The sequence below is a fragment of the Bacillus sp. JCM 19034 genome, assembly GCF_001310635.1.
GTDB lineage: Bacteria > Bacillota > Bacilli > Bacillales > Bacillaceae_D > Halalkalibacter.
Genome location: NZ_BAXR01000008.1, coordinates 1 through 57671 on the forward strand (window position 1 = coordinate 1; position 57671 = coordinate 57671).

Consider the following 57671-nt stretch of genomic DNA (forward strand, 5'->3'; position numbering starts at 1 on the left):
AAGAGATTGTTGAAAAAAATGAATGTACAAAATCGCTATGACCTAATTCGTAATAAAAACAATCTACTAATATTCCTACTGCCATCTACCTTTCACCTCTAATCCATTTTAAAAATTATTTCTGCTACATCATTTGTTCTTTCATTTATTTTTTGTTTAATGTCTCTTAAATCATCCCTTGAGACATTTTGACCCCTAACATCAATAATAACAGATTGCTTTGTTTGTTCAGGTAAATCACTTATCCGCTTATTTATTTGCTTTGACACATTTCTTATTAAGTTACTTCTACCAGAAGATGTAGTCACTTTATAATTCTTAACTTCTATGCTATGACCATCGATATAAAAATCTGGTCTTGAACTATTTTTAGTGCCATGACTTACTTCATTACCTTCCTTATATGATACTTGGTCACGATATCCAGGATATTCTTTTCCTACATCAATTTCAGACTGTCTCCAAGATGGTCTAGTTTTACCCGTACCCTTAGGAATATCTAAAAATGTACTTTTTGAAAGGATGGTAGTTTATTCAACCACCACCCAAATTGATTAGCTTACTTTCGTTTCAGGCATTTCAGGTAGGAAATAAGCTGTTTTATTTCTCATCATACCATAGACAATTCTGACTAATCTTCTCATAATGCAAAGAAGGGCTTGTGACTTAGACTTTCCTTCATTTAGCTTACGATTATAATAATCGTAAAACACAGGATTACGAGGGATTTTACTACCTTTACATACTTGGACTTGTTGGACAGCTAGGTTGTAAAAGATGTCATATAGTTTTCGATTACCTTGTTTTGTTTTCTTCATCGTTTCCTTACCGCCCGAACCCATCTTAATAGGGGCAATTCCTGCATATCTTGCGAGTTTATCAGATTTTGTGAACCGATGGATGTCACCAATCTCTGCAATTAATGCAGAGGAAGTAACCGTATCAATACCTGGCATAGTTTCAAGCTGCATACCTAGCTTTTGAATGGTTACCTTTAACTCTTTATCCATCTTCTTAATCTCCTGTTTGGTATAGCTGATATTTCTAACCATGCTTTGAATGATAAAATCTCTAGATGTCTGATATTCTCTTTTTACTTCACCATCAGCTTGAACAAGTGATAATATCTGTTCTGCTTTTCTAGTTGAACAAGCGTTGTTACTCGCTTCTAGTAAGAATGCTCGTAAGCCTTCCATTGTTGCCCCCTTCAAATGAGAAGGCGAAGGATAGCTTTCCCAAAAGGCTAAAGCGGTTTTCCCATCTACTTCTGAAAAGAAATCCTTGTAGCTTGGATAATGATAGTTTAATTGCATATGCAGTTGGTTTTTCAAGGCTGTTTGTGCTTTCACTAAAGCATTTCTTCTTCCGACAAGTTGAGAAATTATCCAATGAATATCCGATGGTGTAGCGTCAGGTAAATAAGGTAATTTACGAATTAAAACATCTGCCACACATTGAGCGTCCCAATTATCATTCTTTACTGTCATGGCATAGCTATTTCGTTCTGCATTAGATAAAGAGGAATTAACGAATTTTACAATGTACCCTTGTTCAATCAGATACAACGCTAAGTCTCGTCCATAACCGCCCACATCTTCTAATCCAAATACAGGGGTCAAGCCTTCTGTAAGATACTTATTCACATATTCTAGTAAGCTAGGAAAGGCAGTTGGTTTGTTTTGAATGGTCTTTTCTCCTAACTTCTCAAACCAGCAATCCACTATCACCGCTGTATGTTGGAACTTGTGTAAATCTAATCCTATATAAATATGCTTATCTCTTTTCATCAGAAAACTTCACCCCTATATTAGAATGGAACGATTAAAGCAAGACAGAGAATGTCGGCAACCTTAGGTCGAGCGTTAGTCTCTAGGGACTCGCAAGGGTACGAAAGCCTATCCATTATCTATCTGTTAACCGTTATAAAATGGCTTGATGTTTGCCATCTGCTGTTATTTCACCATAGCGATATAAACCACTATAAAACTCTTTTCTATCCAAAATTCGCTTGACCTGAACTTTGTAAACAACTTTCCTTGTTTCGTTCGATGACCTTCCTCATTCAGTTGTTCCGCTAGTTGAGTTAATGACCATGAAGGATACTGCTCCTTTAAGTCAAACACTCGTTGTACGGTTTTTGCTTGCCTATCATCTATGACAAGGCTTTTCTTACCTTTTTCCACTTTATAGCCTAATGCAACATTTCCACCTGCATAGCCACCCTGTTGGGCTTTCTTGTTTCTCCCTCTCCCTAACTTCAAAGAGATTTCTAATCGTTGATATTGGTCTAATAACTCCATTAAGCCATTGATTAAAAAGTCGCTAGGGTCTTTCTTATGGATACTGTATTGGGGTTGTTCAATACTCCGAATGTCTACTCCATACTTTTTAAATTCTCGATGAATTAACACTTTCACAATGTCTGACCGCCATAAACGGCTTGTATTCAGTGTGACAACATAATCCACCTCATGGTGAGCGAGATACTCCAGCATCTCCTGAAAGCCTAATCTGTCCACTTCTAACGCTTCTTCATCCACTTTAGCCCCACTGATACCTTCGTCCTTAAACAAGCGTAAAAGCGTGTATCCATGAGTCTGACAGTAAGTCTTGATTTCATCTTCTTGATAAGCAAGACTGTATCCATCTCTTGCTTGTCCTTGTGTAGATACTCGAATATATCCGATAACTTTCATGGTATTTTCCCCCTCCGTTACGCTAATCCTAATTAGCGTAACGCTTAGACGCTATATTTATCATAAATTCATTGTATGCGGCTTTAGCGATACAATCAATCCCTTTACCGATACAAATTTGTGATGTATCGTAAAAGGTAACATGAATAAGAGGAGGGGAAGTACCATGCCTATTACAATCAAGCTAAAGGAAATCCTTAAAGAACGTGACCTTTCACAACGTGAATTGGCACGAATGACAGGGCTGCGACCAAATACAATCAGCCATTTGTGTTCAGACAACGTAGACAGGGTTTATTTATCAACATTAGAAACGGTATGCAAAGTGTTAGACATCGACATTCAGGAGTTAATCGAGGTGGAGTAGTCCTCACTCTAGTAATCGTTCTATGTACGTCAAAGTTGCAAAAATTTTAAAAGGCAGGGAGAAAGCGAAGGTAAAGTATTTGAGAATATAGATGGTGGTAACTGATGATTTTGTGATTACCTTTAAGATTTAGAATACATTAAATAGGTTATATGTTTTATAGGTGTTGTACGTCTAAAGAATTTGTTAATACATCATAGAGGGCATACAGAGTTTACTCATATTCTCTGCATAAAATATGAACCATTCGTCACTGGGTAGCCCCACCAACCAAAAAGAAAACCTTGAAAGCATATTGCCATTCAAGGTTTCAAGTTCTATGAAGCTAAAAAAGGAAACAAAACAAATCGATTACTAAGTAATTTTTTGTACTATCCCTTGATGTCAAAAATAAACTTGATATTATCTTACAACATCACCTGCAAATATCTCTCCATTAGTTGGGTTTAACGAGAACCTTCTACCGTAAAAGTCAGACACAAAAACATCAGTACCATTCACCATCAGGTTTTCAAATGGCAACTGGTTTTTTACAGGGAAAACATCAGCAACATTCTGAATACGCCACTTTATTTCCCCATTTTTATTAATTCCAAATACATTATTCAGGTAGCTAGTGTTGTTAGGTATTTCAAGTAAAACGATTAAACTGTCATTTACTTCTACTACATAGCGTATATCGTGTTCAAAAACTATTTTATTATTTTCTACTACTAGCTCGTTATCATATTGGTTAAACTTTATCGACAATTTATTCACTCCTTCACGGTAAAGGTCTTGGATTTGTAAAATTACCAACACGCTGTCCCATTAAATCAAATTGTTGTCCACCACCTTCAAAACCGAAGAGTGGATTTACAGTTCCTGTCCGTATTCTTGTTCCTGCATCTAATTCAACGTTTGCTACAAACTTTGGGGTTGTGGGCAATGCGAATTTATCTTGTATTTGCGACGGTGTTAGTCCCTTAATATCATCAGCTTTCATAAACCAACCACCATACATACCGGAATTTTCCCCGTCGTATACTCGAACAAAGGTACTTTTTTCTGTTAACTGGATTTCTTGAGTAAGTGTACCCGTCTTATAGGGAGGTTCACTGTACCCCATTTCTTCCTTCCACCATTTATTTACATCTTCTGCAGGCTTTTCAGAGATTTTATTATATTTAGGATTATCTATACCCTTATCATCATTCCTACTATTATTCCCATTCCCCCTAGCCTCAGCATCAATCCTGTTAAACTGAACATGATTATGATCATCCAATTTCCGATACAACCCTTGTGAATAGATCACGTTTACTGGCAAAGGTGACGTTTGGAATTGATTCAGTCCAAGTCTTGCAGCCATTTCCCTTATTGTATCTAAACGCCTATCCACTTGGTTTTGAACATTTTTTAACTGTGACTGAATGTTTCCAATTGTCGTACTTGAGGTGATTGCCGGAGTTGGAGCTTGGTTTTGTCCATTTGAATTCCTTGTGGAGTTAGCGAGACGACCAACTGACCCGAGCTTGGATGCTCCTTTATCTCCAAGGCTGAAAGGCCAATTAATCCAATCGCATAGCCCATCCACTCGCCTCTCGTATAGCTCGTTCCATGAATGACATCTTCCATAAAGGAATCTACCAACATCTGGCCTATTTCTAGCAGAATGACCGGCTCTTGGACAACCTGCTGAATAAATTCAACCTGAGCTTTTATTGTACCGATTGGATCTGTGACCAGTTCCCATAGGCCTAAGACCATATCTAAACCTGCAAATTTAATAGACAGGGAAAGCAAAGGTATAGTATTTGAGAATATAGATGGCGGTAACTGATGTTTTATAGGTGTTGTACGTACTTTATAATTGTTAAAGCATTATACTGGCTTACAAGTGTTATCATCTCGCCTGTTTATCGTACTTTTCATTCTATTCAAGTGTTATAACATAATGCCTTGATGGTACAACCATGATGAGCTCTTGATTCTCAAAACAAATAATTATTGTATGTCCACTAAATAATCCTTACTTAGCTAATACACCTTTATATAATTACCTTTAGCATTATGAGCTTTGTTATTCTGTTTAGTTTGTGGTCTTGTAGTATTAAAAGTACCCCAGCCAAATAATATGCCATTTTGCCATACTCTTTCTGGTTCAGTTTCCATAATTTGTCCCACTCTAAAATCCTTATTATCAGTCTTTTTATTCACTAGCATTATGTTCCTGTATCGTTACCACCTTTAGCATTACGAGCTTGGTCATTCTCGTGTGCAAATATAAATCGAGTAGTAAGTGTGGTCACTTTATGTCTTTGTTACTGCAACCAATCTCGTATGTCTGCATACTATCATAATTATTTTATTCAAATATGATTATTACATAAGCCAATAATAAACCTTGAAAGGCAAAAGCCAATCAAGGTTCAAAAAACAGATTCTATTTACTTACAAATAATATAAATTCGCCTACAGAGGCTTCGAACCTTTTAGGATTTCTCTCCTTAATTTCTTTTACTAGTTGCAAAACAATTTTCTTTATTTTAACATCAGCCGTTGAAATCACTTTCGAGTATATTTTGCAAGAAGATTCATGATTAAGTATTCTTTTATGAAGGGTTTTAGCCCATTCTTTTGCATGGGGTAACATATAAGGTAGTGATTCTGCCAATTCTTTTAAGGATTGCTCTGAACCAAAAATGTTATCATATGACTCAATTGCATGAATTAACCCAAACATTATCTCATCATTTTCAGTTGCATCATGAAACCCCAAACATAAATTTCTTAAATGATTCAAGTCTTTCAAATCCAGAACACTTGAAATAGCTTGTTCAAATGCTGAAATCTCTTCTTCATTTCTAAGCAATCGGTTATCTATTAATGTTTGAGTTAGATTATTAATGTCCAATATTAAAACTCCTTTCATTTTTTATCGAAGTATTGTGGATACATTGTTTTATTCAATTACTTCCTGAAGACTGCTTCTAATCTCTGGTGTATACAATCCATCTTTTTGATAGATTCTTCTTGCATCCCATATATCTCGTGCTAAAGCATCTCTTGGATTCAAATTTAAATATTCCAGAAGTTTTTCTCCTGTTAATCCATATGTTTCTGTCTCGCGATGCCTTCCCCCTTTGCCCGGATGTGGATGCTCCATGTTCATACTTATCCCATCATCTTTATGAACCTCTGCATTGGTTTCCATATATTTTTTAGAAGGCATGTGATGTGGTGTCATATTATCACCACGTGTACCTGCATCTATTAATTCCTCATAAGTTCCAACTTTCCCTTCTCCAGTAAGTAAGGTTTTACCCGTACCCTATGTTGTAATCTTAAAAGCTAAAAATAAAAAAATCAGCCATTTTACCACCCTATTAAACTACTTCTTTTTCTTGTACTATCGGCAATTTATAGGCTGTTTTATGTTTCATCATGCCATAAACAATGTTCACAAGCCTTCTCATTATGCACACCAATGCTTGTCCCTTTGTTTTGCCTTCTTTTAGTTTCTATAGGTAGTAAGCATAAAACACTGGGTTACGTGGCAGTTTACTTCCTTTTGCTACTTGCACTTGTTGGACTGCCAAGTTGTAAAATAAAGCGTGTAGCGCCCGATTTCCCTGTTTGCTTTTTTGTTCCTTGCCTTTCCCACCAGAGCCAAAGTAAACAGGCGCAATCCCCGCAAATCGTGCTAATTTGTTGGCATTAGGAAAACGTCTTACATCACCTATCTCCGCAATTAATGCCGAAGCTGTCACAAGGTCAATTCCTGGCATGGAGTTTAGTTGAAAGTCTAGTAAACTCATTAACTGTTTTAATTCGCCTTCCACATAGTTCATTTCCTTCTTTTTAAACGAAATGTCTCGAACTATGCTTCTTACTAGAAAATCTCGTGTTTCTTGGTGTTCTTTCTGTGTATGTCCATCCTCTTTCACTAGCTTCAATATCATTTGCTTTTTTCACTGAACATGTATTGTTACTGGCTTCTAATAAAAAAGTGGTCAATTTCTTCACATTTACACCGTCTAAACTTGAAGGTGACGGGTATTGTTTCCAAAATGCCAATGCCGTTTTCCCATCTACTTCTGAGAAAAACTTTTTATAGCTCGGGTAATGATGGCTCAATTGAATGTGCAGTTGGTTCTTTAAATCACCTCTAGCTTTCACCAATGCGTTTCTTCTAGTGACCAATTGTTGTATCGACCAAAATAAATCATGTGGTTTAGCGTCAGGCAATTGGCTAAGTTGTCTTACCAATATTCTAGCCACACATTCCGCATCCCAGCTATCACTTTTTTGTACGGTCACATGGCTTTTTCGTTCAGCATAAGAAAGAGCTGGGTTAACCTCTTTTACAACTTGTCCATGGTCCGTTAGATATTGTGCCAGTGCTCTACCGTAACCACCCACATCTTCTAAACCGAATACAGGTGTCAATCCATCATCTATAAGTTTATCAATGTCCAATAAAAAAGTTGAGAAGGCAGACGGTTTATTTTCAAACTTTATCTCACCTAGTTTCTCTTGCCAACAATTAATAATCACTGCCAAATGGTGTTGTTTATGCAAGTCTACACCCACATAAATATGTTTCTGCTTTTTATGCATGGCTCATCCTCCTATTCAATTGTCAATTATTGAATGAAAATGCCGACAACCTTAGTTCGAGCGTTCACCTATCGGTGCGCATTGGTACGAAAGCCTATCCATTTTCATCGCTACATAGTAACTTATAAGAAAATACGAGCTTTTTTTAAGTTAGTTTGTTAAATTATTGCTTGATGTTTGCCATTGGCTTGTATTTGTCCGTATGTGTAAATCCCTTGATAAAACTTTCTCGGTCTAATATTCGCTTCACTTGTACTTTCGTAAATGCTTTCCCTTGGGTTGTTTCATAACCTTCATCACTTAATGCTTCTGCCAACTTAGACAGTGACCATTTTTTATGTAGCTGTTTAAGTTCAAACAATCGTTTCACTACTTCTGCATGTCCGTTATGTATTCTTAGTTCTTTTTCACCTTGTTGTTTCATGTAACCAAATGTTGCCCTTCCGCCTGCATATCCACCTTCCTTCGCTTTCTTATTTCTACCTTTCGTTAGTTTTAGGGATATTTCAAGCCGTTGATATTGGTCTAATAACTCCATTAAGCCATTGACCAAAAAATCGTTTGGGTCTTTTTTGTGAATGCTGTAAAATGGCTTCAATGCTTTTAATATCACAGCCGTATTTCTTTAGTTCTCGTTGAATCAGTAGCTTGACAATATCTGACCCATAATCGACTTGTATTGAGCACCACCACATTATCAATTTGGACAGAAGAAAGGTGAGCCAACATCTCCTGTAAGCCCACCCTGTCTATTTCGAATGCTTCTTCATTTAGTTTTGCGCCACTAATTCCTTCGTCTCTAAAATATGTATCAACTTCAATCCATGCTCTTTACAATATGCTTTAATTTCATCTTCTTGATATTTCAAACTATATCCATCTCTTGCTTGCCCTTGAGTGGAGACTCGTATATACCCAACAACGTTCAACTTTTCACCCTCCCGTTACATAAATTGTAATTTTCGTAACGTTTTTTAACGAATAGCGAGTATTATACGACCCTCTCTTGTAAAAATACAACCCAAAAATAATGAGCCAAGCTATAAAATAACTCTCTTTCACAATACCCATTGGTTATCGCCACGAGCTTTGTCATTGTCGTTAGTTTGTTAGCCAATCCATGTCATAACTACCCCTACCATATAAAATGTCATCTCGCCTAATTATCGTACTTTTCTTACTATCCAAGTATTAAAACGATACTCCATGATGGTACTACCATCATGAGCTTTTGATTCTCAAACAAATCACATTCTTATTGTAACACTCAAAAATTTTCACTTTTTATTCTTCACTATCTTTATGTATCCGTATCGTTACCACCTTTAGCATTACGAGCTTTGTCATTGTCTTTAGTTTGTGGGTTTTGCAGTATCATAAGTCTTCCTGCCACTTAAAATGTCATCTCGACTGTTTATCGTACTTCTCACAAAATCCAAATATATAAATCAATACTCCATGATGGTACTACCTTCATGAGTTATGAATTTCATAAGCATTTTTTTGTTTATCTAAAAGAATAATATTTCTCACCAAAAAGCACTTGTTGCTTATTAAACAATCAAGTGCTTTATAATTAGCTGTATAAGGTTCTTCATTGTTAATACTTCTTTTTATTCTTCAGTGTCCTCATATAAATTATCTAAGAATTCATCAATACTGTTTGCTAAAAAATACATGTTACTCATATCATCAGGGTCTTCCGGTTCTTGTTCATGATCCCAAAAATAAATCTTGTCGTAATAAGGTTCCTTTGTCCCTAAACATATAACATTTCCTGAAGGGTCATCTCCTATTGGAATAAATCCTACCGGTAACCTCTCATCCATTATCTCAATAAAATCTGTCAAATTATCATACATATCGCCAATACCATAAAAAACATTCAAAACACTTGGTCCTTGCTCATTAGATATCATAAATAAATTCGGTATCACTTTTCCCCCGTTCCATTTCAGTAAAAAATTAACATACTTTTCAGTTAGTTTAATGTTATTTTCATTTTCAAATATTTCTATTTGTTCTAACGAAAGATTATCATGTGAACCATAAATTTTCGCCATATATATCCTCCTAACTAATTTCCGTTAACGATACTTACTCCACCTGCATGAGTAAATTCTCTATGAACCTTTTTATCAACAAGAATCATTGTTTTTCCATCTTGATGATGATGCCAAGTATAACCTTCAGGAGCTTCATTTAAAGAAGCAACTGGTGGGGCAGAATCTTTGTTCAATCCCGCCTTTTTATTTGCGTTTTTATTATCCAATGGACGATTGGTTGGACTTGCAATTTCAATTTCTACCGGCTTAACAGTTGGATGTGCATATTCAGTGAAGTCTGGATAACCATTAGGATACCTTACAGTCTGCCCCTTCTTATTTGTATATACCCAAGTACCATCTTCATCAATTTTCACTGTACCACCTTTCTTTGTCCATTTATCCGGTGCAGGAGAATATGATGGTTTAGTGGCAAGTTGTTCTTTTGTAAATTGGACTTTTAGATTACTTTTATCCGTACCCTTGTCATCATTCCTACTATTATTCCCATTCCCTCTAGCCTCAGCATCAATCCTGTTAAACTGAACATGATTATGATCATCCAATTTCCGATACAACCCTTGTGAATAGATCACGTTTACTGGCAAAGGTGACGTTTGGAATTGATTCAGTCCAAGTCTTGCAGCCACTTCCCTTATTGTATCTAAACGCCTATCCACTTGGTTTTGAACATTTTTTAACTGTGACTGAATGTTTCCAATTGTCGTACTTGAGGTGATTGCCGGAGTTGGAGCTTGGTTTTGTCCATTTGAATTCCTTGTGGAGTTAGCGAGACGACCAACTGACCCGAGCTTGGATGCTCCTTTATCTCCAAGGGCTGAAAGGCCAATTAGTCCAATCGCATAGCCCATCCACTCGCCTCTCGTATAGCTCGTTCCATGAATGACATCTTCCATAAAGGAATCTACCAACATCTGGCCTATTTCTAGCAGAATGACCGGCTCTTGGACAACCTGCTGAATAAATTCAACCTGAGCTTTTATTGTACCGATTGGATCTGTGGCAAATTCCCATAGGCCTAAGACCATATCTAAACCTGCTCTCCCTATACCCATACCAGTTCCTGCAAGGAAGTCATAGATCGGCTTCTTTAATCGGTACTCTCGTAAGATCATTTCTTCAATTATCCCAATGTTCGTTTCAATTCTATTGATGCTTTTAATCTAGGTATATCATCTAAATGCTTAACATTACCCGTAACCTATGATGTCTAAACATGAAAATTTAACAGATAGGGGGAAAGCAAAGGTATAGTATTGGAGAATATGGATGGTGGTAGCTGATGATTTTGTGACTACTTTTAAGAGGTAGAATACATTAAATAGGTTATCCGTTTTATAGGTATTGTACGTACTATATAATTCGTAAGAACATAATATAGGGCTTACAAGAGTTACTCATATTCTCTGAATAAAGAATGAACTATTCGTCACTGGATAGCCCCCAATAAAAAAGAAACCTTTGAAAGGCATATAGCCAATCAAGGTTTTTCAAATATATACTTCTAGCTTAACTAAGTCTAATAAAAAATCACCAAAGTCATTAGCAATTATTTCATATGTTTGACTCTCTAAGTCAACTCCAGGTACAAAAGATACTACTTTTGGTTCTCCATTATCATCAAGTTGATTATAGTCTAAACAAAATATTTCGTCACTCCCAGTATCATATATAACTAGCAGATTATTAGGTAGATTAATTTCTCTTCGTTCTGTTAAAGTGTACCATATAGCGTCTGGAACTGATGAATTTTCAAAATCAGCATTAATAATTCCGTATATTTCTTGTGCTCCGAAATTACCTGGACTGTCAACACAAAACTAGACAATATTTTTAAGGTGTCTTGATTTATAAGCAACTGGTCTTTGATAACCCAGTGTACTGTGGATTCGGTGATGATTAAACCAGTGAACATAGTCACTTAATTCTTGATTTAATTCTTCTAAACTCTCGTAGTGTTTGCCTTTGACAAATTCAGTTTTGATGGCCTTAAACGTTGCCTCTGCGACCGCATTGTCATATGGACACCCTTTCACACTTAACGAACGTTGAATAGAGAACGTTTCTAATGCTTCCTCAATTAATTGGTTTTTAAATTCACTTCCACGATCAGTGTGAAACATCTGTATCCTGTTTAAATCATGTTTAATCGAAGCTAATGCTCGGCATACGAGGTGCGCATCCTTGTTTTTCCCTGTACTATAACCTATTAACTCACGATTGAAGAGATCAATAAATAAGCATATGTAGTGCCATTTTTTATCGACTCTTACATAGGTTAGGTCGTTGACAACGACAGCTAATTCTTCGTCCTGTGCGAAATGACGATTGAGTTCATTTTTATGATCAGTTTCATTTGGTTTTGAAGGATGTGGTTTGAATTGAGCGACTGTGTAGACAGAGACAAGCCCTTGCGTATTCATGATCTTTCCAATTCGTCGTCTGGACACAACGTGTCCACTCTTTTTTAGTTCTTGTTTAATCCTTCGAGTTCCATAGGTTTGACGACTTTCTTGAAAGATACGGGTGACTTCTTTCGTTAGCGGATCTTCTGTTGGTCGTATCTTGGCTTCATAATAGTACGTACTTCTTGGGAGTTGTAGGACGTCACACATTGCTGATACCGAGTATTTGTGTTTGTTACTTCGAATCACATCTACTTTCGTCCCATGATCAGCGCGGCTTGCTTTAAAATATCATTTTCCATTTCCAATTGCTTGTTTCTTTTACGAAGTTCTAATAGCTCTTTCTGTTCTGGGGTAAGGTTATCTTTTTCTTTGAAAGACCCCGAGTTTTGACTTTGCACTACCCACTTATCAAAAGTCGAAGGGGTTAAGTCATATTCACGAATAATATCTTTACGTAGTTTGCCACTTTGATGAAGCTGTACGATTTGCTTTTTGAATTCTTCACTGAATGTTCGGCGTTTTCTTTTGGTCATCATAGATTCTCCTCAATCGTATTAATTGTAGTCTACTTGACCTTAAAAATTCTGTCCAACTAAGTGTAGCCTATCCAGCTTTACAAGGCTTATCTCCACTCTGAAAATAATAAGTCGTTTATTCGGCACTAGGTTGTAGTAAATTAAAAAACCACCATAAAAGGTCTTTAGCCCTTTAAGGTGGTTTTAATTATATTCCTTTTAATACTTCATCTACAGAATTGCTAAACATATCTGGGTCTTCACTTTTTATATCCCTCAGTAAGTTTATTATTATCTCTTTTGAATTGTCATCTAGCTTAGATAGCATATTACCGTATACTCTTCTTACTTGTTCATGATTTAAAATTCTGTAATGTAAAACCTCCATCCATTCTCTTGCCCTATCAATAACACTTGGGACAGCTATAGCAATTAAATATAATCCATCTTCAATATTTTCTTTATAGAGGTGCTCTATACCATGTACTAATCCAAACATTACTTCATATTGTTCAGTATCATCGTCAAATCCCATACATAATTCGGTAATAACTGATTTATCCTCTAAACCAATGATATTACCTAATGCTTCTTCAAATGCGTCTATTTCTTCTTGAGATTGTAAAAGTCTATTTGTGTAGATTTTATTTAATTCTGATTTCACATCCATACACTCCACCCCACTTACTTATTAAATAATTCAGGATACAACTCTCTATTCTTTCTAATCGCATTTAATAGTCCTGCTCTTATTTCAGGCGTGTAGACACCTTGCTTCATATATATCCTTCTTGCATCCAATATATCATGAGTCAGGGCATCACGGTAACTTAGGTTTAAATATTCTTCTAATTTATTACCACTTAAACCATAAGTATATGTTTCTCTATGCCTACCACCTACTCCAGGATGGGGTTGTTCCATATTCATACTAACACCATCGCTTCTCTTTGCTCCTGCCTGTTTCATCTTAGCAGCAGAAGGCATATGATGTGGTGTAATGTTATCAAATGCTGTACCTTGTTTTGCAAGTTCCTTAAAAGTCCCTACTTTACCTTCTGTAGGTAATAAAGGATTATCTATACCCTTGTCATCATTCCTACTATTATTCCCATTCCCCCTAGCCTCAGCATCAATCCTGTTAAACTGAACATGATTATGATCATCCAATTTCCGATACAACCCTTGTGAATAGATCACGTTTACTGGCAAAGGTGACGTTTGGAATTGATTCAGTCCAAGTCTTGCAGCCATTTCCCTTATTGTTTCTAAACGCCTATCCACTTGGTTTTGAACATTTTTTAACTGTGACTGAATGTTTCCGAATGTCGTACTTGAGGTGATTGCCGGAGTTGGAGCTTGGTTTTGTCCATTTGAATTCCTTGTGGAGTTAGCGAGACGACCTGCTGACCCGAGCTTGGATGCTCCTTTATCTCCAAGGCTGAAAGGCCAATTAATCCAATCGCATAGCCCATCCACTCGCCTCTCGTATAGCTCGTTCCATGAATGACATCTTCCATAAAGGAATCTACCAACATCTGGCCTATTTCTAGCAGAATGACCGGCTCTTGGACAACCTGCTGAATAAATTCAACCTAAGCTTTTATTGTACCGATTGGATCTGTGACCAGTTCCCATAGGCCTAAGACCATATCTAAACCTGCTCTCCCTATACCCATACCAGTTCCTGCAAGGAAGTCATAGATCGGCTTCTTTAATTGGTACTCTCGTAAGATCATTTCTTCAATTATCCCAATGTTCGTTTCAATTCTATTGATGCGATTGTTTATAATTGGTATATTCCAGCCTTTGACCTTATCTAAGAGCCAGTTCCCTTGGTCGACTAAATGTGTCGTTGTTTTGAGCCACCAATTCTCATGAGCTGTTCCTTGTGATTTTATTGGATATCTATTAAGCTTCACATCAAAGTATGGCACATCCGTTAGCAGTCCTGCTCCGACAGCATTGAGCTGGTTGAGCGTTGCTCATGTGGACTCTGGCGATAGTGAAACAGCACACCAAGAAGTGGCAATCTAGTCAGTACTCGTTCTTCTATTCCTATCTTATAACCTTTTGCCTTTGATTGTACATACTTTTGTAGTCCAAGAGAGCTTAACGACGCTTGTGCTCCGTTTGTTCTTCCATTTTCTTTCTGCACTTGACCACTTTCAGCTTTCACATTCAAAAGAGTTGAAAAAGCTGGCGATAATTTGGCGTCTACGACAAACGATTGAATGGAAGAAAGATTAGATTGAAACCAATCGCTCGTTCGTGTTTTTCCTGTTTTTTTATCAACCTTTGTCAGAAGCGTTTCAATCTCTCTGATAGATTGATCGACAAGTGCTCGTTCTCTTTTCCCGCTTTTCGAGAACATTTCAAGCTGTCTCGTCAATTTCGATGATACGTTTAACGTTTCATTCAAATGATCCTTTACCGAAAAAGTAGGAGGTGCTGTTGCTCTTGTAATGTCTGAGACACTTTGAATCGTTCGCTCGATTTGCCTCATGACTTGATTAAGATCTGTATATGTATTCTCTATCTTGTTTTCTAGTTGATCAATATACAACCGTTCTACTTTCGCTTTTTCACTTGCATCGACATCAGCTCGAAACTCGCGGATATGCGTTTGTACATTTTTCTCTAACTGGATAAATAGCCCTTCAAATGCATCTAAAAGAGTTCCATGCAGCTCTTCGAAATACATATTCGCTGCATCAGCTGCTTCACCTTTAAAGCTCGTCATCTTACGAATAGTTCTTAAACTCGCTTGTATCTCATGAATTCCTTGTCGGAGTTGCCTAGTTTGTGTCGATTGCTCTTGTTGAAATGAGAGGACCTCCGCTAGGTTCACTTTCTCATTTGCCATTGATTTTCCCCCTGAGCAGAACAATGATTCTTCCATTATAAACCAGCCAATCACTGGATTAAATAGGAAATTCATCATGTCATACCCTTGGAAATCTCTACCATAATCCTAGTATTAATTTCTTAAACACTACAAATCAAAGATACTATCAAAAAATAAAACGTACCTAAGTGGATGTATTATTGAATGCACAGCCTTAACTGATAGATACTTCTAGATCAAATCCGAAAGAAGATAATGATTGTATGATTGTTCTTGCTTCCTCAGAACGATGTGTTAATGGTTCTCCTTTACATAGTGGTTCTCTATTATATAGTTTTCTTATTGTAATCGGATACCCGGACCCTTTTTTCTCCGAGACATTTATTTTAGATGGTTCATAAAGCAATGTATGGATAATTTCCGTTGCTTCTGTGGATTGAGAGGATTTCAGCATTGCTATGACGTCTGAATCTGTTAAACGGACAAACTCATTCTTTTCCGTACGATCAGAGCTTTCATTCCAATGACACCTTACTGCTTCCGCTAATAATCTGTCTACTGCTACCATAATCGGGGATAAAAAAGCTCATGGTCTTTTTGAATTAATTTTAAAAGATACAGCCCAGTAGCTTGATCAGTATCGATTCCTCTAGACGTACAACTCATTTTCGATAATATATTTTTAGGTATGTATTCTATCTCCCCAGCCAGATACGTATCTCTTAAAAAACTATCAAGATGATCAATTCCTACTATACTTTCTTTACCAGTAATCACAGATGGAGTATTAAGTAACTCTATTATTTCCAAATGGGATATTCCCGCTCTTTGTTAGATAGAGCTTATTTCTTCTTCATTTATGTATTCCTCTGTTAAACGGTGATGGTTAAAACCAAGAGTCTTTTCAACTGAATGAGAGAACGGTAAATGGCCAACATCATGAAGGATTGCGGCAGCTCTTAACAAAATCTCATCAGGAAAGAAAATCGATACCAACTTCCAAACTCCAATTGTATGTTCATATCTCGTATGAACAACTGGAGAGATCAGTGAACCCGCACCAAAATGAGCCAATTGCTTTAAACGTCTAACAGGTTTACTTTGAAAAAGTTCCATTTCCCACGGATGTGGTTCGACGAATGGATACAAAGGTTCATTTACTATCGTTTTATCCGTAAAATTCAACACGACTTCCCCCAATTACTAAACCTTAATTCAAAATAGTCGAGTTAGCTGTTCTATGAACATTAACTCGACTTATGTTACAATTATTCACTTTTATTGTAAAGGCATATCAGATAAGATATGTTTGCAAATGGTCTTTGATTTTTGTAGTATAAGGCTCCAATACTTGCAGTTTCATTGAAGAATAAACGGAGAAGGTCGGTATTCTGTGAAACCCACAGTATTCAAAGGTCTTATGAATAGGGAACAATACTTGATCTTCACTTAATCCTTCTAAAAAGTCGCTCTTTGTCCCGTTAAACGCTGATTCACTCGCTCCCCACGTAACAGATAACATGTATTTCTTATCGCACCATTTCCCTCCGCGACCAAACTCCTTTGCCTTTCCAAAAAATACATCCGGAATAAAAACATCATCGATATATTTCTTTAAAATACCAGGTACACTAAACCAATAAATTGGGGTCTGGATAATGACTACGTCAGCCCATCTAACTTCTCGATTTCTTCAGACACCTGATACCCTTTCGAAATCGTGGTTTGTACTATATTGAATGTTCCGTTTGCACAATCTTTTATACAATCTGATATCGTTTGATTTAATTGCCCCTTTGCTCTCTCGTAATAATCTTCGCCATTAATTATAAGCAAATTCTTCATCTCGTTCGTACCCCCTTATGCGTCCATTAATTATAGGGTACACGATTCTCTCATATCGTTACAGATGATTATTCCGATAGAAACAATCGTTTATTTCGATTAGAGGAGGCGTCAAAGTAAAGAAACCTTCCAATGTATGTAATCAGGTAGGTCTACCAATGAGTATCCAGACCTTACTTTCTCATTAGTTATTTGTATTCTTTTGGAGACTGTGCTAATTGAATGTCTATCTTGTATCTAAATATTTAATTCGGCAATTGAATAAAGTACTGCTCCCCCTGCCATTTTTACTCGTGTATCTTCAAGTTTACAATAAAGCGTTCCACCTCTACTTGATAATTGTCTTGCCACCATCTCTTTTTTTCCTAATCGATTTGCCCACAAAGGAATAAGGCTACAATGCAAAGACCCTGTTACTGGATCTTCGTTTACTTTTAGCTTAGGGAAAAACGCTCTGGAAACAAAATCGAATTCATTGCCTTTGGCTGTAACACAAACACCCAATCCTTCTGGTAGTGTTTCTAATTGGGCAAAGTCAGGACTCACGTTTCTCACTTCTTCCTCAGATTCTAGTATGAAAACAAGATCTCTATTTACGTAGGCTTCTTTTGGCACAATACCCAAAGCACTGATCATTTGATTCGTAATAGAAATTTCTTCTGAAGGAATAGAAGGGAAATCCAGTTCGTATAATTCATCATGTTTACTTACGGTTAACTCTCCACTAATAGTATGAAACGTAACGGTATCCAATTGCTTTTCATAGTAGTTTAGAATGATAAAGGCTGATGCTAACGTGGCGTGGCCACAGAGATTAATCTCTCCACCAGGTGTAAACCATCTTAGGCGATAAGAGTCTTCTTCTTTAACTGCAAAAGCTGTTTCCGATAGGTTATTTTCAATCGCTATTTTTTGCATAAGTTCATCTGAAATCCAATCATTCATAATACATACTCCTGCTGGGTTTCCTTCAAATACCTTTTCTGCAAAAGCATCGACTACAAAATATTTCATAACAGTTCCTCCTGTGCTACAGTTTCATAAATTTATGGTAGTGTACATCAGATTATGTAAATACTCAATCTAATTTAAAAATATAAATGTCCCCTTATTGTAGCAGTTACAAATACGCCCCTAGCTCTTAACATTAAAATTCAATTTGATTGTTACCACTAAATATTCTTATGTCTCTTTCACACAATAATTTTGTTCTTCAAGCAACTTACACTTTCGGATGATTATAAATATATAACCTCATCGACTTATCTCTAGAAAAAAAGAACAATGCTACTCTTCCATCATGGAAAAGCAACACCGTTTTCTTAGTCATAGTCGTATGCATAACATCCACGCCATATTGTTCACTATTTTTATCGTTGTGGCTAGATACGTATCTGTCTCAGGTGCACATCAGCCACCTCTAGTGGTGCCGTACTGCTGTAGCTAATTATCACGGTATCTTCTGCATCAAACCACGGTATCTCCCTTAACGCATATTACCGATAATAGAAGATCTTGAATCCTGCATTTTTCTCACCACATTTGTCAAAGTTTCAAAGGCTTCGTTTCGTTTAGTACTTAGTGACTGTAATCTTAACATTTCGAATTGATAATTACTCATTTCTTCATCTATTAGACCTTTTAACTCTGTCGCTAACACTATATCCCCATTCTCTTGAGCTTGGCGAAGTTGTTCATTTAAGTCTGACAAACGATCATTCCAATTTTGTACTTTCTCTATCTGGTCCTGTAATTGGTCTTCTAAAAGGGCTGCCCTTTGTGATTGAATTTCTGATAATGCTGTTGCTAGATCAATTGAGTTAAGGTTTAATTGTACTCCACTGACTCCCATACTTGTAGCTACAATTTGGCGTTCTTGCTCTTCTTTTTGCTTCAACTGTGCCTCCTTCTGAGCTACAACGGTTTCGTCTCCTTTTTCCTTGGCACTATCAATCTCTTCATCCAATTTTACAATCTCAGCAGATAAGGCTTCTAAAGCTACAAATGTCTGCTTTATTTCCTCTTGATGTTGCTGTTGTATTGCCTCTTCTTGAGCGATAAGATCTTCGTCTATCTCAACACTCTCCCCTGTCAGCTCCCTGTACTCTTCCTGCAATTCTTTCGTCGCTGCCACTATAGCAATGACCTCTCTATCTAATTCATCTTCAACCGTTGTTTCAGCAATACCTACCTTATTTGTCATATGCAAACCACAAGTGATGCTAGAAGGTAAATCGGAGGTGTTTACTTTTTTCATTTCCTCTTCTCCTTTAATAAATGTGATTTTTTAATTTTGAAATATTTGGTCTAATATTTAAACATTACCATAAATATAGTACTTAGTCATTATGAAAAAGGAATCGTGTTTTACTGCTGTGATGTTAATTTATGATTCAAAAAAGAATACCCATTTTAGACATTAACACATACCATAAATTAACATATAAAATAATGTTTTACATGGGAGGCAGTATTTATGATTAGACAGCAAGCAAGAATACCAAGGAACTGTCCACAAGGTTTTTTGGGTCGGTATACCGTAGTTCCGGGAGACACGTTCTATACCATTGCACAGATGTTCAGAGTAAGAATGGAAGCACTGGCAGTTAATAATCCCCATATTCCAAATCCTAATTTATTATTCCCCGGAGACATCCTCTGCGTTCCGGTTTAATCGCTTACCCCTGCTGTACAACTTTACAGCCCCGAGGGAGAGTGCCATTCGGGACAGGTGGCGTAGCTTTTGTGAATTTTGGTCCGAGAGGAGGTCAGGCTGTAAGCATTATGGTAACCTTACCGCAGCCTCAGGTTTTGGTAACTTTGACAGGTATACAGGTGAAATCGTCATTCTTGGGACTGGTAGCTTTACAAACCAGTTATTTGCTACTCCCGAAGATCCACCGACTTGGTCATCCCGAATAGAACTTCCTACCGCTGCATCTGTTACGCCAAACTCGCGTGTGTTAGTACGGCCTATTAATTCGTTGTCCGGCACTTCAGGTGCTCCTGTCTTAGAAGGTATTATTCTTGCTGGAGATTGTCAATAACTTCAATAAAAGAAAAAGGAGCTGTCCTTCGTCATGCATGACAAAGAGGCAGCTCCTTGCATTGGTCTTAAGGACCAAGGCTCACAGAGAGAATTGAATTAAGGATAGAAGCACGGGAAGCCTTCTCCAAAATTTTAGTCATTTCCTCCCGACTGATTTTCACTTCAGGATCGTAAAGCAGCTTCTCATTTTTTGATTAATTTCACTGTATAATTCTTTTCACCAGTTAGATACTAACTCTAGTGTTATTACTTAACACTAAACTCAATACGGAGGAAGGTACCTTGGATTCTCAAGCTAAATTACCGGGGATGTTACAGTAGCATTCTTCTTTAACAATATCATTTACAGATTTAATTCAAATGTTAAGGATTGAATATTCATGAAGGATTACCTGCACGCAAAGTACATTTCTTGCCTTTTTTAGTTAATACATCATACATATATATGGACTAAAAACTTTGCATTCCCTCGATATAGTAATAATTATATTTCATTCCAAATTAGTTAAAATATACTTTATGAGGTGATTTAATGGATAAAGGGGATTTTAAGCTCACGTCTGCTGAAATAGGTACTTTGTGGGGAGAATATGTTAATGGGACAGCAGTTGATATTATAAACAAGTACATGGTATCCATTATCGAAGATGAAAAAATAAGAACACTTTTTGAGGATGCGATTCGTACATTTGAAAAGCAAAAGAAACAAATATCTACTTTTATTGAAAACGAGGGATTTCCTGTACCAATTGGTTTTACTGATTCAGACCTTAATAAAGGAACAAAAAGATTGTTTTCGGATATTTTTTGTTTACACTATTTACACATTATGACGTTACATGGTTTATTGGGACACCAAACATCACTTAGCGCCTCTGTAAGAAAGGATTTAAGATATTTTTATGATTCGTGCAATAATGATGGAAAAAGAATGTATCATCAAACGATAGAATTACTGTTAGAAAAGGGACACTTTCAAAGAGACCCTTACTTTTACCCCGAATCAACTCCTGAATTTATTTCAGGTCAACAATTCTTAGATGGCTACTTTGGGGACAAACGACCTTTGGCTGCAACTGAAATTATAAGCCTTTCGTTTAATTTGAAAAAGAAGATATTGGAAAAAACTCTTTCAATTGCATTTAGTCAAGTTGCTCAATCTAAAGAAGTTAGGGAATTTTTGAAATCTTCACAGAAAACATCAGATAACCAAATTCAAGCACTTAGTAATATATTAAAGAAAGATAATTTACCTGTACCAATGTCTTGGGAATCCGAAATCACAACTTCTCAGGATTCTCCATTATCAGATAAGTTAATGCTGTATCATATTGGATTTCTAATGCAAACTGCACAAGCCTATCATGGAGTCGGACTTGCTTCCGCTATGCGAGCAGACCTTGTAGTCACATACGAAAAGACGATATTAAAAAACTTGATGGTCACAAAAGAATGGTTCAATATAATGACGCAGTATAAGTGGTTAGAGGAGCCTCCACTTTCTCCAAATAGAAAGAATCTTGCAAAAGACAAATAATAAATTAATTCACCTCTCGTTAATGGGAGGTGTATTATATTTAACCAAAGGTTTATTGAAATCCTGCGAATAAGCGAGCAATTATGAGTAGATATCCAATTTTAGTTAGAATATAGCTTTAATAGTTTTTGTAATGGCAAATGATTCGTTTTATTCATCTCAACAAAATATTTTAATTGCCATTTTTGTATTTCGATAGCCTGTTTGCTAGTTGGTTTGTCCCATCCAGGATAAACTCTAATTGCCATTTTTCCTTTTGTAGTGGCTGTTTTAAGGATATTTTGTTTTGCAAGAACGCCCTTTGGAAAAACGAATTGTCCAAAGTTATTACTAGTAAACGTATTGACAACCAATAAATCAGTAGCCTTTTCATACGAATAGGCTTGGTTTTTATGATTCCTATCTTTTTCCCAAAAAGCAACAAACTGTCCTATCTTAATAGGTGTTTTCTTTGCAACTCTAAATCTAACCGATTTAGAATTTAGCTGAAATATACCCGCCCCATAATCTGAATTTTGAGCTTCTTCTCGGATTGCATTTATAATGAAGTGATTTGGCTCATAGAAATTTTTATTTACATATGTTAACGCCTTATAAAATTCATTCATTACTTTTACCCCTTATTTTCAACTACATCCAATGCCTCTCAAATCTAGAGTTATCCTAATCTTAACACAATACCTAAATAAAGCGACTGAACTATCCTGCCATTTACTTCAATAAGAAATTTCAACCTGAAATGTTCACCCAAACTTGTTCCTTCTGCATTCTGTCTCTTATTAAATTAAAGTAATCTAAGCAAAAGTAAATATAATTAATACATCTGTATAAGTATACTTTACTTTTATTAAAAAAAAGTTTATAATTCGATTCAAGAGGTGATGGTCATGAAGAAAGATTTTGGTGATTCGATATCAAATAAGGTTTATGAATATCGTGTACTTGCCAGAATGTCTCAGCAAGAATTAGCAGAGAAAGTTGGAGTTTCCAAACAAACCATCTTCGTAATGGAAAAAGGAAATTATGTTCCGACTTTGCTGTTAGCTTTTCGAATTGCACAATTTTTTAATGTTGATGTAAACGACATATTTACTTATGTGAAAGGAAATGATCAAAATGGAAATTAAGCTTATCTCAAATATCTATGATGCAATTTTTCACTCTTTAAGGTCGTGGGCTGAACAATCTGCGGGAAATTGGAATATTCTCATCGGTAGCGGTTTTGTATTGCTTATCATCGGAGGGACTTTAGCATACGTATTTCATAAAAAAATGGGGAAAGCTGACGAAAGAACAATGCAAATATCTTTAAAAAGTTCCCTCATTATGTTATGTGTTATAGTTTTGTGCGACTTGATTTTTCCGAAAGAATATATGTGGCAAATTTTTTTCTTATTTAAATATTCTCTTGCATTCCTCGCTTCAGGAATTTATCTAGCTGTTCGATATAAAAGAGATTTTCTTTAACTTAAGAACTAAACAGGTAATTTCAATTATTTAGAAGTATAGTGGCTCAAGGGTGTACCTGACTAACTTTTTTGTAGAACTCATTTCATGGAGTCTTTTTCCAAAACAAAAAACACACTCACAAATATGGTTGCAACTATCTTTGTGAGTGTTTTCGGTCTCAAATAGATGAACTTAGTCGCTAATGTTTAGCATGAGCCATCCTACTAGTACCGTTTGTTCGCTATTCTTGATTATTTTATGTATAAATGTTATTTCTCTATATTTATTAAATGCCCCTTTTATTAAGGATAGGATAGCAATAAGAAATAATATTGGACTAATGACAAATACCCCAAAATGTGTAAACATCCTAAGTGTAAGATCTTTAAGGAAAAACTTGAAAAATAGGTAAATTAAATAGGTAGACTGCATATCTCTAACTCTTTCACGTTTTGTTTTATATCCAGAGCTTACAGTGTAAGATCTACTGGAACTACGAAAGTGATAATCATCTGGTATACTTTTGCCAATGTTTAAGTATTTGCTAAGTCCAGATGTCACAACACCCCAAGTACTGCCGAAAACTTTTTTATATAACCAGGTTGTTTGTATAAAGAAAGTAGCATGTGGGTAAAAGAATATACTAATTATAATTAATTTATATGAAAACAATAAAACCAAAATAAATTGAATGATATCCATTACTCCATAGTTACCAAACTCTATGAATCGTTTCACTGGATCCCTCAATATCAAAATCATACCTATATAGATGAAGATTAGGAATGGAGTCATATAATATTTTTTATTCAAATTTTTAATTGCATGTAAGTATTGCACTGATAGCCTCCTGCTAACTTTATTAATCTACTTCTTCTTAACCCACGTAAAGCCATCACCTTTTGTGATAATTGCCACATCAATCGGACCGCCTACGGTCTCCATTGAAATAGAGATTTTCCTTTTTAAAGACGCTACATTTAACAGCGATTCGGCCATATGTGCTAATTCTTTTGTAGGCAACGATTCAACGACATCTAAGATAGGATAGATAAATTGTTCCCGTTTGAAATCAGATAGCTTTTTCTGATATTGATCATATACTTGCATAAGTGCATTCGACATTTCCGATTCTACTAATGCTACATCTACCCCCTCTTTCAGATTGTCTTTTACATGTTCAACCAATATGTTTGGCAACAAAGAAAATTCGTTTTTGAGCTCCGTAGATATAAAGTCTTCCACTTCCTCATGAATGCCATCTAGGAAACTTCTTATCATATCTCTTTGCGCAAAGGAAGGATGACCGCATGAGTTGTATGGTTAACCGTTTTTTTCTAATGAAATACTTTGTTTTATTATTAATTTTACCGTCTATAATGATTAAATAGAGCGATGGAAAAATTTCTTTCTTTCCATATCCAGCAAATACAATTCCAGAATAATTATTGGAGAAATCCTTTATCAATGATTGGATCATTAGATCTTTTATCGTATCTAACCATTCTTCTATGTAAAGATGATCTTCAAATTTATTTTGTATCAATTCTACTACTCTGTTTTCATACTTTTCAAATAATTGATCATAATCACTTTGATCAAAGCCTTTCGGAAATACTTTTTCTGTTAGAATTTGATTTCGTTTAGCTAAATAGTGATCGGCCTGATGTACATACATTTCTTGGATTTCATTTTGCAGCCTCAGCTCCCCATAGTCACTGTACAAACTCTTGTTCATGTGAGACAGTTCCTCGTATAAGCGGTTCAGATTAGAATATAGTGTTTGATCAATAAAGCGTTCTTCATTCACTTCAGTCATAAATTGATCGTAATTGTTTTGATTAAGAAACTGCAAAAAGTCTTCCATATATTCTTTTACAGTGTCAAAGGCATGAGAGTTTAGTTTCTTCTCAAATACTTTTATTAGTGTTTCCCACGGAACATGAAACATCGAGCTCAATCCATATGTCATGACTCCGATCGTATGCTCTTTAGAAAAGTGGAATAGCTTGTTTGCTGAATTATATACTTTTTGTCCCCTAATCGTTAGTGCACTATCTGTTGCCAAAGCAATTCCACCTGTATTCATTACGACTATTTCAGCAGTCATTGTCCTCACTCCTATCTCTAGCAATATACTATCGATCCTTCTATAATTAATAGCTCATACAATAATACGGTATTCTTTATCGAAATATCTAATTGATTCTATTTGTTCATCCTTTGTAAATCCATGATGGGTAAATAGATGAATGAATTGTTCAAGTAAATCATACAACTCTTTTTCTGATAAGTTTGGAATCGTTATTCCTTCATTAAGGTAACATACGAATGGTTCTAAAATGTAATGATGCATACCCATTGTGACGTCTTCTTGTAAATGATCATATTCTATAAATGCAGGAGGTTCTTCTGAAAATTCAATACCAGTTTCATCATAATAATATTTAAGTTCATTTTTAGGTATGTATCGAGTTCTATTGTCAACAAGAATATGGACATCATAAATAGGATCATCGACGCTATCGTTGTTTACTATTTTCACATGTGATTCTTCATGAGAAAATGACTTGAAATCATTCATTAATTTATATTCTGAGTTAAAATGTAACATTTCATATATAAAGTTTGACAATCCTAAGGCAACTCTCTTTTTTTGTTGGGAAACATATTCTTGATAATTCATCATATTCACTTCATTAGCTTTGATATAATGACTGTCATTATCCTCCTTTTTATTAGAAAGAAAGGCAAATTTTATATCAGTAAAGTAAATAGGCTTTGCCTTTAAATCCTTAACATTTTGTGGCTCACAATGAAGCTCAGGTTCTAAATCAATATCTGAAATATCAAGCTCAGGTTCTAAATCATTACTTGAGTTAACAGTTATCGAAACGTTAGGAGTTTCGATAATAGGATCCACATCTTTTGACTTCTTCGCTAATCGATGAGTTAATAGTGCCTCAAGTGGCCGAGAATCATTTAAATCATTCGTAGTTGGAACTAAGAATTCAATTAAATTTTGTTCTGTTAGCATTTTAATTTGATTTACTATTTCAAATGTATTGTTCTTTTTGTAACTACTTTCTTGCTTATTTACGTATTCGGTTATTGTATCAGCCATCTCAGAATAATAAATTCTTTCATTTTCTATTACTAACATATTAACTAATCTTTCAAAATGTACATCTGTCATGTTATTTAAAATAAAATCCTTCACGGTTGTTTTCATATCAATTTCACTCCTACTTTTTTTTATGAATCTTCCATTTCGAAATAGGGATCTCTCGTCATGATTCCTTTAGAATAAAGTCTTTGATACTCTTTGACAATTAACTTCTCAATCATACTGCTGTTCGTGTCGGTATTTTCTGTTATCATCATCTCTAAATACCAGTTAGCCTTTTCAGATATATAGATTTTCTTTTGGATTTTTTTAACTTCGTTGACCTTATCATCGATTAGTTCTGGGAAATAATTTCCTATTACCTTTTCTGTCTCTGGAGAGATCATCTCACTTGCAAATTGAAAAGCTAATTCATAAGAAACTGGTACTATTTTCTTTTCTATTAATACTTCCTCTTCGAATACAGGATCTACATCATCATTGTTAACAGAAGCCTCTTTAATAAATTTCTTTTTGATGAAAAAGAAATAGTTACCACTTTTTGTTTTTAAAAAGCTGTTTTAATTTGTTTACATATGCTCCTATTTCGTAATCATTTTCATCCGTTACCTGTTCGCAAATTTTTTTCGCTGTTTCGGTGTTGTATACGGCACCCTTGATTACCTTTTTCATTTTATCCCCTCTCCGTTTTCGAGTTAGTACTAAGTTATTATTTTCACTATAATCTTTAATTAGTACTATGTCAATGTTTATCAGTGTATTTTATTGCAATTTTTTTTATGCCTTAATATATCAGCCTCAAGTTAAGACCTTTATAATCTGGATTAAACATTTAAACTACTTTGTCCATAACGATGAGCTGTATTATTGGTTCTAGTCCAATACCTTTCAACTGTTCCAGTCATCGATGTTATTGAATGTCTTCTGTTAACTAGAACTTCTATTAATAAATTCGCCGCAGTATACCTTTTTGATAGGCTCTTTCCCCTCTCCATCAATCTTGTTAATTATATGATTAACTAAATCAATAGACATTTCTTGAATTTTATAACTAATAGTAGAAATTTGCGGGTTGGTAACTAAAGATATTGGATGATTGTCAAACCCTATAATTGATAGTTGATTAGGCACTTCTATATTATTTCTAGTAGCGGAACTTATTAACCCAGCTGCAACGAAGTCACTTCCAGAAATAATACCGTCTATTTCTGTATGGAACTTGAATAGTTTGTCCCCTAATATGATTCCGTCTTCTATACTTGATACTTTATTGAAGATAAATTCTTTGTTATAATTTACCCCTTTTTTATTGTGAGCTAAAATAAAGCCATTCAATCTCGCTTGTTGTAAAGGAGAAGTAATATTGTCTGCACAGAAGGCTAATCTAGTAAGTCCTTTATTTAGCAGGAATGTGGTTGCTTTCATAATTATTTCTTCCTCATTTATGCAAAAAACGTCAAAAAATTCACCAGAGAAAACCTCATTACAAGCAACGATTATTTTATTTTTTGTATAGCTAGCGATCTCTACTTCTGGTAATAAAGAAGACGCTAAAATGATAGCGTCATATTCATTCCTTTGAAGTTGAGCGTATACACTTTTTTCAGTATTTTTGTTTAAAAAAGTTTGATGCACTACGGTTTTAAAGCCCTTATTATGACAAGCAGCAGATATGTAACGAACAAGCTGACAAAAATAAGGATGGTCTATATTAGGTATTATAATGGCTATACATTTAGTATGCTTTTGACGAAATTGTCTAGCAAGGGAATTGGGAACATAATCATACTCTTTCATAACTTTTAGTACTTTCTCTCTAGTTTCAGTTGATACATGGGGATGATTAGAAACTACTCGTGATACTGTTGATTTTGAAACGCCACTTATTCGTGCAATATCATATATGTTAACCATCTCTTCACCTCTTAGAAAATTATTGACATGGGACCAATCCCAGCATTTATATTAAAAAAAATCAAAGGGGTGGTCTAAATGAACTTTAAATTTAATAAGTCTTTTTCGAATGCTCATAAGGCAAATTATCTTATTTTTTTTGATTTTGATGAAACATATTTTCCGCATGCTTGTACAAATGAATTGTTAAGAAATTTAACGGAATTGGAAGAGTATCTGTATTATTTAGTTAATGAACATTTTGTAAAGGTTGGTTGGATAACTGGAAGTGACTTACATCAGATTGCTCACAAAGTAGAACGAGCCAATATATCCTATAGCCCTCATTTCATTGGAAGTAACTTAGGTACAGAATTATATCACGTTAATAACAATGATCTTATTCTCAATAAGGAATGGGAAAACAGGTTAAAGAAAGCTAATTTTTCAACTGAGACAGTAAAGGATGTTGTAAGTGAACTATACAATGTCTATAACATTAAGCTCGTTGAGCAGACTCAGTTAGGTCAAAAAGGCTATAAGTGGAACTACTATTATTTTGAAAGTTCCCTAACAAAAAGTCAGTATGATATGAGAATCATTAGGCATATAGCAAAATCGAACAGCTTAGGAATAAATATTAACCGATGTAATCCGAAAGCTGGAGATCCTATAGACGCATATGATGTTGATTTTGTCCCTTTAAATACTGGCAAAAAAGAAATAGTAAAGTTTATGACTAGATATTATCAAGTTCCTTTAACAAATACAATTGCTTTTGGTGATAGTGGAAATGATATAGAAATGTTGAAAACAGTCGAGCATGGTTATCTTTTAGGTAATGCTACTAGTGAAGCAAAGAGTTTACATAAAAATGTAACAACAGCACAGTATTCTCTCGGTATATTAGAGATTTTAAGAAAGCTGTTTCCAAGCTCTTAGTTTTAAAATATTAAGGTGAGCTGGAAAGTAGAGATTGGGTATGTTTATGTTGGAAGTCATCTACAGAAATTTGATACAGCCATTTGAAATAAAAAATAAGCAATGCTTCTTATAAATCGGCAGATTATAAGTAGCATTGCTTTGCTATACGTTTTATTCTTCTACTTCTATTATTGACACTTTTTAACGTTTTCCTCGTAAATCCTCTCTGTGCTCCTTCTCGACTCATACATGCCCCTCCATAACAACTATTCAATTCATTTGATGGGAAACATTTAGCTATTGATTGCTTCCTTTAAGGATTGAATATCATAGAACGTTTTTAGATGTTGGAAGCCATAGAAACCTGTTTTGGTACCTCGTGCTCTTAGCTTAGAGTCTTTTATTAGTTCAATAGATTGGTACTTATCCAAAATGTGACTAGTAGCAAGACCGCAAATGACTATATGATGATTACTGACTTTTATCATAATAATTTCCGGTGAATAGGACTTTTTAAAAATGACTGGAAATAGGCCATACTCTACGGTTTTTATCCCTGCTTTGATACCAAGACTTTGCAAGTCAGGTTTATGAAAATTCTTTGACTCGCCAATTGACCAATCAATGATCGAAGTAACTCCCAAAAACTCCTCTAAGGCAGCCTCACCTAACATTCCTGTAAAGTATCGTTTGAAATGTGAGCGATTATCTTTAAGATGGTGATTTTCTTTTTCCTTCACTTTAATAAGGTCTGTGACAAAATCCCTTATTTTTAATACTTTTTCCTCTGGAATGATCACCTTTTGATATTGATTTTTATATGGTAGTACATGAGTGTCGTAGGTTATCATGGAACGTTACTCCTAGTTAATAATAGTCGTTAGCTAGCTAAAGAGTAATGAATTCTTCCCCTTTAGGCTGTAATTTTAACTCAGGTGTCTCAATTAAAGCTTGAATAATACTTTTTAATACATTGACTGGAACACTATTACCGAACTGTTTCCAAGCTTGTGCGTCACTAACTGGGATTTTGAAATCATCCGAAAATCCCTGAATTCTAGCACATTCTCTTGGTGCAAGCTTACGAATCTTACCATTAATTAAATAACAACCTGTTTTACTTCCTGGACCTCCTCCATAAGCAGATAACGTGATCGCATGTCCCAAGTCACTATAAATTCGTTCACCTTGTCCACCTTTATTGATTGTTCCAACCCTTACTGGCTTAAGCGGATAATTATTAAAGAGATTTTCAGATGGCACCTTAGAATGGTCAATTGTTATATCATCTCTATTAATTATATATTGCTCGGTAAGTTCATCAGGAAGTGTCATATCTTTTAAGTAGACTTTTTCAAACGTGCCAGTAGGGAATTGGAAATGACTTACTTCGAAATCCTTCCTAATCGCAATGATATAGATACGTTCTCTGTTTTGTGGCAAACCAAAATGACTAGCATTTAACACTTTATGCCATACGTCGTAGCCAATCTCATCTAGCACCGCTTTAACGGTCTTCAACGTATTACCATCGTCGTGCTTTTCGAAATTCCTAACATTTTCCAATAATAAAATCTTTGGTTTATGATGTTTGGCTATCCGTGCTACATCAAAGAATAGCGTTCCACGTGCATCTTCAAACCCTTTTTGCTTACCTGATATGCTAAAGGCTTGACACGGGAAGCCAGCACAAAGAATATCGTGGGAAGGAATGTCTTTTGCATCGATTTGTGTAATATCACCTTCGGGCATCATTCCGTAATTTTCATAATATGTTTTTTGGGCATGCTTATCCCATTCCGAGGAATATACACAACTGGCACCAAACGCATGTAATGCAGAGTGGAAACCACCAATCCCAGCAAATAAGTCAATAAATTTAAAATCCTTCAGTACATCATTTTGGTCTTTCATGCTGACACCCACCTATTACTTCTTTGTAATGATCATTTCATTTAATTGTAGTAATTTTACTCTTTGATACGTAGCATAATGTGATCTGTATAACAAATTACTTGCTTGACGTACAGTTAGCTCGTTTGAATGCTTTTTTAGAAACTCTTCCTCTGCTGTCGTCCATGTTCTTCCAATATTAAGCGTCTCTTTATTCTGTAATCCTAATTCTAAGGCCAGTTCCATTGTTTCTGTTAAACTTAAATTTAGAGATTTTGCTATGTCCATTATCGGCTCTTTACCCCATTTTTTTGCTAAAATTGACTTCTCATCCATGCAATCCACCTCCTTGATTTACGCCTGGTCTTTATTCACTCTCGACTTTATTTCATTCATTTTTGTATAAAAACTATCGTCCAAATCGATCTCTAAATAGTTTGCAAATTTTACTATATATGCAATACAATCAGAAAGTTCCTTACCGATGTTCTCTTTATATAATTCTTTCGCACATTCGAATGCCTCATCTTCGTTCATGTTCTCTTCCTTCATAAGCTTCGATGTTTCATTAAAGATTGCTCTGAATTCCTCAGCGACCTCACTAACTTCAGTAGTTAAAAGCATATAATTGTTTAAAATAGATGCTCTTGATTCAGAGTAGCTATTTCTATTGATTTCCCAGTTCATATCTTTTTGAAATTTGCGTAGGTAAGCTTGGATATCCTTCATTTTGCACCTCTTATGAAATAAACTACTATATATAATATCATAAAATAATAGATGCATTTAAATTTATTGTTCTACTTTATTGGCTGGTCATGTATACTTGCACTAGGAAAAAGTGTTAAAGAAAATGGACTACTCCTCAATAACATAAGGAACCCTGTAGTCCTTGTTTCGATTATGATATTAAAGCTAGAGGTTATTGATTGTGGTGATGAATAATGGGGATAAAACCTAAATTTCAATTAGGAAGAAGTTAGGGAAATAAAATATGATTTATTTCATTCGTGACTTCATATCTTGCTCTTCATCTTTCTTTCTGAAAGTAAACACTATAATGCTCTCCGTATAAGCCTTCTATTGGTTCCGTACATGTAAATCTGTAAGTAACATTCCATATACAAAGCTATCTGTCCACTCACCTTTATTCCAATAATCCTGAATGAAATGAGCTTCTTTTCTCATCCCTATACGCTCGCATAGCTTTTGTGATGCTATATTTCTTGCATCAAGGTTGGCTTGAATACGGTGTACACCAAATTCATCAAATAGCTTCTTGACTAAACCACTCACGGCTTCTGTTGCATAACCCTTTCCTGTTGCTTCATTTGAAAAACTATAACCAATTTCAACAGTATCCTTCATATCTGTATACCATATAGATAAATCACCAATCACTTTCGTATTTGTTACTACAGCTAAACTTAACATCGTCTCTTTTGTAAGTGTCCTATTTTCTAGCTTTTTATTAAATTCTTCCTGCCTATTTTCATATGTCCACTTATCATGCAAAAGATATTTACAAGTTTCCTCGTTATCATAAATGGTAAATACGTCCTGTAAATCATTACTCTTAAATGGCCTAATTGTTAATCTTTCCGTGTTAAATTCCAAATAAAACCCCTCCTTTGATTTCCAAATGGTTAACTCGTCATTCACGTTATCCACTTCTTTCGGATTGTTAACAAAGACAATCCTTAGTAAGCGTAGTGTTTTCATTAAACAATTAAAGTAACTCTTCTATTTCAGCAATTAATATTTCTTCATTTACTTCACCGTTAATTCTTTTTATTACTTTAAAGTCTTGATCAATGATCAGCGTTACTGGCACGCCAGGAATATTGTATAGATTTGAAACTTCATCTTCAATATCGTATAAAACGAATAATTCTATGTTTTCATCTTCTAGGAATTCCTCTGCATCTTCAGGCTGAATTTCTATCGTAGTACGATTAATTGCAACGACACTCACACCGTTATCCTCATATTTTTTACCCACTTCCATAAGATCAGGCATCTCTTTTACACAGGGTGGACACCAAGACGCCCAAAAGTTCAATATAATGATATTACCTTCAAAGTCTGATAGGGACGTCAAATTACCTTGAGAATCCTCAAGACTAAAATCTACCGCTTTATTACCAACCTTCACATGATCAGTTTTATTGATTTGGTAGTTATAATCGTAATAGCAATCAAGAGAAATAACACGATAATAAATGCTTTTTTAAACAGAAGAACTCCTCCTTTGAACTCTGTTATTTTATAAATACCGCCTCTACCAGCCAATCACCTAATATTATATGTCTAACTTAATTCTCATATTTCTTCCTTTTTGAATAAAAAAGCTCCATGAGCATAGCCAATCGCTTCAAAAAATCTAAACCTCGATCATCTTAAGCACGTGTGACATGTTTGTCTTCGGAAATATCAATATTGATAATGAGAGTTGATGGTGTGATTTGGAGTAAATTTATGAGTGCTACTTGGTAATTTAAAGGTCCTACAGCTACTGTTTTCAGAATTCACTTTATTATAGGAGACTTTTCCTTAAGTTTAACATAAATTTCCTATTTATAGACATAAGGAATAGCATCCCTTGTTGAAGGAATGCCATAGTTAATGCAACAAGAAACGAAAATCATTACTACCTTCACCCCATCATACAATGTCCAATTTTCTTGAAACATAGCAGTTATCTTACAGATAGGGCAAATATGCTTGAATTGAATTCAAGTTCAAATTAATGTTTAATAGTCAAACATGAGATGTCTCTTTTATAACGGCATCTTTTAATCGTCTATCTGATGAATATTTTGCTCTGTTTGGTTGTCCTTCAGCTCTTTTTACATCTAATGTATTTAAGTTTGCTACAACAGAGAAAAGCGTACCAAAATTATGCTCTTTCAAATTTAAACAAACATGCCCCTTCGTTTCCGACATAATTGATTGGGCAATGGAAAGATCCATTCTATTGACGTTTTCTTTCAGTCTTACCTCTAATGTCTCAAAACGTTCCTTTGATTTGCTCCAATTCCAGCTTTCAGCTACAGATGTACTTTCATGGTGATTGGTACAATGAATATAATGATTGGTAGGAAGGCGTACTTGATAGCCATTAGGGGTAACTTCCACAACAGCCATATTCCCTAATGGATCTGCTAACAAGTAGTTATTAGCTACCGAGCTTGGGAATGCTTTTAACACTTCTATTCCTTCTTCCACAGTGCAACAATTTTCCAAAATATATTTAACAACAAAATAAAAATTCAATCCTGGCTTCATACCTTCATGTGGAACTGATGTAATTCCTACGAATAAACCATGCTGGTTAATCCCATCAACTTTTCCAATAAAACAATCTGAATGACCCACGTATTTATTCTTGCCTTCAAAACATACTAATGAGGCCTCTGTAATTTTCTTCAAACTTAAGAGCATGTCATAATTACGCCCAATAAACATTTCTTTTCCGTTGAATGCTGAGAAAATACTACATTGACCAGCCAATTCAAATACACCTATTGATAAGAGAAATGAACTTACTTCTTCAAAAGAAGAATGACAACCATCAGCAAATCCTTGTATTTCCTTTACAATGTCAGGGTCAAATTCAGTCAGAATAGGTTTGCATAACTCTCCAAACTTTAATTTTTCTTCTGTTACTTTTGGGAATCGAAATCCATTTTTATAAAGGATTTCTGCATAATGCTTTCCTGCCTCGTAAACATTTCCTTTTAATCTCGGATGATACATTGTAATCCCTCCGTTATAGTTTTTTCTTTGATATATAAAAATAATAAACCCTCCAGTTAATGGAGGGTCTACCCTATTTCAATATCTCTAATTCTTTATAACTGGCACACATATTTTAGTAATGAACTCTGAAGGATGTCTGTTTAAATCTGGTCGTATCTCTTTTCTATTAAAATCGGAAGGAACAAGTCCTTTTTCATAAATCTCTATCTCTTTCCCTATCTGCGTTAGATTCTGTTCTATTATCCAGCTTTTCAACTTTTTATATCCTACATCCAACTCTGAATAGGGACCTTTAACAGTCAAGCATGCATATATGCCCTCTTCTAAAATCTTACAACCGTCTATATTATTCATTTCTTTAACTGGAAGAAGCAGCTCTACATCTGCTTCTTTTTGATTCACATCCCACTCATGAAAGATAGCCATTAGCTTTCCAATAACTTCAAGATTAAAAGCATACATTCGATCAAATAAATGTTTAACCAACCTGTCTATAAATTTCATCTTTATTTTTTCACGAATGGTATAAACTGTTATCCTCTCTCGATTTTCAAGATAACAGCTAGATAAAAGAGGTCCCGGGATTATAGACGCTTCCTTTTCTATTTGCATTTTCAACCGATTCATCTCTTCTATTTGTTTAGAGATTTGTTCTTTTTGATCCTCAAGCTCATCAATTTTATACTCCAATATGCTTTTCCATTGTATTGGATCAGAGCTTTCAATAAATTTCTTAATAGTCGTTAAGGAAAAGTTACAGCTCTTTAGAAGCGTGATTTTTTTCATAATTTGAATTTTGTCATAATCATAATACCGATAATTTGTTACAGGATCTATGTAAGACGGTTTTAGTAAACCAATGTCGCTATAGTAGCGTAATGTTTTAATAGGGGTATTACACATTTTGGAAAATTTACCTATGGAGTACATGGTATTATCCTTTCGACTAAAATATGGCCTTTATGCAATAATGATAATTTAATTAGTTTTCATTAACGGAGTATCGTACACCACCCGGCCATCTACTCAATTCCATTCATTAGGGCTTTGACTGTTTCTAGCATCACTACTAAGGTAATTAAATGATTGTTATATTTTCTCTATACAAATAGCTACCAATACTTTATTAACGTTCAATCTTCTTCTACTAGTTCTAGATTTGAAATTAAAATTTCAGTTAATTGAACTTCTTTCATTTACACCCATCCATTGTGAATCTCAACCTGCCTGGATCACGTTAAATAAATTCTCATATTAGTATTATAATATAGGAAAAACTTAGTAGCTATACCATATACAATTTATAATTCTTACCATCATGCACTTCCGGAACTATTTTTACATTCCCATTAGCCACTATCATTTCAATTTGTTACACTTTACGAATCACTGGAAATAGAAAATTAGGCTACCATACACCAATAGGAATTGGTAATATGGCAGCCATCAGATGAATAGGGCAATCTAGTTTGTGTATTCTTTATCAGTACAACTACATAAATGAATTGTACAAACATGCCTTGCAGCTAACTAACTTAACTACATTTACTAGTATCCAAAATTATCAAGCAATATCCGTACTTCATCAGTTGACTTTGTGTTCATCAATTGATTTCGTAATTCACTCGCCCCTCGAAACCCACGGACATATATCTTGAAAAAACGCTGAAGCGATTTAAATGGACGTGGTTCGTATTCGGTTGAATACTTATCATAGAGGTCAAGATGCAACCTTAAGAGACCCAGTAATTCCTCGCTACTATGCTCTTTTGGATTCTTTTCAAAGGCGAATGGATTATGAAAAATACCACGCCCAATCATAACGCCATCAACATCGTACCTGCGAGCAAGCTCCAAGCCAGTTTGACGATCAGGAATATCCCCATTAATCGTCAATAGTGTATCAGGTGCCACATGATCACGGAGATTCTTAATCTCCGGAATCAATTCCCAATGGGCATCCACTTTACTCATTTCCTCTCTCGTACGCAGGTGAATAGAAAGATTAGCGATGTCTTGTTTCAATATGTGTGTAATCCAGTCGTGATATTCATCTATTTTCGTGAAACCAAGCCTTGTCTTCACACTTACAGGTAATCCCCCGCCTTTGCTGCTTGTATTAATTCTGCTGCAACGTCTGGACGACGGATAAGACCAGAACCCTTCCCATGTGATGTCACATTAGGAACTGGACAGCCCATATTAATATCCAGACCACGAAAGCCTTCCTTCGCCATTCCAATACTCATTTTCCGAAATTTTCAGGGTTATCCCCCCATATATGAGCCACAATCGGTTGTTCATCCTCTGTAAAAGTCAAACGCCCACGCACACTATGGTGCCCCTCTGGGTGACAATAGCTTTCCGAGTTAGTAAACTCTGTGAAAAACACATCAGGTCTAGCTGCCGCACTTACGACATGTCGAAAAACAACATCTGTCACTTCTTCCATTGGTGCTAGTATAAAAAACGGACGTGGTAACTCACGCCAAAAATTATCAGTCATAATCAATCCAAATCCTTTCAGTTTCAGGGCATTAGGTAATTTATGATATAACCCCAAAATATAAAAAGCAAAAATATCTCTGCTTCTTTTATACTTATATCATTATTACGTGCTTTTTTTCAAATTGTAGATGATTATGATCGATATAATTTTATATATTAGAGTACACAGGTTCGTTAGCAGCACAAGGGGAGCGATCCTTTGTTATTCAAGAAACGCTTGAAGATGATTTTCTATTTACTTTTCATACCAAGCTATTTTCGGTCTTGAAATTGGATAACCATGTTGTTGTCTATATGCTTTTCTTTCCTTTGTAAAGTCAAACCACTGTTTTTCACTATCGGGATAATTTGCATAATGAATAACACAAATAATTTGATCTTCAACACAAGAATCAATCCAACACTCAAGTTTCAACTCTAATTTATGAAAGACTTCTGCCCAATTTTCTGTTTTTAGTTGATCAAGGCTATAATAAGCGAGATGATTTACCAACCTCGAAGCTAATTTATAACCGATGGAAGGTACTTGTTGAAACGTTGCTAAACCTTTCAACATTTTCGCTCGTTCAATATCAACACCTAATGAATTAGATATATCTTCTATCTTTAATTTATGGAAGTCACTTAATTTTATTTTCATTTTCCTAAGTGTTTGCTTTTCCTCTTCTGTTAGAGGTAATTTAGGTCTTTTCTCTTTCAAAGTTTCCCCCTCCATTCAGGATAATGGCTTTGACATATTCATCATATTTTTAAATCCGAGATTTTCATAAACACTTCTTCCAGACAAAGTTACTTCTACTGCTTCTTTTCACACACTCTATCTTTATTTTAACATAAATATCCAAAGCATTTATTCAAGTATATGGACTGTTAAAAAAGAAAAAACCTGTTGCTTTATACACAACAGGCTATTTCTCAATCGTTTTACAAATGAACAACCTTTATTTTAAATAATTGAACCTTGAAAACAACTTGTTCGTAATGTAGCATCCCCACAACCGATAATTGCAGGGCTGAGCTATTAGTAGCATCTATTTGATCAAAATTCAAATACCCTTTACCTCCGCATATACGGCTTGAACGTCTTATCTCTTTTTTGGCGAGTATTCGGCGATTTGTTTGGAAACTATCGCTTCTATTCATACATTCTCTTTTTACGCTACTACCTGTCCACGACTATTGATAAAGATTTACATTCACTATTTATAGATAATTCTATGAAAGACAGTTTTTTACTGCTATGCTTTTTCGCAACCGCTCTATCTATTAAATATTTTCAAGCTTTGATTAGCTTGCAGCTTTATGTCAATATAGGCTGCCCCTAAGTTCGACTTCGATATTGTTATTTCTTCGCCCAAATATGTAAAGCCGGCAACAAAATTAGGTAATTTAATCGTAACAACTGTTCTCCTAACTGCCTTATTTCAGCCTCAAACTTCCCTTCTTCTACATCCCAGGAGAAAGAAATTCGCCCTGTATAAAACCGAAAGTCTTTCACACTACCTCTCTTCCACTTTTCGGGAATTGCTGGTAATATCTTTAGTAGGTTTTCTGAGACAAAAAGGAGCATTTCTTGTACCGCATTAACCAACCCTAAATTTGCGTCCATTTGCACCGGTGCTGTTTCTATTTCCATCGTTAGCCCCATATTCCTCCAATCATTATGCAAGGTATAGAAATTGCTTAACAAACAGGAGCGTGATAAATATTCTAAATGTTGAAGCGCTTTGTTCCCTTCATGTAACCGAGCATAAATACAGGACATATGAGCAAATGACCAACGTCTGTGCACCTATTACTCTCTTTTCTACTGCTTTCTTACATGCTTCAAAAAAGCTGTTTCACTTTCTTCTTGAAGTTCTTTTCCAGGAAATAACGGATAAATATGAGACAAATGTCGATGGTCATAGCGGTCCTCAAATTCAGTGTTTGACCACTCTTTCAATGCCCCCTCATGATTTAACATATAAGCTGGTAAGCCGTTCAATATTGTCTCCCATTTTTCTATTTCTTCTAAGTAAAGCTCTGTGTGGACACAAGCCTCAATTAAATGCTGTAATAATTCTTTTACAATTGCAATATCCATTGTTGCATTAATCGCAGTTGGCATCGGATGTGCGATTGGTTCACTTGTTTTGGGCATGAAATTTTGAGGTGTATTTTCTGGAGATACGGAAGGGATAAAAGTATAAGTATCATCATTCCCCTTTACTAAAAAGTCTTCATAAAAACACGCAATTTCTCTCATAAAAGGGAGAAGATGATCTTTTAGAAATTCTTCATCATTTGTATATAAATAATAGTCATAGAAATGCTGTGCAAGCCAACCAGCTGCACCAGTCCAATTCATTATGACAGGAACGATTTGGTTTGGAACACCAATACCAGGTGTCGTACCAGCCGGAATATAAATTCCACGACATCCGAAAAGCTTACTAGCATTCTCTCGAAAATCATCAAGCATATTTTCATAATAGTAGAACAGTGGTGGAATACATTCTGTTAACCCACCTACATTGGCGTGCCAATACATCATTTGTATATTTTCATTAGCCATTCGGTGACCCCACATTAAGTTGTAATCTCCGGCCCAAAGGCCATACATACTAAACGGTTCTCCTCGGTCTCTTGTTCCCGATATAAAAAGATACCTACCAAAAGACCACATTTTTTCTATTAGCTCTAATGAAACGTCGCCTTCATATGCTTCTAATAATAGCTCTTCATTTGAACGTGTATAGTCATTCCCTTCTAGAGATAATGAAGCGGAATGAAATAATTGTTGATGTAAAGGAACATGACGATTTAAATGTTCCTGATAATTCGGTCTAACTAATACTAGCTCTTTTTGTAGTTTTGGCCACTCAAGCTGATGGTCGGATTTAACAAAAACTTTAATAAAAGCAATTACTTTTTTCACTTGTTTACAATTGATTGAATGAGCATTTGTTACACACTGCCCATTCATTGGGACAATTCTAATAACAGCTCCAAAATCCGTATGGTCATCATTTGTCACAGAATAAAAGAGAAAGTTCCCATCTGCTTTATCCTTTACCGTTTTCGATAATTTTTCCACCTTATCATGCATCTTATGACTATCACTTTTATGTAATGAAACTTGGAAATCAACAGAATCTATTTCTGCTTCTGATTCCAGCTCATAAACAATGACATCATCTGCTCTCGAAACAAACAATCGTCTACTAATTCTTTGCTTACCTTCTTTCCAACTTACATCAATCTCACCTGTTTCCATATTTAAAACCCTACGGTAATGCTGAAATACTTCTTTATTAGACATTCTGACTTTTAAATCACCTAAAGGCATAACAGAAGCGAGGCGCGTTTGATAGTTCTTTCTTTTCAAAGCATTGGTTAATGACCAATTTGCCTCATTAAATTGTTTATTTGCGATTAACGACCTCGTTTCTTTAAGAGTATCACTTACATCAGGTAGCTCATCTTTTCTCCCCATATGCCACAAATCTTCATGATTGATGACAATTGTCTCTTGATTAACACCGCCATACACAGCAGCCCCGATTTTCCCATTTCCAGAAGGTAGTGCTTCTCTCCACTGATTTCTCCACCAAGAAGCAGGATATTTTAAAATAAGTTTATAACGACTGTTGTTATAATCAGTCAAGCTTACTCCCCCCATTAGATGCATTTTACGATATATCTAAATCGAACTTCTCCAAATTTTTTATTCGTGTAGCTTCTCCCACTCGATGCTTACAAGAAGTAATGGTGCTACTCCCATTAAATCATCACTAACGATTTGCTCCTTCATATAATAATCATAGGAGCCATCACGATAATTCGGGTGTCCACCTAATCCAGCCCCTTTACAAATTTGGTGCAAATGTATACCTTTATCATCTTCTGTTACGAAATGGTCCAAAATCCCTTTGTATGCTTTCGTTACGGCCTTTGTATCAATCCCAGATAAATAACCTAAACGTATTCCTTTTGCAATCGCATATGTCATCATACAAGAACCAGATGCTTCTAAATAATTTCGGTCTCTTCCATTTTGGTCCATTACTTGGTACCATAACCCTGTCTCTTGATCCTGAACATGTAAAATCGCATGAACCATCCGCTCAAATATTCCTAACATTTGTCCACGCTTTTGGTGGTTCTTTGGAAAATGCTCAATTGAATCGACAATGGCCATTGAGTACCAGCCAACTGCCCTGCTCCATACATGAGGGGACCTACCTGTTTTCTGGTCACACCAACGTTGTTCACAACTTTCATCCCAAGCATGATGCAAAAGACCATTCTGAGAGTTTCTTGTATTTTTCTCAATCAATAGGATTTGAGTAGCGACGTCATCAAATCCAGTGGGAATCTCAAATTCTTTTGAATATTCTGCGAGAAAGGGAGACGACATGTATACACCATCTAACCACATCTGAAACGGATAAATCTTCTTATGCCAAAATCCTCCTCACTCGTGCGTGGCTGTCCTTTTAATTGTGTATACAATAAATCTAAAGCTTTTTTATATTTACTATCTTTCGTCTTTCTCCAAAGCTTAAATAAATTTTTCCCTTCATTAATATGATCTAAATTATATTCATCCAAAGAATAACCCTTAATTGTCCCATCCTCTCTTATAAATAAATCAAGGTGACGCCTAACGATCTCATGATAGTGCTCATCCTTTTCCACTCTGATAACCAATCTAATGCTTTTAAAGTCATACCTGCTACATATCCCCACTTATTAGCAATCTTAGGGTGATAGCCATCTACAAATTGAGATTGAATGGAGTTTGCAATCTTTACTGACAAACTAGTTGAATTCATAAATAAAACTCCTTTTTCAGTAGAATTAGAAAAACGCTGAGCGTCTTTTCTTTCAAGCGACTTGTGGAGCCGTTACAATGGTTTTAAGTTTTTCTAAAAAAGTGGTTTTTGCAAAAAACGCGTAGCGAGCGGAACTGTCGCTCTTCTATGATTTCGCCCGCAGCTTCCTCGAATCTTCCCACACCTGCTTCTGTGATTTTTTATACTCTCTTAACCTTCAAGAAAGCTTGGCAAAGCCAAGCCGTGAGAAACATGCTCGGCCCTAGTTGCACTTATCCTTCATACCTATAAATACGAATGAATGTCTTGCCACTTCACCGTCCACTTACCGTTGGTAGGAAAACCACTACATTCATCTTCAGGAGAGCCTTCCCAGCCACAAATCATCATCGCAACTGCTGTTAATAATCCCCCATTTCCCGGGAGATAAGCGGTTAACCCTGGTCGTTGATAATTATGACCATTTACTAGATACGTATTTTTTGTTGCATCCATTAGTAAGAAATCTAACGCTAACTCCCTTTCTCCTAATCGTGCAGCTGTCATTGCACACATCGGAAAATCCCAACCCCAAGAGGATTCCCAATCCCATTCATCTCGCACCTTGAATAATGTCTTTCTCATGATGGTTTCATCGACTAGCTTGCCGGGTAGGATTCCAAGTGCTCCAAGCATCGAAGGATGATCGTGATTTTTCTCTGTAAATGTTTGAGGGCAATTTTCGTGAGCGAGATAAACCCCATCTTTGTGAGGGAGCGGTGTCATCAAACGAGATACTTTCTCCCAATTTGGATTTCCTTCTATATTTAGTCGTTTTGCCCATTCAACTGCGAGCTCAAGTCCATACTTCCAATATTCTACTTCGTACGGTGGATTGAAACTGTCATTCATCTGATGGCATTCTTGTGCAGGAATGAGTGGTGGTCCTAATACATAAACCTCTCTCTCTTCGTTCCAATGTGCAAAAGAAACCATAAAATCTGCCGACTCAAATACGATTGATTGATACTTCTCTAAAACCGACTTTGATTGGGTTGCCCTGTAGAGCAATTCAGATAAAGCGATTGGATGTGGCTGTTGCCAAATTAGACCAGGAGCTACAGGAGAAGGAGTTTGAATCCCATCATAGCCAACCATTTTGGGCCATCTAGCTCCTTTATATCCTTGTGAGTGAGCTAATTCTCTCGCTTTATCTAGAATCGTTTCATACCAATCCATACTTCTTTCTAATAAATCAGGCCGATTCCATAATGGGAAATGAGAGGCATGCCACCAATGCATTTCTAAATGAAATTTCCCAAACCAACTATTATACATAAACCCTGTCTCTTGTGGGGAAGAGAACCACCACTATGAACAGCACATAAATACTGTGATAAAACCACTCGACGCTCCAATTCAAACGCCCTTTGGTCCGTACTACCTGAGAAATCAGCACAACCACCTTTTAGCCAAAAGCTCTCCCAATACTGCTCACTTGCTTTTAGTATCTCGTAAAAAGCAGAGTTAGAACTTTTGGACTTCTTTGAGGCAAAATGTAATGTAAACTCTAGCTCAGTTGTCTTATAACTTGGTGACAACGTAAATTCATGGGTATCAGTTTGTTTTAGCTCTCCTTCACTCCAGTTCCATTGAACGAAATAGACATCATCATCCATCCTTCTTTGAAGAAGTGCTGTATTATTAACCATATGGTTCATTGTTGAATCATGTCTATCCTTATGATCGTAATCTGGAAAAATGGACTTTGACCAACTAGTATGTGTCATATCTGGATTAGAAAATAAGGTAAATATCTCGAGACGTTTCTCTTTCATTAAAGGAGAGACGACTTTCACACCTATTTCATCACGATGTGGGTGACAAACGGTTATCACTTCCACTGGTACTTCTTCTACTAAAAACTGGCTATGCAATGTTCCGGTCCATAGATTCAACTTTTGATTGATTTGTGTTATTTGATTGATCTCAACTTTAGTTCCCAGCTTTGATAGAAAACGAAAGGAAATTCGCCCTAGCTGCAATCTATGTGGATTTTGCCTTAACCAGTGGTAGGCTTCTTCCTTATCCTCTGGTTTCATCGGATAATCGACATTTCTTCCATAGGTCTCATATGATTGATAACGAATATCTTCATTTTTATAAGCCCTTTTTCCCTTTGTATAATGCCAACCCCAATTAGATTGTGTACTAAGTGGAGCATCATACGAATTTGGAAAGGATTGTAGCCCTGTGAAATCCACACTAAAACCAAAATCGCCATTTCCAAGCGATAGTGGAGCATTTGCTTCCACTTTTGATATGTGGGGATTATGTCTTTCTATCACTTCTTTTTTATTCATATCACACCTCATTCACGTTCTCATCGTTATTTTCTACTCATTTATCCGTTCCGTATTTTAGTTGTCCTCTATATTTTCCAGGTGTTATATTTTTATATTTTCTAAAGACCCGTATAAAACTGTTCTCATGTTGATACCCGACTTCGATGGCTATATCTGATATTTTTTTATCAGTTTCTAATAACAACTCTATTGCGTGCTCTATTCTTAGCCTCGTAAAATACCCATAAATCGTTTCATTCATTTGCTCTTTAAATATTTGACTGGCTAAACTAACACTTATCTGGACAGAATCTGCTATTTCCTGAACCCCAATAGGCTCTTTTAAATGACATTTCATAAACTCTATCATTTGGGTACAAATAATATATTCCTTTTGCTGTTGAGTTACTTTAAATCTTTCTGATAAGGTAGTAGCCTGACTTTGTAAACGTTTCTCTATATCCTGTAAATCCATAGTTAGAAACCGTTCCATTATTTGTTGCTCATTTTCTTCTATATTACTTATAGAAAGGTGCTGCAATCGTTTTTCGATTTTCCCTAAAAAAGGAATGACCTTAATAGGGTTATATTTATTCTTAGTTATCTCGCTTATTAATGAAGTGATCAGATTGCTAGCACTTGATGTGTTTCCTGATTGAATGAGTTCAATTAAATTCTCAATCTTATCTTCATTTAACTGTGAATGGTTATTAGTATAGCTTTTAAATTCGTCATATGTGATGAAGCTACCGTAACCTTTATAAGCTCTTATCGTAAGTACATCCCTTGCCTCAATCATGAAATGCTCTAACTCTCCTATATCAGACCCTACTCTACTTACCCCAATCGAGATACTAAAACCTAATAATTCTCCAACCGAAGTAACCGCTTTCAATAAACAAGTGCTTAAATTTCCCAACTCACTCTCTCCATATAATAGAAGAGCTAGTTTATCTTTCCCTAAATCCGCACATTCACAACGTCCGACGGGAGTCAGTACTTCAGATACGATATTTGTTAATGCAAACTTTAATAATGGATGATCTGGCTCCGGGTATTTCTTTACCCATTCATAATAGCTATCAATCGAAATCATGACGATGACATAAGGCTTGTTTGTCCACTCTTGATAATATAGCGTCCACTTCTCATAAACAGCTTTTTTATTTTTTATATTCCCTAAATAAATGTCATTAAAAAACTTAGATGTAGCTTCCATCTTCACTTTTTGTACCATTCGTGATAAGTATGTGTGATCGCTTATTAAGTCAACTGCTAGGTTTTCTAAATGAGTTAAATCACCCATTTCCATGTTGTTGTCTTTCACATTAAATAACTTTTTAATTCGCCTTATCGGTTTAAATAACTGATTATGAATATAAATAATGACCATTAAACCTAGGGATAGAGCAATAAGTGATACTAAAAAAACAACATTTCTAATTGTTTTTGATTTGGCTAGTAAGCTATCTTGAGATACTAAAGAGACGTAATTCCATGATGTTAGTTGAGACGTCATCATCGTCCCCAACAATTTTTGATCCTCATAAAGAAATTCACTTATCTCGTTTTCATCTAACTCTTGTAGTATTTCATCAATCGGTACAAATCCGAAAGCATGATTAGGCGGCTTCGTAAATAAGACTTCATTGTGTTTGTCAGTGATAAACCACATGCTATTAATAGCCGAGCTATCAGAAGGATTTAATTTTGAGAAGATCTCATCTTCCTCAAGGTTTATAGCAATAATCCCCATTAAGGAATCATTTATCTTTATTTTCCTAAATAACGTGATTTCTGATATCGTTGAATTCTCCGACTTTCTTACTTCTCTTTTCTTCACAACCATTGTTTCCAATTCAAATTCATTTAGATCATCTATCCAGTGTGAATCGATAAAATTGATACGATTGGAACTATACCCTTGTGGCATTGATACAAAGCTGTCTTTATTGACATCATAAATATAAATACTTTTAATATAAGGAGAGTTTTTAATAACTGTTGATAATAATTGATAGATTCCCGTAATATTATCATACGAATTTTGATGTGTGCTTTTCAGAAATTCATGAATGCTAGGTTCAAGAGAAAGATTAATGGCCGTCTTATTTGTTTCTTCAATATATGAATCAATTAGCTCCATACTAATATGAAGCATTTGCTTTTGAGGTTCATGTAATTGCTCCTGCAAAACAGATTTAGAAGAATAGTAGGAAGTGAAGCCGACAATGAGTATAATGATAAAAATGGCTAAACTTACAAGAAGCACCAATCGTGTTTGTGTAATTTTCCATATTTGTTTCGACCAATTATAAAGTCGGTTGGGCATGTATTTTCCCTCCTTTTCTTAAAATTACAACACACACCCACTTTACTCCTTTTTATTCTTCTATATTTCTGATTTCTCTATCTCTGCTCCTGCAAGCATAACCATTCCGATTCCCTGTTTAGTCATTCAATTATAATGATTGTGAGCTGCTTGTTGTTCGATATGACTTATTATCTTTATAATTTATGCTTCGCTTTGTTGTTTTAATCCATGTAATACCTCATTAATTAATATGGCCGATGCTCTTTCACCGACCTCCATACCGCTTCACCTGTTGCAACCGAGTAAGCACCGTCTTTAGCACCTGATAATAATTGAAATGGTTTATGTTTGCTTTCTCCCAAGAAGATATCTTCTAATAACAGAGGATCTCCTCCACCATGTCCACCCTCTCTATGAACAACATGAATCGTTTCCTTAGACCCGAACAAAGGGAAATAATCGATCGTTTGAACTGGAGTAGGAAAAGGCGTACGTTTTGGTGCATGGTATTCCATTGTCTCAATCCTTCCCTTTGTTCCATTTATCGCTAAACGGTAGCCTTCATACGGAAGGGAAAAATTAACTGAATAGCTAAGTAAAGCACCTTCGCTATATTTAATTGTTGCACTATACGTATCTTCAATCTCAATATCTCCATCAAAAATACATCTGTCTGGACGATAGTTTGTATATGGGTATTTCTGATTTTCGGCTTCAAGTGAGCAAGATGGTCATCTGGGACGTTTACCACCTTTTGTCTTCTATTCCACCTAGCATAATATGCGCACTCTTCCGTATAACTACATGTACCGCAATATCTCCCGTCCGTATCCTCTGCAGGATTCAATTCTCCATTTGCACCATAGTAATGAAGATCACCATAAGCAAAAGCTTCAACAGGTGTTTGATTTATCCACCAATTCACTAAATCAAAATGATGTGTACATTTATGGATGGACAATCCTCCTGAAATATCTCGATATCGATTCCAACGTTTAAAATAACTAGAACCATGATGTGTATCAAGATACCAATTCAAATCGATCGATGTAATCTTCCCTAGCTTTCCCTCCAAGATTAATTCTTTTATTTTTGTATGAATAGGAGCATATCGATAATTAAATGTTACGATCACTTTACCAAGACTTGCTTTTTCTGCCTCTATGATTTTTTGCAATCTAAACCAGTCGTGGCCATTGGCTTCTCAGTAATGACGTCTAAATGATTGGCTAATGCACGAACAATATACCTTGCATGTGTGTCATCTCTACCAGCAACAATGACCACATCTGGCTTTGTTTCTACAACCATCTGCTCAAATTCAGATTCATTGTAGGTTTTAATATGCGAATTCTCTGGAAATCTAGTACGAAAAGTAGTAAAACGTAACGGATCACAATCTAATAAACCGACTAGCTCACATGTAGACGAAAAGTCTGTCAATATCGGCTTAGCAAACATGCCTAATGCCCTTCCGCTCACTCCACAAATCACATATCTCTTTCTCAAATAACTCCATTCCTTTCTATGTTTGATAGAAAGTAGTCATTACAAAAAGCAATGACTACTCTGAACCGATATCAATTTAACCGTTCATACCACTCTTGAACTCGTTCTGTGACCACATCTCCACCTGAGCTATACCACCTTTCGACAAATTCATCAAATTTGTCAATTGACCACTCACCGATGACAATCTTCGTTAAATATTCTTGGAAAAGCTTATGAGATTGAATGTCAGAATATCCATCATAAACAGTTGAAGGTAAACCATCTCCTGCAATTCTCCTAGCATCAGCTGTACTGACTTCAAAAATATCCATCACCATTTGTTGCTGGTCCTCAGGAAATGTTTCAGTTATTCGAATGTCCATATCTTCTTTTGTCGTTAAGTTTCTCATTCCTAAAGCAATTGGTGTTTCGTCAGTAGCTGGTATCAGAACTTTTTTTCCATCTTCTACTTTATGCTGCGCTCCTTCAATCCCATATCGGATAAAATCGTCATTTTCCGGATTGTAGAAAAAGTCTAAGAGCCTTAATGAGGCAATCGCTTTTTCTTCAGACACTTTTGGAATCATCCACTCAGGTTCTCCCATACTTTTTTGTGTAATAAAACCAGTAAATCCATCTACTTTTGGTAGTGGCATTCCAACAATATAAGCGTCTTCAGCTCCTTGGCGCATCGCTTCATATCTATCTAATAAGTTTGCTGGTAAGTGATACCAACTACCTACTAAATTATTATTTATTTTGGCTGTCCACACGTCTCCTTTATTTAAAAATGTTTCTTTATCTAATAATTCTTCCTCATATAATTCACGTATAAATATAATGGCTTCTTTCATATTTTCCGTTACACCAGCATATTGGATTTCACCGTCATATATATCCCATTCAGGTTGCCCTTCCCACATTGCAACACCAAACATTGCAAACAAGTGATCCATCCATGTACCAAATTCCCTCCCAGACGTCGCAGCTCATCCTTTTCACCATTTCCATTTGGATCTTGATCACGAAAAGCGATAAGCATTTCTCTATACTCTTCTAATGTTTCTGGCATATCAAGACCAACATTATCTAACCAATCCTGTCTTAATAATGCAGCACGTTCTGGAATCATATAAACCTTTGGCACATAATAAATTTTTCCATCTGGTGTCGCTGCTCGCACAACATCCCACGCTTCTTCTGGTATACTGTTCCATACATGTGGTGCATATTCTTTGAGGAGGTCATCTAAAGGTAGTGCTGCTCCTTGTTGAATTAACGTTCTTTCCATCCCACCAATCGGTCTGAAAATATCTGGATAATCCTCAGAGGCAAATAACATATTTAAATACTCTGTCGCATCAGAGCCAGCAGGTGGTGTCATCAGCTCATATTCAACTCCTGTTTCTTCCAATACTTGTTGGACATGTGGATCATCACTATCTGGAAGAACTCCCTTCGATAAATGACTTTTAAAGACTCGCACATGCTCTATCGTTTCATTGTCTTCTGTTTCTCCATTTGTTGACTGTTGACTGCTCGTATCGGAATTGGAACATCCGACAACAACAAATAACAATAATAATGAAATAATGACCCCAAAACAAACGATTCTTTGATCTGTACTCATTGTTAATCCTCCCTTTTTTCATTTATATCAAACCATTGTAAGCGGTTTAATATCGTATCATTAAAAAAGTAGCTAATCTTTTAATGAGCCTAACACAGCTCCTTTGACAAAATACTTTTGTAAATAAGGATAAACTAAAACGATTGGAACCGTTGCGAAGATAATCGTCGCTGCTTTTAATGTAGTTGTATTAAAAGCTAATTCATTCATAATTAAATTCACGGCAGCCAATTCCTCTGGTGCTTGAAAATACTCTCGAAGCCTTAATTGTAGTGGGTACAAGTCAGGGTTTCGGATAAAAAGAATGGCCGTTTGAAATGTATTCCAATATCCCACAGCATAAAATAAACTAATCGTCGCTAGAACTGGTTTTGAAAGTGGTAAATAGATTTGAAATAACAATCGAAAAGGATTACAACCATCAATTTTAGCTGCATCATCTAATTCACTAGGAATCCCCATAAAGAATGTTCGTACGATGACCATATTAAATGTACTAATTAAACCTGGAATAATTAATGCCCATAAGGTATCCATAATTCCAAGACTACGGACAGTTAAGAAGAAAGGGATCATCGGTGCATTAAATATCATCGTAATAACAATCATAAACATAATCGGTTTACGAAGCATAAATTCCTTTCTAGATAACGGGAAAGCTGTTAATACAGTAAATAACATACTTAAAAAGGTCCCAAACACCGTGATATACACGGTGACAGCAAAGGATTTCCATAATACTTTGTTTTGTAGAATATGTGCCCAAGTGTCTAAGGTAAATTCCACAGGCCATAAAAATACTTGTTTCGAATCAGCTGCTATCGGAGAACTGAACGATACCGCTAACAATTGAAGCAATGGAAGAATCATTGTCAAAGCAAGGATAATAAGCACCGTATAATTAAAAATATCAAATATTCTTTCACTAATTGATTTTCTCATTACCATAACCCCTGTTCTGTTTTTCTAGCCATTCTATTAAATATCCATATTAAAACAAAACCAACAAGAGACTGAAATAACCCAATCGCAGTAGTCATACTATATTGCCCTTGTAAAACACCAGCACGATAAACATAGGTTTCAATAATGTCTCCAACAGAATAGGTCATCGGAGTTAATAAATTATAAATTTGATCAAATCCTAGCTCCAGGAAATTTCCAATATTAAGTAAAAACAAGACCAATATAGTAGGAAACATTAACGGAAGTGTGATATACCTCACTTGCTTCCATCGGTTAGCTCCATCTATTACCGAGGCTTCATATAAACTTGGATTTATGGAGGTAATAGCCGCTAAATAGACAATCGTTCCCCAGCCAACATTTTTCCATACACTTGATATAACAACAATTGTTCTGAAATAGCTCTCTTCTTGCATAAACAGAATGGTTTCTGCTCCAAACCATTCACGAATTCCATTTACTACCCCTTGTGAAGATAATAATTCGAATACAATCCCACCTACAATTACCCACGAGAGAAAATGTGGAAGGTAGAATAAGCTTTGTACAGATTTCTTTAAAAAGCGAATTCTTATTTCATTAAAAAGTAAAGCGAGAATGATTGGTGCCGGAAATCCAAAGATAAGCAAATAAAAAGGCAATTAAAAACGTATTGCGTAGAACTTGATAAAAATCTTGATAAGAAAATAAATGAATAAAGTTATCAAACCCAACCCAAGGGCTGTTTAATATCCCATTAAATATTTGATAGTCCTGGAAGGCAATGATCGTCCCCAGCAGAGGTATATACTTCAATACAATGTAAAATAACACTCCGGGTAAAATCATGATATAAAGCATCCAATGCTTTTTGATATTGGTTAGTAGCGATCTTTCTTTTTTTACTTCTCTTTTTGTAAGCCTTTTCATTTCCATGTTCACTCGTTCCACTCTGCTTTCCTCCTTTGCTTATTTTTTTGGCATCTTTACCAAAATACGCAATTTCTCTTCGTAAAAAAGAAATTTGTTGACTGAATTGGCTCAACTATACCAAGCTAATCGGTTATTTGACAATCAACATATCAAACAGAAAATCAACCATTATTGAACAGCTGATTGATTTTATCTTTTGATCACGATTGTTAAAATCGTTTATCATCTTTTTTCTTTTACGCGTCTCCTGTAGCAATCAACCTCTAGGAATTATGTGCATATCAACAAATTGTATATCATTTGTTTCATTTGATGATTGTATTTTTTCGTGAATCATAATCTTGGAAAGGACAAGCAGCGAAGAATAGTATTAACATAAATAAAGACGCTTTTCCTCTTACAGGAAAACGTCTTTTATATTGAATAGTATTGTTGAACTCCCTCAGTTAGATTCTATTTACTCACAAATGCTCGCTTTTCAGCAAAAAATTCCGTTTATAATTTTTGCACTTGTTTAACTAAAGCTCCATTAGTTCAATACGAAAAAGGCATCTTATTCTGATTAATTTCCAAAATTTATTTAATCTAATTCAATTGTATGAGCAGTTCGTTTAGCTGTCTCTTCATCAAATAATTTGCTAACAACATGTAATGCCATTTGAATTCCTGCGGATATACCTGCCGAAGTAATAACATTTCCTTCATCCACATACTTAACTCCTCTAATAACTTCTACTTTTGGGAAACTTCTCTCTAACAGGTTTAAGGCTAAACGATTTGTAGTCGCTTTCTTCCCATTAAGTATTCCAGCTTGGGCTAAGAAAAATGCTCCAGTACATACAGATGCTACTATCTTGTCTTTATAGTTTTCAATCCAAGTTATTATTTCTTCATTACTCTCTACTAACTTTAATGCTTTTAACGGCCCACCTGGAACAACAACAATATCATATACGGGTGCATCAGAAAAACTGTAATCAGGCTTTACTTGCAAACCGTTATGTACAGTTATTTGCTTCCCATCTTGGGACACTGTACTTACCTTAAACGGCTTTTCCTCCAGATTGTTAGAGAAGAGTTTTTTTACATCGCTATTACTATAAGTAGTTAAGTTAAAAACTTCATAGGGGCCTGTAAAATCTAAAGCATCAACATAATCAAATAACAGTATACCTACATTATAATTTTGAGCATTTTATTAACCTCCCTTTAATTATACATTACCCCCTATGGTATAAAAAGCAAGGAATTATATATTTCCAATCATTCTGCTCGTTAGTTTAATGCATATCTACATACTAAAATTAAACAAGAGAGTAACGAATTATTGTTTATATTTTCCACATTTATTGTATAATGATAATAATAAAGTTATTGAATTTTGATTAATAAAAGCTAAGAGCTTACTACATTCTAGTAGCAAGGCTCTTTAAAGTAGTTTCGAATTATTTCCATCTGTTTATATAAAATTAAAAATTTATAATAAAGTTGTTTACTTCTTATTGAACTAACGCATCTTTTCGTTTAGGAGTAACTCTTCACAATTACTTGATGTTATATAGGTGAATTGAAAGATAATTTAATATTTAGTTTAGTAGTTGTAAAAGTAGATTATTTATATGATTCTCTTATAATTTTTCAAAAAGGAGAGTTTATGAAAAAGATTACTGTTTTTATATTAATGATATTTATATTATTCTCAGGATTCGCAACACAAAGTTATGCGCTATCAGATTCGAAATCTGCGGCAATACAAGCGTTGCTAGATGATGCCTGTCGTATATCGGGAGTGCCAGGAATGTCAATCTCAATACTTGTTGATGATGAAGTGTTCTACTTTTCTTCAGGGTATGCAGACCGTGAAAAGGGGTTGTCTGCTAGTGAAAATACACTCTATGAGTTAGCCTCGGTCAGTAAAGCTTTTACCGGAATGGGTATTATGCTGTTGGAAGAGCAAGGGCTGCTCTCAATGACTGACCCTGTCCAAAAATATTTACCTTGGTTTACGTTAAAGTATCAAGGGAAACCTGTTGATATGCAAAGCCTTACATTAAATAACTTTCTTCACCATACTAGTGGTCTAACAAATATTAGGCATAGTCAAAATATTCCACAAGGCAATACGCCGGATATGTTGCAAAAGACTGTGGAAATGCTCGTAGATGCTGAATTGGCGTTCCCTCCCGGTGAACAGTATAACTATGGAACCGTTAATTATGACGTATTGGGTTTGGTTATTGAGATTGTGTCGCGACAAAGCTATGAAGACTTTATGACAGAACAGGTATTTCAGCCGTTAGGTCTTCACCAGACGTATGTTTATAAAGAAGATTCTCAAGCCACTGGACAGTTGGCACAGGCTACCGTTCTTCCTTTTTTATGACCACTCCATTTAATGCTCCGGATTATGCTGGGAATAAACCCGCAGGCTACATCATTTCTAATACAAAAGATATGGCGCGTTGGATGGGCATACAGATGGGTATCGTGCAGGACATACCCGAAATATTTCACACGATTATCGAAAAATCACATAGGGTGATATGTCTGTTTCGGCTGTCAACGATATGTATTATGCCGCAGGCTGGTCGGTAAACGCCGACCAAACGATTATAGAACACACTGGGTCAATCCAAATTTCAGAACCCAAGTAACCATACTGCTAAATGAACGAACAGCCATCAGCTTGCTGAGCAACGGCACAAATACAAATATAAACCTAGTACCAAAAGTTAAAGATATATTAGACGGTAATCTAACTCAGTCATATGAAATAAGCGGCACACAGCTTTGGATATCATTTTGTCGTCTATCACAATTATTCTTTGCCTATTGGCTGTCCTGCTATTTCTCTTAGGATTACGCAGAAGGAAAGCGAATGAGCGGCAGCCAATGACAAAAAAGAGAATAATCGTAACAGTTATTTTCCTGATCGCTACGATTGCCCTAGGGATACTGTGCTTTGCTTTCGATTGGTCAACGATACTTATTTGGCAAACATATAGTGTTCTTACAGCTTTGATTTCGTCAGCATTATTAACAGCAAGCATTACATGGTTTATATACACTCACCGATAAAATACCTCGCTCCCAAGATAAGCATAATGTTAAGTAATTAAGTTTCAATTTATCGGTATGCATAATTTGAAAAACATAAGACACTTCGGTGTCTTTTCTAATATCATCGGCAATTTTCCCAGTCAAACCTAATTACTATTGCTTCCACTAACCTCCCTCAGTTAGATTCTTTTTACTCATAAATGCCCGCTTATTCGCGGGATTTCAGACCACTTCTAAGAACAATGACGGATGAATGGAATGAATTTTGATAATAAAGGCTACATGAAGGCATGCGGGAATAGAGGAGTTAATAGTAGCTCTACCTTTTACCATGTAATGCACGATTCTCCACGCCCCCCTGGAGGCTTTCCCTCCCATGTCTCAACAGGTCTTTAGCCCTCTCATTCCTTCTTCATGCCTATCCAAGGGGTGGAGGCCGGTTTTGCTGCACAAACGGTCAATACTGCGTAGCAAATGACTTTGTTTTATTATATGCTGTAGCACAACAAGGAGTAGCATCAACGACATCTCCAGTTATTCCACTATGCCCCCATTACTTCAAGAAGGAAAATATTCCATAGGTTCTGTACAATGAACGTATCCATTTTTCTTATAATATTTAATGCTATCATCACTTGGCCATACAATAACAAATTCATATTTATTTTCTTTAACCCACTCATTTATTGTGGCAAGTAGCTTACTCCCAATACCCTTAATTCGAGATTCTTTTATAGTAAATACGTTCGTCATATAAGCAAATGGATGTGTTACTCTACCAGGGCGTGGAACTTTTTGTATTAATTCTATGTATATATGTGATACAATTTTTCCATTATCCTCCGCAATCCAAATGAACCATTGACCACTATTGAGTGCATTCTCTAAAAAAGATTGACATTCCTTTTGAAAATCATTGAAGTACTTTACTTCACAAACTTGTTTTTTTGACTAACTTACACAAGAGATTTCTCTCCTTAAAACATAAATAAAATATAGCGTCAAACCTGTTAGGCTTAACGCTATAACTATTCATTTATTTCAATATTACTTTAAATCCAATCTTTCCCATGTTCACGAATGAATTCAAGTTCCTGTTGATAATGTTCATAATGTCCTTCATCGATCATCTTTTGAAACGCCATATCGCCTTCTTTAGCTTTACTCTGCATGGTTTTACATAGGCCTTCAACTCGTAGCAATACCATCTCTAAAAAACCTTTTTCCATTCCGGCAATACCATAAGATTCAAAAAACAATGTAATTCTTTGTTTTATACGCTCAGCATCTTTTGATGGCTCATAATGAACAGTCTCATATGTTTCAGTATGCCAAAGTCTACTTAAAGGAACGCAAGTGTAAAGAGTATAGGCTATATCCCAAAGTCTTGGACCAGGGGCGACAAGATCAAAATCAATAATCCCTACCGGCTTTTTACCATTGTAAATAATGTTATAGACGGCAAAATCATTGTGACATAGCACCTCAAATGGCTGAGGGGTGTTATCGATTGGTTGCCAATTTTCTTCGATTGGAAAATCACTCACAGCATCGTGATAGAGACGAAGCATTTTAGCAGTTTCTTTTAAAACATCATTGGACCACATATATTTTTTTAAAGGATAATGACCAGCTTCACCTTCAATAAATGATAATATTTCTCTATTTCTTTCATCAATTCCTAAAAACTTTGGGGCGTAGCTGAAACCTTTGTTCTCTAAGTGCTTTAGCACCTCATGAATTTTAGGACTATCTTCCTTCAAGTCTCGTCGTACAGTATCTCCTGTACGATATACATTAGTTACATTCCCACCTGATAGCACTTCTTCGTTTTCATAATGGTTTTCCATTAAAATTCCCCCAATATAGATAAGGATTCTATGTTTGTGTCAATAGAGATGTATTTTTACCCATAAATAAAAGCAGATACACAAAGGTATCTGCTTGGTAATGGGAATTTAATTGTCCACACCATGAATCCCTTGAATGATTTAAGATAGACAAATAAACGTATCCTTGGTGTTCAAGGATCGCAACTGTCTCTATCTAATTAAATAATCATTTCAAGGTATTCCACATATGTAGTATAGATTCCCCTTTCTTTAGCATCTCTAAGTCAATAATACTAAATAAAAGTTTAGCAGTAAATAAAACATTCTAAATATTTTATATATTAAACTATTCTGCTCCTTTAGTTTAAGTGAACAACTTCACAATATTGCGATTCTTCATACTAAAATCATACCAGTTGCTAACGAATTATTGTTCATATTTTATGTGAATCGTTATTGCGTATTATGTAGTCTACTGAAGATTTTAAAATAAGGTTTGATCAAAAACGACTGCTAACGTGCATTTTGTGTAAGTAAAAAAGAACCCGTTTTAAAAGAAGGTTAATCAAAACGGGTTCTTTCGTTGAAGTATTATACAATTTTTATAAAAAAAGTTTGATCATCTTCTAGGTGTGGCAATTCTGAAGTCGCAATTTCGTTCTTTTCTTGCTCAGATTTTGAAATCCAGATTAACGTGGTCTATCACTTACTCTACCAATTTTTTTAAATATGCCTTACGTATAATAATAAAGCTCAGAGTAAACAACAGCAAAATAATTCCTAGACCAACCGTAGTCATCTGAAAAAAAGCTGGTGAAAGTGCATCACGAATA

The 57671-nt window shown here is 35.4% G+C and carries 57 protein-coding genes and 12 pseudogenes (1 of these 69 running past the window's edge); 7 read left to right on the forward strand and 62 right to left on the reverse strand.

The genetic code is table 11. From position 1 onward, the window contains the following. From JCM19034_RS25090 to JCM19034_RS12825, 4 genes and pseudogenes are all read right to left on the reverse strand, one after another. Positions 1-85: Imm70 family immunity protein (locus JCM19034_RS25090; protein WP_370621991.1), on the reverse strand; the 85-nt coding region annotated here is incomplete at its 3' end. Positions 86-98: 13 nt separating this feature from the next. After that, positions 99-308, reverse strand: coding sequence for a hypothetical protein (locus JCM19034_RS22305; RefSeq protein ID WP_197276403.1), 210 nt, complete (start codon positions 306-308; stop codon positions 99-101). Positions 309-554: 246 nt separating this feature from the next. After that, on the reverse strand, positions 555-1790 hold the full coding sequence (locus JCM19034_RS12820) for an IS110 family transposase (protein WP_370621993.1): 1236 nt from the start codon (positions 1788-1790) through the stop codon (positions 555-557). A gap of 130 nt (positions 1791-1920) precedes the next feature. Continuing rightward, positions 1921-2696: pseudogene (locus JCM19034_RS12825) on the reverse strand (recombinase family protein). 166 nt (positions 2697-2862) lie between these two features. On the opposite strand from JCM19034_RS12825, the gene JCM19034_RS12830 reads away from it, so the two are divergent. Further along, positions 2863-3063 (forward strand): helix-turn-helix transcriptional regulator, encoded by a 201-nt coding sequence (locus JCM19034_RS12830; protein WP_026906918.1) that lies wholly within the window; start codon positions 2863-2865, stop codon positions 3061-3063. A 402-nt stretch (positions 3064-3465) separates the two neighbouring features. Here the strand turns inward: JCM19034_RS12830 and JCM19034_RS12835 are convergent, their stop codons facing one another. The 22 genes and pseudogenes from JCM19034_RS12835 to JCM19034_RS12940 all read right to left on the reverse strand — a co-directional run bounded on the left by JCM19034_RS12835 (position 3466) and on the right by JCM19034_RS12940 (position 19604). Next, complete coding sequence (locus tag JCM19034_RS12835; protein WP_062050311.1) at positions 3466-3813, reverse strand: hypothetical protein; 348 nt, start codon at positions 3811-3813, stop codon at positions 3466-3468. Between the two features lie 13 nt (positions 3814-3826). Further along, on the reverse strand, positions 3827-4444 hold the full coding sequence (locus JCM19034_RS12840) for a hypothetical protein (RefSeq protein ID WP_231686944.1): 618 nt from the start codon (positions 4442-4444) through the stop codon (positions 3827-3829). A 17-nt stretch (positions 4445-4461) separates the two neighbouring features. Beyond that, positions 4462-4812: a hypothetical protein gene (locus JCM19034_RS12845; RefSeq protein ID WP_062050315.1), complete on the reverse strand. Its 351-nt coding sequence runs from the start codon at positions 4810-4812 to the stop codon at positions 4462-4464. Positions 4813-5488: 676 nt separating this feature from the next. Then, positions 5489-5959, reverse strand: a complete 471-nt coding sequence (locus tag JCM19034_RS12855; protein ID WP_231686945.1) for an Imm30 family immunity protein — start codon at positions 5957-5959, stop codon at positions 5489-5491. 48 nt (positions 5960-6007) lie between these two features. Beyond that, positions 6008-6292 carry a hypothetical protein gene (locus JCM19034_RS12860; protein WP_197276409.1) on the reverse strand — a complete coding sequence of 95 codons (285 nt, stop codon included), beginning with the start codon at positions 6290-6292 and terminating at the stop codon, positions 6008-6010. A 139-nt stretch (positions 6293-6431) separates the two neighbouring features. Beyond that, positions 6432-7665 (reverse strand): annotated as a pseudogene (locus tag JCM19034_RS21080) (IS110 family transposase). 158 nt (positions 7666-7823) lie between these two features. Next, positions 7824-8594: pseudogene (locus JCM19034_RS12875) on the reverse strand (recombinase family protein). A 684-nt stretch (positions 8595-9278) separates the two neighbouring features. After that, complete coding sequence (locus JCM19034_RS12880; RefSeq protein WP_062050322.1) at positions 9279-9728, reverse strand: SMI1/KNR4 family protein; 450 nt, start codon at positions 9726-9728, stop codon at positions 9279-9281. 14 nt (positions 9729-9742) lie between these two features. Then, on the reverse strand, positions 9743-10846 hold the full coding sequence (locus JCM19034_RS12885) for an HNH endonuclease (RefSeq protein WP_231686946.1): 1104 nt from the start codon (positions 10844-10846) through the stop codon (positions 9743-9745). Between the two features lie 375 nt (positions 10847-11221). Beyond that, positions 11222-11524: pseudogene (locus JCM19034_RS21085) on the reverse strand (SMI1/KNR4 family protein); the annotation flags it as partial. A 27-nt stretch (positions 11525-11551) separates the two neighbouring features. Continuing rightward, positions 11552-12672, reverse strand: a protein-coding gene (locus JCM19034_RS12890) for an IS3 family transposase (protein ID WP_156323978.1) whose coding sequence is annotated in 2 segments (ribosomal slippage) — positions 11552-12423 and positions 12423-12672 — 1122 coding nt in all. Because the reading frame shifts where the segments join, the coding sequence is not laid out codon by codon here. Between the two features lie 190 nt (positions 12673-12862). Beyond that, positions 12863-13324 carry an Imm30 family immunity protein gene (locus JCM19034_RS12900; RefSeq protein WP_062050326.1) on the reverse strand — a complete coding sequence of 154 codons (462 nt, stop codon included), beginning with the start codon at positions 13322-13324 and terminating at the stop codon, positions 12863-12865. 14 nt (positions 13325-13338) lie between these two features. Continuing rightward, the gene (locus JCM19034_RS22310; RefSeq protein WP_197276410.1) at positions 13339-14133 is read right to left on the reverse strand and encodes a hypothetical protein; all 795 of its coding nucleotides are present in this window, start codon (positions 14131-14133) and stop codon (positions 13339-13341) included. A gap of 116 nt (positions 14134-14249) precedes the next feature. Beyond that, on the reverse strand, positions 14250-14591 hold the full coding sequence (locus tag JCM19034_RS12910) for a hypothetical protein (protein ID WP_062050327.1): 342 nt from the start codon (positions 14589-14591) through the stop codon (positions 14250-14252). A 5-nt stretch (positions 14592-14596) separates the two neighbouring features. After that, positions 14597-15598 (reverse strand): T7SS effector LXG polymorphic toxin, encoded by a 1002-nt coding sequence (locus JCM19034_RS12915; RefSeq protein ID WP_082394046.1) that lies wholly within the window; start codon positions 15596-15598, stop codon positions 14597-14599. A 118-nt stretch (positions 15599-15716) separates the two neighbouring features. Further along, positions 15717-16070 (reverse strand): hypothetical protein, encoded by a 354-nt coding sequence (locus tag JCM19034_RS23295; protein ID WP_231686947.1) that lies wholly within the window; start codon positions 16068-16070, stop codon positions 15717-15719. Continuing rightward, entirely contained in the window at positions 16064-16312 is a 249-nt protein-coding gene (locus tag JCM19034_RS23300) for a hypothetical protein (RefSeq protein WP_231686948.1), read from the reverse strand. Before JCM19034_RS23300 ends, JCM19034_RS23295 begins: the two co-directional genes overlap by 7 nt. A gap of 21 nt (positions 16313-16333) precedes the next feature. Beyond that, positions 16334-16690: an HD domain-containing protein gene (locus JCM19034_RS23305; protein ID WP_231686949.1), complete on the reverse strand. Its 357-nt coding sequence runs from the start codon at positions 16688-16690 to the stop codon at positions 16334-16336. 106 nt (positions 16691-16796) lie between these two features. Next, complete coding sequence (locus tag JCM19034_RS21090; protein WP_082394048.1) at positions 16797-17162, reverse strand: NAD(P)H-dependent oxidoreductase; 366 nt, start codon at positions 17160-17162, stop codon at positions 16797-16799. A 2-nt stretch (positions 17163-17164) separates the two neighbouring features. After that, entirely contained in the window at positions 17165-17347 is a 183-nt protein-coding gene (locus JCM19034_RS12930) for a hypothetical protein (RefSeq protein ID WP_062050332.1), read from the reverse strand. Positions 17348-17584: 237 nt separating this feature from the next. Next, positions 17585-18361, reverse strand: a complete 777-nt coding sequence (locus JCM19034_RS12935) for a PhzF family phenazine biosynthesis protein (protein WP_062050334.1) — start codon at positions 18359-18361, stop codon at positions 17585-17587. A 472-nt stretch (positions 18362-18833) separates the two neighbouring features. After that, on the reverse strand, positions 18834-19604 hold the full coding sequence (locus JCM19034_RS12940; RefSeq protein WP_062050336.1) for a hypothetical protein: 771 nt from the start codon (positions 19602-19604) through the stop codon (positions 18834-18836). A gap of 219 nt (positions 19605-19823) precedes the next feature. Here JCM19034_RS12940 and JCM19034_RS25095 point away from each other — a divergent pair, with 219 nt between their 5' ends. After that, a complete protein-coding gene (locus JCM19034_RS25095; protein ID WP_062050338.1) occupies positions 19824-20021 on the forward strand; it encodes a LysM peptidoglycan-binding domain-containing protein in 198 nt (65 codons plus the stop codon). A 108-nt stretch (positions 20022-20129) separates the two neighbouring features. Here JCM19034_RS25095 and JCM19034_RS12950 read toward each other — a convergent pair whose 3' ends face one another. After that, positions 20130-20342 (reverse strand): hypothetical protein, encoded by a 213-nt coding sequence (locus JCM19034_RS12950; RefSeq protein WP_062050340.1) that lies wholly within the window; start codon positions 20340-20342, stop codon positions 20130-20132. 586 nt (positions 20343-20928) lie between these two features. Here JCM19034_RS12950 and JCM19034_RS12955 point away from each other — a divergent pair. After that, entirely contained in the window at positions 20929-21933 is a 1005-nt protein-coding gene (locus tag JCM19034_RS12955) for a DUF3231 family protein (RefSeq protein ID WP_062050342.1), read from the forward strand. A gap of 101 nt (positions 21934-22034) precedes the next feature. Here the strand turns inward: JCM19034_RS12955 and JCM19034_RS12960 are convergent, their stop codons facing one another. After that, positions 22035-22541, reverse strand: a complete 507-nt coding sequence (locus JCM19034_RS12960) for a MepB family protein (protein WP_062050344.1) — start codon at positions 22539-22541, stop codon at positions 22035-22037. A gap of 279 nt (positions 22542-22820) precedes the next feature. Here JCM19034_RS12960 and JCM19034_RS12965 point away from each other — a divergent pair, with 279 nt between their 5' ends. Next, complete coding sequence (locus JCM19034_RS12965; protein WP_062050346.1) at positions 22821-23060, forward strand: helix-turn-helix transcriptional regulator; 240 nt, start codon at positions 22821-22823, stop codon at positions 23058-23060. Beyond that, positions 23050-23400 (forward strand): hypothetical protein, encoded by a 351-nt coding sequence (locus JCM19034_RS12970; RefSeq protein ID WP_062050348.1) that lies wholly within the window; start codon positions 23050-23052, stop codon positions 23398-23400. The genes JCM19034_RS12965 and JCM19034_RS12970 overlap by 11 nt, the downstream gene beginning before the upstream one ends. A 174-nt stretch (positions 23401-23574) precedes the next feature. Here the strand turns inward: JCM19034_RS12970 and JCM19034_RS12975 are convergent, their stop codons facing one another. The 7 genes from JCM19034_RS12975 to JCM19034_RS13000 all read right to left on the reverse strand — a co-directional run bounded on the left by JCM19034_RS12975 (position 23575) and on the right by JCM19034_RS13000 (position 28423). Next, positions 23575-24120, reverse strand: coding sequence for a hypothetical protein (locus JCM19034_RS12975; RefSeq protein ID WP_197276405.1), 546 nt, complete (start codon positions 24118-24120; stop codon positions 23575-23577). 129 nt (positions 24121-24249) lie between these two features. After that, positions 24250-24582, reverse strand: coding sequence for a hypothetical protein (locus tag JCM19034_RS12980; protein WP_231686950.1), 333 nt, complete (start codon positions 24580-24582; stop codon positions 24250-24252). Positions 24583-24631: 49 nt separating this feature from the next. Then, positions 24632-25492: a hypothetical protein gene (locus tag JCM19034_RS12985; protein ID WP_062050353.1), complete on the reverse strand. Its 861-nt coding sequence runs from the start codon at positions 25490-25492 to the stop codon at positions 24632-24634. A gap of 54 nt (positions 25493-25546) precedes the next feature. After that, positions 25547-26614 (reverse strand): hypothetical protein, encoded by a 1068-nt coding sequence (locus JCM19034_RS12990; protein WP_062050355.1) that lies wholly within the window; start codon positions 26612-26614, stop codon positions 25547-25549. 23 nt (positions 26615-26637) lie between these two features. Then, positions 26638-26895, reverse strand: a complete 258-nt coding sequence (locus JCM19034_RS12995; RefSeq protein WP_062050357.1) for a hypothetical protein — start codon at positions 26893-26895, stop codon at positions 26638-26640. A gap of 145 nt (positions 26896-27040) precedes the next feature. Beyond that, a complete protein-coding gene (locus JCM19034_RS21835) occupies positions 27041-27181 on the reverse strand; it encodes a hypothetical protein (protein ID WP_156323979.1) in 141 nt (46 codons plus the stop codon). Between the two features lie 255 nt (positions 27182-27436). Further along, a complete protein-coding gene (locus tag JCM19034_RS13000) occupies positions 27437-28423 on the reverse strand; it encodes a LacI family DNA-binding transcriptional regulator (RefSeq protein ID WP_062050359.1) in 987 nt (328 codons plus the stop codon). Positions 28424-28501: 78 nt separating this feature from the next. Between JCM19034_RS13000 and JCM19034_RS13005 the strand changes: the two genes are divergently transcribed. Then, positions 28502-29344, forward strand: a complete 843-nt coding sequence (locus JCM19034_RS13005; protein WP_062050361.1) for an HAD-IIB family hydrolase — start codon at positions 28502-28504, stop codon at positions 29342-29344. Positions 29345-29619: 275 nt separating this feature from the next. Here the strand turns inward: JCM19034_RS13005 and JCM19034_RS13010 are convergent, their stop codons facing one another. The 24 genes and pseudogenes from JCM19034_RS13010 to JCM19034_RS13110 all read right to left on the reverse strand — a co-directional run bounded on the left by JCM19034_RS13010 (position 29620) and on the right by JCM19034_RS13110 (position 53117). Beyond that, entirely contained in the window at positions 29620-30177 is a 558-nt protein-coding gene (locus tag JCM19034_RS13010; RefSeq protein WP_062050363.1) for a hypothetical protein, read from the reverse strand. 37 nt (positions 30178-30214) lie between these two features. Then, positions 30215-31240 (reverse strand): DNA cytosine methyltransferase, encoded by a 1026-nt coding sequence (locus JCM19034_RS13015; RefSeq protein WP_062050365.1) that lies wholly within the window; start codon positions 31238-31240, stop codon positions 30215-30217. 15 nt (positions 31241-31255) lie between these two features. Then, positions 31256-31555, reverse strand: a complete 300-nt coding sequence (locus JCM19034_RS13020) for a hypothetical protein (protein ID WP_062050367.1) — start codon at positions 31553-31555, stop codon at positions 31256-31258. An 18-nt stretch (positions 31556-31573) separates the two neighbouring features. Further along, positions 31574-31948, reverse strand: a complete 375-nt coding sequence (locus JCM19034_RS13025) for a MazG nucleotide pyrophosphohydrolase domain-containing protein (protein WP_062050369.1) — start codon at positions 31946-31948, stop codon at positions 31574-31576. 351 nt (positions 31949-32299) lie between these two features. Next, on the reverse strand, positions 32300-32836 hold the full coding sequence (locus JCM19034_RS13030) for a GNAT family N-acetyltransferase (protein ID WP_062050371.1): 537 nt from the start codon (positions 32834-32836) through the stop codon (positions 32300-32302). A 112-nt stretch (positions 32837-32948) separates the two neighbouring features. Beyond that, a complete protein-coding gene (locus JCM19034_RS21095) occupies positions 32949-33374 on the reverse strand; it encodes a TlpA disulfide reductase family protein (RefSeq protein ID WP_197276406.1) in 426 nt (141 codons plus the stop codon). Between the two features lie 605 nt (positions 33375-33979). Continuing rightward, complete coding sequence (locus JCM19034_RS13040) at positions 33980-34978, reverse strand: C45 family peptidase (RefSeq protein WP_062050375.1); 999 nt, start codon at positions 34976-34978, stop codon at positions 33980-33982. Positions 34979-35065: 87 nt separating this feature from the next. After that, positions 35066-35671 carry a GyrI-like domain-containing protein gene (locus JCM19034_RS13045; protein ID WP_231686959.1) on the reverse strand — a complete coding sequence of 202 codons (606 nt, stop codon included), beginning with the start codon at positions 35669-35671 and terminating at the stop codon, positions 35066-35068. 42 nt (positions 35672-35713) lie between these two features. Continuing rightward, positions 35714-35911: pseudogene (locus tag JCM19034_RS24160) on the reverse strand (MerR family transcriptional regulator); the annotation flags it as partial. A gap of 618 nt (positions 35912-36529) precedes the next feature. Next, positions 36530-37487, reverse strand: a pseudogene (locus JCM19034_RS13050) (tRNA dihydrouridine synthase). A 237-nt stretch (positions 37488-37724) separates the two neighbouring features. Beyond that, positions 37725-38189: a helix-hairpin-helix domain-containing protein gene (locus tag JCM19034_RS13055; protein WP_231686951.1), complete on the reverse strand. Its 465-nt coding sequence runs from the start codon at positions 38187-38189 to the stop codon at positions 37725-37727. 224 nt (positions 38190-38413) lie between these two features. Next, on the reverse strand, positions 38414-38539 hold the full coding sequence (locus JCM19034_RS24165) for a hypothetical protein (RefSeq protein WP_269431705.1): 126 nt from the start codon (positions 38537-38539) through the stop codon (positions 38414-38416). Positions 38540-38831: 292 nt separating this feature from the next. Then, positions 38832-39281 carry a hypothetical protein gene (locus tag JCM19034_RS13065; RefSeq protein WP_231686952.1) on the reverse strand — a complete coding sequence of 150 codons (450 nt, stop codon included), beginning with the start codon at positions 39279-39281 and terminating at the stop codon, positions 38832-38834. A 15-nt stretch (positions 39282-39296) separates the two neighbouring features. After that, entirely contained in the window at positions 39297-41138 is a 1842-nt protein-coding gene (locus JCM19034_RS13070) for a glycoside hydrolase N-terminal domain-containing protein (protein WP_062050386.1), read from the reverse strand. Between the two features lie 60 nt (positions 41139-41198). Further along, positions 41199-42172, reverse strand: a pseudogene (locus JCM19034_RS13075) (glycoside hydrolase family 105 protein). Continuing rightward, positions 42115-42309 carry a hypothetical protein gene (locus JCM19034_RS25100; RefSeq protein WP_370621972.1) on the reverse strand — a complete coding sequence of 65 codons (195 nt, stop codon included), beginning with the start codon at positions 42307-42309 and terminating at the stop codon, positions 42115-42117. Before JCM19034_RS25100 ends, JCM19034_RS13075 begins: the two are co-directional and overlap by 58 nt. 285 nt (positions 42310-42594) lie before the next feature. Next, a complete protein-coding gene (locus JCM19034_RS25105) occupies positions 42595-43626 on the reverse strand; it encodes a hypothetical protein (RefSeq protein WP_370621974.1) in 1032 nt (343 codons plus the stop codon). Continuing rightward, positions 43593-44651 (reverse strand): hypothetical protein, encoded by a 1059-nt coding sequence (locus JCM19034_RS25110; RefSeq protein WP_370621976.1) that lies wholly within the window; start codon positions 44649-44651, stop codon positions 43593-43595. Before JCM19034_RS25110 ends, JCM19034_RS25105 begins: the two co-directional genes overlap by 34 nt. Before the next feature lie 37 nt (positions 44652-44688). Further along, complete coding sequence (locus JCM19034_RS13085) at positions 44689-46965, reverse strand: AraC family transcriptional regulator (protein WP_062050388.1); 2277 nt, start codon at positions 46963-46965, stop codon at positions 44689-44691. A gap of 227 nt (positions 46966-47192) precedes the next feature. Continuing rightward, positions 47193-48408 (reverse strand): annotated as a pseudogene (locus JCM19034_RS13090) (Gfo/Idh/MocA family protein). Between the two features lie 119 nt (positions 48409-48527). Beyond that, positions 48528-50068: pseudogene (locus JCM19034_RS13095) on the reverse strand (extracellular solute-binding protein). 72 nt (positions 50069-50140) lie between these two features. Continuing rightward, positions 50141-51010 (reverse strand): carbohydrate ABC transporter permease, encoded by an 870-nt coding sequence (locus tag JCM19034_RS13100; RefSeq protein ID WP_062050390.1) that lies wholly within the window; start codon positions 51008-51010, stop codon positions 50141-50143. Beyond that, positions 51010-51943 (reverse strand): annotated as a pseudogene (locus tag JCM19034_RS13105) (ABC transporter permease). Before JCM19034_RS13105 ends, JCM19034_RS13100 begins: the two are co-directional and overlap by 1 nt. Before the next feature lie 583 nt (positions 51944-52526). Further along, positions 52527-53117, reverse strand: a complete 591-nt coding sequence (locus tag JCM19034_RS13110; RefSeq protein WP_062050392.1) for a DJ-1/PfpI family protein — start codon at positions 53115-53117, stop codon at positions 52527-52529. 483 nt (positions 53118-53600) lie between these two features. Between JCM19034_RS13110 and JCM19034_RS13115 the strand changes: the two are divergent. After that, positions 53601-55024: pseudogene (locus tag JCM19034_RS13115) on the forward strand (serine hydrolase domain-containing protein). Between the two features lie 540 nt (positions 55025-55564). Here the strand turns inward: JCM19034_RS13115 and JCM19034_RS13120 are convergent. From JCM19034_RS13120 to JCM19034_RS13130, 3 genes and pseudogenes are all read right to left on the reverse strand, one after another. Next, positions 55565-55915, reverse strand: a pseudogene (locus JCM19034_RS13120) (GNAT family N-acetyltransferase); the annotation flags it as partial. A 143-nt stretch (positions 55916-56058) separates the two neighbouring features. Next, on the reverse strand, positions 56059-56856 hold the full coding sequence (locus tag JCM19034_RS13125; RefSeq protein ID WP_062050394.1) for an aminoglycoside phosphotransferase family protein: 798 nt from the start codon (positions 56854-56856) through the stop codon (positions 56059-56061). Positions 56857-57544: 688 nt separating this feature from the next. Next, on the reverse strand, positions 57545-57671 hold the 3' end of the coding sequence (locus JCM19034_RS13130; protein ID WP_062050493.1) for an FtsX-like permease family protein. It continues 1499 nt past the right edge of the window; 127 of the gene's 1626 nt are visible here — the last part of the coding sequence; its start codon lies off the right edge, out of view; it ends in the stop codon at positions 57545-57547.

Coding starts and splice junctions, on each gene's coding strand:
- JCM19034_RS13085 (WP_062050388.1), bottom strand. CDS start 46,965: ATGCCCAACCGACTTTATAATTGGTCGAAACAAATATGGAAAATTACA.
- JCM19034_RS12885 (WP_231686946.1), bottom strand. CDS start 10,846: ATGATCTTACGAGAGTACCGATTAAAGAAGCCGATCTATGACTTCCTT.
- JCM19034_RS12955 (WP_062050342.1), top strand. CDS start 20,929: ATGGATAAAGGGGATTTTAAGCTCACGTCTGCTGAAATAGGTACTTTG.
- JCM19034_RS12940 (WP_062050336.1), bottom strand. CDS start 19,604: ATGAAAAAAGTAAACACCTCCGATTTACCTTCTAGCATCACTTGTGGT.
- JCM19034_RS23295 (WP_231686947.1), bottom strand. CDS start 16,070: ATGGTAGCAGTAGACAGATTATTAGCGGAAGCAGTAAGGTGTCATTGG.
- JCM19034_RS13040 (WP_062050375.1), bottom strand. CDS start 34,978: ATGTATCATCCGAGATTAAAAGGAAATGTTTACGAGGCAGGAAAGCAT.
- JCM19034_RS12935 (WP_062050334.1), bottom strand. CDS start 18,361: ATGAAATATTTTGTAGTCGATGCTTTTGCAGAAAAGGTATTTGAAGGA.
- JCM19034_RS13015 (WP_062050365.1), bottom strand. CDS start 31,240: ATGAAAGACCAAAATGATGTACTGAAGGATTTTAAATTTATTGACTTA.
- JCM19034_RS13020 (WP_062050367.1), bottom strand. CDS start 31,555: ATGGATGAGAAGTCAATTTTAGCAAAAAAATGGGGTAAAGAGCCGATA.
- JCM19034_RS12880 (WP_062050322.1), bottom strand. CDS start 9,728: ATGGCGAAAATTTATGGTTCACATGATAATCTTTCGTTAGAACAAATA.
- JCM19034_RS12960 (WP_062050344.1), bottom strand. CDS start 22,541: ATGAATGAATTTTATAAGGCGTTAACATATGTAAATAAAAATTTCTAT.
- JCM19034_RS12900 (WP_062050326.1), bottom strand. CDS start 13,324: ATGGATGTGAAATCAGAATTAAATAAAATCTACACAAATAGACTTTTA.
- JCM19034_RS12830 (WP_026906918.1), top strand. CDS start 2,863: ATGCCTATTACAATCAAGCTAAAGGAAATCCTTAAAGAACGTGACCTT.
- JCM19034_RS12930 (WP_062050332.1), bottom strand. CDS start 17,347: ATGAAGAATTTGCTTATAATTAATGGCGAAGATTATTACGAGAGAGCA.
- JCM19034_RS13010 (WP_062050363.1), bottom strand. CDS start 30,177: ATGATAACCTACGACACTCATGTACTACCATATAAAAATCAATATCAA.
- JCM19034_RS12995 (WP_062050357.1), bottom strand. CDS start 26,895: ATGATCTCTCCAGAGACAGAAAAGGTAATAGGAAATTATTTCCCAGAA.
- JCM19034_RS13000 (WP_062050359.1), bottom strand. CDS start 28,423: ATGGTTAACATATATGATATTGCACGAATAAGTGGCGTTTCAAAATCA.
- JCM19034_RS13005 (WP_062050361.1), top strand. CDS start 28,502: ATGAACTTTAAATTTAATAAGTCTTTTTCGAATGCTCATAAGGCAAAT.
- JCM19034_RS12845 (WP_062050315.1), bottom strand. CDS start 4,812: ATGGTCTTAGGCCTATGGGAACTGGTCACAGATCCAATCGGTACAATA.
- JCM19034_RS25095 (WP_062050338.1), top strand. CDS start 19,824: ATGATTAGACAGCAAGCAAGAATACCAAGGAACTGTCCACAAGGTTTT.
- JCM19034_RS21835 (WP_156323979.1), bottom strand. CDS start 27,181: ATGAAAAAGGTAATCAAGGGTGCCGTATACAACACCGAAACAGCGAAA.
- JCM19034_RS25100 (WP_370621972.1), bottom strand. CDS start 42,309: ATGAATTCAACTAGTTTGTCAGTAAAGATTGCAAACTCCATTCAATCT.
- JCM19034_RS13100 (WP_062050390.1), bottom strand. CDS start 51,010: ATGAGAAAATCAATTAGTGAAAGAATATTTGATATTTTTAATTATACG.
- JCM19034_RS13125 (WP_062050394.1), bottom strand. CDS start 56,856: ATGGAAAACCATTATGAAAACGAAGAAGTGCTATCAGGTGGGAATGTA.
- JCM19034_RS12860 (WP_197276409.1), bottom strand. CDS start 6,292: ATGACACCACATCACATGCCTTCTAAAAAATATATGGAAACCAATGCA.
- JCM19034_RS12990 (WP_062050355.1), bottom strand. CDS start 26,614: ATGAAAACAACCGTGAAGGATTTTATTTTAAATAACATGACAGATGTA.
- JCM19034_RS12915 (WP_082394046.1), bottom strand. CDS start 15,598: ATGATGAATTTCCTATTTAATCCAGTGATTGGCTGGTTTATAATGGAA.
- JCM19034_RS25110 (WP_370621976.1), bottom strand. CDS start 44,651: ATGAATAAAAAAGAAGTGATAGAAAGACATAATCCCCACATATCAAAA.
- JCM19034_RS12985 (WP_062050353.1), bottom strand. CDS start 25,492: ATGACTGCTGAAATAGTCGTAATGAATACAGGTGGAATTGCTTTGGCA.
- JCM19034_RS12965 (WP_062050346.1), top strand. CDS start 22,821: ATGAAGAAAGATTTTGGTGATTCGATATCAAATAAGGTTTATGAATAT.
- JCM19034_RS13025 (WP_062050369.1), bottom strand. CDS start 31,948: ATGAAGGATATCCAAGCTTACCTACGCAAATTTCAAAAAGATATGAAC.
- JCM19034_RS25105 (WP_370621974.1), bottom strand. CDS start 43,626: ATGTATAATAGTTGGTTTGGGAAATTTCATTTAGAAATGCATTGGTGG.
- JCM19034_RS12970 (WP_062050348.1), top strand. CDS start 23,050: ATGGAAATTAAGCTTATCTCAAATATCTATGATGCAATTTTTCACTCT.